This is a genomic window from Pseudomonas sp. HS-18 (assembly GCF_020401845.1).
GTDB classification, from domain to species: domain Bacteria; phylum Pseudomonadota; class Gammaproteobacteria; order Pseudomonadales; family Pseudomonadaceae; genus Pseudomonas; species Pseudomonas nitroreducens.
Genome location: NZ_CP084413.1, coordinates 2,092,516 through 2,148,211, shown reverse-complemented (window position 1 = coordinate 2,148,211; position 55,696 = coordinate 2,092,516). Strand labels below are relative to the sequence as shown.

General features: G+C 65.1%; 54 protein-coding genes and 3 pseudogenes (2 of these 57 running past the window's edge). 30 read left to right on the top strand and 27 right to left on the bottom strand.

Translation table 11 applies throughout. The features are described 5' to 3' along the window. The 6 genes in view from napE to LDJ84_RS09990 are tightly spaced (at most 10 nt apart) and all read left to right on the top strand, a layout consistent with a single transcriptional unit that may run on beyond the window. Window positions 1-54, top strand: the 3' end of a protein-coding gene (napE, locus tag LDJ84_RS10015) for a periplasmic nitrate reductase, NapE protein (RefSeq protein ID WP_054910878.1). The gene continues 114 nt to the left of window position 1, outside the view; 54 of the gene's 168 nt are visible here — the last part of the coding sequence; its start codon lies beyond the left edge, outside the window; its stop codon occupies window positions 52-54. Between the two features lie 10 nt (window positions 55-64). Further along, window positions 65-553, top strand: coding sequence for a ferredoxin-type protein NapF (gene napF / locus LDJ84_RS10010; protein WP_226046286.1), 489 nt, complete (start codon window positions 65-67; stop codon window positions 551-553). Between the two features lie 7 nt (window positions 554-560). Then, the gene (locus tag LDJ84_RS10005; RefSeq protein ID WP_054910886.1) at window positions 561-863 is read left to right on the top strand and encodes a chaperone NapD; all 303 of its coding nucleotides are present in this window, start codon (window positions 561-563) and stop codon (window positions 861-863) included. Then, window positions 860-3,364, top strand: a complete 2,505-nt coding sequence (gene napA / locus LDJ84_RS10000) for a nitrate reductase catalytic subunit NapA (RefSeq protein WP_226046284.1) — start codon at window positions 860-862, stop codon at window positions 3,362-3,364. The genes LDJ84_RS10005 and napA overlap by 4 nt, the downstream gene beginning before the upstream one ends. A 10-nt stretch (window positions 3,365-3,374) precedes the next feature. After that, window positions 3,375-3,893 (top strand): nitrate reductase cytochrome c-type subunit, encoded by a 519-nt coding sequence (locus LDJ84_RS09995; RefSeq protein ID WP_084358931.1) that lies wholly within the window; start codon window positions 3,375-3,377, stop codon window positions 3,891-3,893. A gap of 9 nt (window positions 3,894-3,902) precedes the next feature. Beyond that, a complete protein-coding gene (locus LDJ84_RS09990) occupies window positions 3,903-4,502 on the top strand; it encodes a cytochrome c3 family protein (RefSeq protein ID WP_226046283.1) in 600 nt (199 codons plus the stop codon). A 152-nt stretch (window positions 4,503-4,654) separates the two neighbouring features. Here LDJ84_RS09990 and LDJ84_RS09985 read toward each other — a convergent pair whose 3' ends face one another. Both LDJ84_RS09985 and LDJ84_RS09980 read right to left on the bottom strand, forming a co-directional pair. Then, a complete protein-coding gene (locus LDJ84_RS09985; RefSeq protein ID WP_226046282.1) occupies window positions 4,655-5,863 on the bottom strand; it encodes a lytic murein transglycosylase in 1,209 nt (402 codons plus the stop codon). Further along, a complete protein-coding gene (locus tag LDJ84_RS09980) occupies window positions 5,860-6,531 on the bottom strand; it encodes a polysaccharide lyase family 7 protein (RefSeq protein ID WP_084358930.1) in 672 nt (223 codons plus the stop codon). The genes LDJ84_RS09985 and LDJ84_RS09980 overlap by 4 nt, the downstream gene beginning before the upstream one ends. A gap of 182 nt (window positions 6,532-6,713) precedes the next feature. On the opposite strand from LDJ84_RS09980, the gene LDJ84_RS09975 reads away from it, so the two are divergent. Together LDJ84_RS09975 and LDJ84_RS09970 are read left to right on the top strand one after the other, a co-directional pair. Beyond that, window positions 6,714-7,514 carry a dienelactone hydrolase family protein gene (locus LDJ84_RS09975; RefSeq protein WP_226046281.1) on the top strand — a complete coding sequence of 267 codons (801 nt, stop codon included), beginning with the start codon at window positions 6,714-6,716 and terminating at the stop codon, window positions 7,512-7,514. A 238-nt stretch (window positions 7,515-7,752) separates the two neighbouring features. Further along, entirely contained in the window at window positions 7,753-8,502 is a 750-nt protein-coding gene (locus tag LDJ84_RS09970; RefSeq protein WP_024763125.1) for a 4'-phosphopantetheinyl transferase family protein, read from the top strand. A 143-nt stretch (window positions 8,503-8,645) separates the two neighbouring features. On the opposite strand, the gene modC is transcribed toward LDJ84_RS09970, so the two are convergent. The 6 genes from modC to LDJ84_RS09940 all read right to left on the bottom strand — a co-directional run bounded on the left by modC (window position 8,646) and on the right by LDJ84_RS09940 (window position 14,524). After that, on the bottom strand, window positions 8,646-9,749 hold the full coding sequence (gene modC / locus LDJ84_RS09965) for a molybdenum ABC transporter ATP-binding protein (RefSeq protein WP_037017925.1): 1,104 nt from the start codon (window positions 9,747-9,749) through the stop codon (window positions 8,646-8,648). A gap of 7 nt (window positions 9,750-9,756) precedes the next feature. Next, window positions 9,757-10,437 (bottom strand): molybdate ABC transporter permease subunit, encoded by a 681-nt coding sequence (gene modB, locus LDJ84_RS09960; protein WP_226046280.1) that lies wholly within the window; start codon window positions 10,435-10,437, stop codon window positions 9,757-9,759. Window positions 10,438-10,454: 17 nt separating this feature from the next. Next, on the bottom strand, window positions 10,455-11,210 hold the full coding sequence (modA, locus tag LDJ84_RS09955) for a molybdate ABC transporter substrate-binding protein (RefSeq protein ID WP_226046279.1): 756 nt from the start codon (window positions 11,208-11,210) through the stop codon (window positions 10,455-10,457). Window positions 11,211-11,415: 205 nt separating this feature from the next. Continuing rightward, on the bottom strand, window positions 11,416-13,041 hold the full coding sequence (locus LDJ84_RS09950) for an ATP-binding protein (protein ID WP_205896496.1): 1,626 nt from the start codon (window positions 13,039-13,041) through the stop codon (window positions 11,416-11,418). 220 nt (window positions 13,042-13,261) lie between these two features. Next, window positions 13,262-13,816: a GNAT family N-acetyltransferase gene (locus LDJ84_RS09945; RefSeq protein ID WP_226046278.1), complete on the bottom strand. Its 555-nt coding sequence runs from the start codon at window positions 13,814-13,816 to the stop codon at window positions 13,262-13,264. A 3-nt stretch (window positions 13,817-13,819) separates the two neighbouring features. Beyond that, window positions 13,820-14,524 carry a response regulator gene (locus LDJ84_RS09940; protein ID WP_065086427.1) on the bottom strand — a complete coding sequence of 235 codons (705 nt, stop codon included), beginning with the start codon at window positions 14,522-14,524 and terminating at the stop codon, window positions 13,820-13,822. Window positions 14,525-15,308: 784 nt separating this feature from the next. Between LDJ84_RS09940 and LDJ84_RS09935 the strand changes: the two genes are divergently transcribed. The 5 genes and pseudogenes from LDJ84_RS09935 to LDJ84_RS30895 all read left to right on the top strand — a co-directional run. Beyond that, a complete protein-coding gene (locus LDJ84_RS09935; RefSeq protein WP_038803422.1) occupies window positions 15,309-18,197 on the top strand; it encodes a ribonucleoside-diphosphate reductase subunit alpha in 2,889 nt (962 codons plus the stop codon). Window positions 18,198-18,428: 231 nt separating this feature from the next. Continuing rightward, window positions 18,429-19,676 (top strand): ribonucleotide-diphosphate reductase subunit beta, encoded by a 1,248-nt coding sequence (locus tag LDJ84_RS09930; protein ID WP_024763120.1) that lies wholly within the window; start codon window positions 18,429-18,431, stop codon window positions 19,674-19,676. A 622-nt stretch (window positions 19,677-20,298) separates the two neighbouring features. Further along, on the top strand, window positions 20,299-20,745 hold the full coding sequence (locus tag LDJ84_RS09925) for a type I restriction-modification system subunit M N-terminal domain-containing protein (RefSeq protein WP_226046277.1): 447 nt from the start codon (window positions 20,299-20,301) through the stop codon (window positions 20,743-20,745). After that, on the top strand, window positions 20,667-21,179 hold the full coding sequence (locus LDJ84_RS09920) for an N-6 DNA methylase (RefSeq protein WP_226046276.1): 513 nt from the start codon (window positions 20,667-20,669) through the stop codon (window positions 21,177-21,179). Before LDJ84_RS09925 ends, LDJ84_RS09920 begins: the two co-directional genes overlap by 79 nt. After that, a pseudogene (locus LDJ84_RS30895) lies at window positions 21,166-22,269 on the top strand (restriction endonuclease subunit S); the annotation flags it as partial. The gene LDJ84_RS09920 and the pseudogene LDJ84_RS30895, both read left to right, overlap by 14 nt. Before the next feature lie 132 nt (window positions 22,270-22,401). Here the strand turns inward: LDJ84_RS30895 and ycaC are convergent. Then, window positions 22,402-22,914 (bottom strand): annotated as a pseudogene (ycaC, locus tag LDJ84_RS09910) (isochorismate family cysteine hydrolase YcaC); the annotation flags it as partial. Between the two features lie 357 nt (window positions 22,915-23,271). Here ycaC and LDJ84_RS09905 point away from each other — a divergent pair. Next, entirely contained in the window at window positions 23,272-23,493 is a 222-nt protein-coding gene (locus LDJ84_RS09905) for a DUF1654 domain-containing protein (RefSeq protein ID WP_024763117.1), read from the top strand. Between the two features lie 52 nt (window positions 23,494-23,545). Further along, window positions 23,546-24,259 carry a hypothetical protein gene (locus LDJ84_RS09900; protein ID WP_226046275.1) on the top strand — a complete coding sequence of 238 codons (714 nt, stop codon included), beginning with the start codon at window positions 23,546-23,548 and terminating at the stop codon, window positions 24,257-24,259. 85 nt (window positions 24,260-24,344) lie between these two features. On the opposite strand, the gene LDJ84_RS09895 is transcribed toward LDJ84_RS09900, so the two are convergent. Beyond that, a complete protein-coding gene (locus LDJ84_RS09895) occupies window positions 24,345-24,668 on the bottom strand; it encodes a hypothetical protein (protein ID WP_037014990.1) in 324 nt (107 codons plus the stop codon). Window positions 24,669-24,960: 292 nt separating this feature from the next. Between LDJ84_RS09895 and LDJ84_RS09890 the strand changes: the two genes are divergently transcribed. The 3 genes from LDJ84_RS09890 to LDJ84_RS09880 all read left to right on the top strand — a co-directional run bounded on the left by LDJ84_RS09890 (window position 24,961) and on the right by LDJ84_RS09880 (window position 27,564). Then, window positions 24,961-25,845: a LysR family transcriptional regulator gene (locus tag LDJ84_RS09890; protein ID WP_226046274.1), complete on the top strand. Its 885-nt coding sequence runs from the start codon at window positions 24,961-24,963 to the stop codon at window positions 25,843-25,845. Between the two features lie 177 nt (window positions 25,846-26,022). After that, entirely contained in the window at window positions 26,023-26,859 is an 837-nt protein-coding gene (locus tag LDJ84_RS09885; protein WP_024763113.1) for a bifunctional allantoicase/(S)-ureidoglycine aminohydrolase, read from the top strand. Window positions 26,860-27,042: 183 nt separating this feature from the next. Continuing rightward, window positions 27,043-27,564: a hypothetical protein gene (locus tag LDJ84_RS09880; RefSeq protein WP_037014081.1), complete on the top strand. Its 522-nt coding sequence runs from the start codon at window positions 27,043-27,045 to the stop codon at window positions 27,562-27,564. A gap of 4 nt (window positions 27,565-27,568) precedes the next feature. On the opposite strand, the gene LDJ84_RS09875 is transcribed toward LDJ84_RS09880, so the two are convergent. Continuing rightward, entirely contained in the window at window positions 27,569-28,417 is an 849-nt protein-coding gene (locus tag LDJ84_RS09875; protein WP_226046273.1) for a CAP domain-containing protein, read from the bottom strand. Window positions 28,418-28,658: 241 nt separating this feature from the next. Here LDJ84_RS09875 and LDJ84_RS09870 point away from each other — a divergent pair, with 241 nt between their 5' ends. Then, window positions 28,659-30,101: a diguanylate cyclase gene (locus LDJ84_RS09870; RefSeq protein WP_226046272.1), complete on the top strand. Its 1,443-nt coding sequence runs from the start codon at window positions 28,659-28,661 to the stop codon at window positions 30,099-30,101. 7 nt (window positions 30,102-30,108) lie between these two features. Here LDJ84_RS09870 and LDJ84_RS09865 read toward each other — a convergent pair whose 3' ends face one another. Further along, window positions 30,109-30,402 carry a putative quinol monooxygenase gene (locus tag LDJ84_RS09865; protein ID WP_024763109.1) on the bottom strand — a complete coding sequence of 98 codons (294 nt, stop codon included), beginning with the start codon at window positions 30,400-30,402 and terminating at the stop codon, window positions 30,109-30,111. Window positions 30,403-30,571: 169 nt separating this feature from the next. Here LDJ84_RS09865 and LDJ84_RS09860 point away from each other — a divergent pair, with 169 nt between their 5' ends. Further along, complete coding sequence (locus LDJ84_RS09860) at window positions 30,572-31,156, top strand: NAD(P)H-dependent oxidoreductase (RefSeq protein ID WP_024763108.1); 585 nt, start codon at window positions 30,572-30,574, stop codon at window positions 31,154-31,156. Window positions 31,157-31,411: 255 nt separating this feature from the next. Continuing rightward, window positions 31,412-31,693, top strand: a complete 282-nt coding sequence (locus LDJ84_RS09855; RefSeq protein WP_024763107.1) for a peptidylprolyl isomerase — start codon at window positions 31,412-31,414, stop codon at window positions 31,691-31,693. Between the two features lie 58 nt (window positions 31,694-31,751). Here LDJ84_RS09855 and LDJ84_RS09850 read toward each other — a convergent pair whose 3' ends face one another. Then, complete coding sequence (locus LDJ84_RS09850; protein ID WP_024763106.1) at window positions 31,752-32,378, bottom strand: LysE family translocator; 627 nt, start codon at window positions 32,376-32,378, stop codon at window positions 31,752-31,754. Between the two features lie 203 nt (window positions 32,379-32,581). Then, a complete protein-coding gene (locus LDJ84_RS09845) occupies window positions 32,582-33,241 on the bottom strand; it encodes a response regulator (protein ID WP_024763105.1) in 660 nt (219 codons plus the stop codon). Between the two features lie 27 nt (window positions 33,242-33,268). Here LDJ84_RS09845 and LDJ84_RS09840 point away from each other — a divergent pair, with 27 nt between their 5' ends. The 4 genes and pseudogenes from LDJ84_RS09840 (at window position 33,269) to LDJ84_RS09825 (ending at window position 37,706) form a co-directional block, all read left to right on the top strand. Then, a complete protein-coding gene (locus tag LDJ84_RS09840) occupies window positions 33,269-35,023 on the top strand; it encodes an ATP-binding protein (RefSeq protein WP_226046271.1) in 1,755 nt (584 codons plus the stop codon). 79 nt (window positions 35,024-35,102) lie between these two features. After that, window positions 35,103-35,888: pseudogene (locus LDJ84_RS30890) on the top strand (PAS domain-containing protein); the annotation flags it as partial. 9 nt (window positions 35,889-35,897) lie between these two features. Next, complete coding sequence (locus LDJ84_RS30885; protein ID WP_235376382.1) at window positions 35,898-36,476, top strand: methyl-accepting chemotaxis protein; 579 nt, start codon at window positions 35,898-35,900, stop codon at window positions 36,474-36,476. A 114-nt stretch (window positions 36,477-36,590) separates the two neighbouring features. After that, complete coding sequence (locus tag LDJ84_RS09825) at window positions 36,591-37,706, top strand: PilT/PilU family type 4a pilus ATPase (protein ID WP_065086353.1); 1,116 nt, start codon at window positions 36,591-36,593, stop codon at window positions 37,704-37,706. A gap of 320 nt (window positions 37,707-38,026) precedes the next feature. On the opposite strand, the gene LDJ84_RS09820 is transcribed toward LDJ84_RS09825, so the two are convergent. Then, window positions 38,027-39,256: an SGNH/GDSL hydrolase family protein gene (locus LDJ84_RS09820; RefSeq protein ID WP_226046270.1), complete on the bottom strand. Its 1,230-nt coding sequence runs from the start codon at window positions 39,254-39,256 to the stop codon at window positions 38,027-38,029. A 106-nt stretch (window positions 39,257-39,362) separates the two neighbouring features. Between LDJ84_RS09820 and LDJ84_RS09815 the strand changes: the two genes are divergently transcribed. Both LDJ84_RS09815 and LDJ84_RS09810 read left to right on the top strand, forming a co-directional pair. After that, on the top strand, window positions 39,363-40,271 hold the full coding sequence (locus tag LDJ84_RS09815) for a LysR family transcriptional regulator (protein WP_226046269.1): 909 nt from the start codon (window positions 39,363-39,365) through the stop codon (window positions 40,269-40,271). Window positions 40,272-40,382: 111 nt separating this feature from the next. Further along, on the top strand, window positions 40,383-40,934 hold the full coding sequence (locus LDJ84_RS09810; RefSeq protein WP_037007549.1) for a hypothetical protein: 552 nt from the start codon (window positions 40,383-40,385) through the stop codon (window positions 40,932-40,934). Here the strand turns inward: LDJ84_RS09810 and LDJ84_RS09805 are convergent. Together LDJ84_RS09805 and LDJ84_RS09800 are read right to left on the bottom strand one after the other, a co-directional pair. Then, entirely contained in the window at window positions 40,931-41,836 is a 906-nt protein-coding gene (locus tag LDJ84_RS09805; RefSeq protein ID WP_024766407.1) for a YihY/virulence factor BrkB family protein, read from the bottom strand. The two genes, LDJ84_RS09810 and LDJ84_RS09805, sit on opposite strands and share 4 nt — an antisense overlap. Before the next feature lie 154 nt (window positions 41,837-41,990). Beyond that, complete coding sequence (locus tag LDJ84_RS09800; protein ID WP_226046268.1) at window positions 41,991-42,425, bottom strand: PGDYG domain-containing protein; 435 nt, start codon at window positions 42,423-42,425, stop codon at window positions 41,991-41,993. Between the two features lie 216 nt (window positions 42,426-42,641). Here LDJ84_RS09800 and LDJ84_RS09795 point away from each other — a divergent pair, with 216 nt between their 5' ends. The 3 genes from LDJ84_RS09795 to LDJ84_RS30675 all read left to right on the top strand — a co-directional run bounded on the left by LDJ84_RS09795 (window position 42,642) and on the right by LDJ84_RS30675 (window position 43,491). Next, the gene (locus LDJ84_RS09795; RefSeq protein ID WP_037014703.1) at window positions 42,642-43,079 is read left to right on the top strand and encodes a hypothetical protein; all 438 of its coding nucleotides are present in this window, start codon (window positions 42,642-42,644) and stop codon (window positions 43,077-43,079) included. Window positions 43,080-43,100: 21 nt separating this feature from the next. Then, on the top strand, window positions 43,101-43,289 hold the full coding sequence (locus LDJ84_RS09790) for a hypothetical protein (protein ID WP_024766409.1): 189 nt from the start codon (window positions 43,101-43,103) through the stop codon (window positions 43,287-43,289). A gap of 73 nt (window positions 43,290-43,362) precedes the next feature. Next, window positions 43,363-43,491, top strand: a complete 129-nt coding sequence (locus tag LDJ84_RS30675; RefSeq protein ID WP_017516671.1) for a hypothetical protein — start codon at window positions 43,363-43,365, stop codon at window positions 43,489-43,491. A gap of 57 nt (window positions 43,492-43,548) precedes the next feature. On the opposite strand, the gene LDJ84_RS09785 is transcribed toward LDJ84_RS30675, so the two are convergent. The 10 genes from LDJ84_RS09785 to edd form a co-directional block, all read right to left on the bottom strand. Next, window positions 43,549-44,385 (bottom strand): D-hexose-6-phosphate mutarotase, encoded by an 837-nt coding sequence (locus LDJ84_RS09785; protein WP_024766410.1) that lies wholly within the window; start codon window positions 44,383-44,385, stop codon window positions 43,549-43,551. A 342-nt stretch (window positions 44,386-44,727) separates the two neighbouring features. Continuing rightward, window positions 44,728-46,086, bottom strand: a complete 1,359-nt coding sequence (locus LDJ84_RS09780) for a carbohydrate porin (protein WP_037014706.1) — start codon at window positions 46,084-46,086, stop codon at window positions 44,728-44,730. 53 nt (window positions 46,087-46,139) lie between these two features. Further along, complete coding sequence (locus LDJ84_RS09775) at window positions 46,140-47,300, bottom strand: ABC transporter ATP-binding protein (protein WP_226046267.1); 1,161 nt, start codon at window positions 47,298-47,300, stop codon at window positions 46,140-46,142. Window positions 47,301-47,312: 12 nt separating this feature from the next. Further along, window positions 47,313-48,158: a carbohydrate ABC transporter permease gene (locus LDJ84_RS09770; RefSeq protein ID WP_024766412.1), complete on the bottom strand. Its 846-nt coding sequence runs from the start codon at window positions 48,156-48,158 to the stop codon at window positions 47,313-47,315. Next, entirely contained in the window at window positions 48,151-49,077 is a 927-nt protein-coding gene (locus LDJ84_RS09765) for a carbohydrate ABC transporter permease (protein ID WP_038803419.1), read from the bottom strand. Before LDJ84_RS09765 ends, LDJ84_RS09770 begins: the two co-directional genes overlap by 8 nt. Window positions 49,078-49,179: 102 nt before the next feature. After that, window positions 49,180-50,442 (bottom strand): ABC transporter substrate-binding protein, encoded by a 1,263-nt coding sequence (locus LDJ84_RS09760; protein ID WP_038803418.1) that lies wholly within the window; start codon window positions 50,440-50,442, stop codon window positions 49,180-49,182. A gap of 164 nt (window positions 50,443-50,606) precedes the next feature. Continuing rightward, window positions 50,607-52,055: an ATP-binding protein gene (locus LDJ84_RS09755; RefSeq protein ID WP_226046266.1), complete on the bottom strand. Its 1,449-nt coding sequence runs from the start codon at window positions 52,053-52,055 to the stop codon at window positions 50,607-50,609. Next, window positions 52,048-52,782 (bottom strand): response regulator, encoded by a 735-nt coding sequence (locus LDJ84_RS09750; RefSeq protein WP_054909369.1) that lies wholly within the window; start codon window positions 52,780-52,782, stop codon window positions 52,048-52,050. The genes LDJ84_RS09755 and LDJ84_RS09750 overlap by 8 nt, the downstream gene beginning before the upstream one ends. 43 nt (window positions 52,783-52,825) lie before the next feature. After that, the gene (locus tag LDJ84_RS09745; protein ID WP_024766415.1) at window positions 52,826-53,824 is read right to left on the bottom strand and encodes a glucokinase; all 999 of its coding nucleotides are present in this window, start codon (window positions 53,822-53,824) and stop codon (window positions 52,826-52,828) included. Window positions 53,825-53,946: 122 nt separating this feature from the next. Then, window positions 53,947-55,696 carry the 3' portion of a phosphogluconate dehydratase gene (gene edd, locus LDJ84_RS09740; protein WP_226046265.1) on the bottom strand. 77 nt of this gene lie beyond the right edge of the window, so only the last 1,750 of its 1,827 coding nucleotides appear in the window; the start codon falls outside the window, past its right edge; the stop codon is at window positions 53,947-53,949.

Genomic DNA, 55,696 nt, shown 5'->3' with positions numbered 1-55,696 from the left:
TTTATCGTGTGGATGTACCAACTAGTGGTGGGGCCCCCCGGCCCGCCGTCCTAGGGGCGCCATGATGCTCGCCCGACGCGCCTTGCTGCGGCGCCTGGGCGGTGCGCCAGAAGTACGTCGCCCGCCATGGACAGCCACAGCCACAGCCAGCGAATTTCTCGAAGGCTGCACACGCTGCAATGCCTGCATCGACGCTTGCCCCGAGCAAGTGTTGCGCATCGGCGACGGCGGCTATCCGCAGCTGGACTTCACCAACGCCGGCTGCAGCCTGTGCGGTGCCTGCGCGCGCGCCTGCGAAGCCGAGGTGTTCGACCTGAGCCGCGAGGCGTTTCCCTGGCGCGCGCAGATCGACGACCACTGCCTGGCCCGCGCCGGCATCCACTGCCGCAGCTGCGACGATGCCTGCGAACCACGCGCCATCCGCTTCCGCCCGCAACTCGGCGGCCCCTCCCTGCCCTCCCTCGACCCGACCCTGTGCACCGGCTGCGGCGCCTGCGTCTCGCCCTGCCCCGGCAACGCCATCCACCTGAACCGTGAGGCCCACCATGCCTGAGACCCAGATGCCCGAGAGCATCCAGATCGCCAGCCTGATCGTGCACACGCGCCCCGAGCTGCTCGAAGCGGTGAAGGCCAACCTGCTGCGCCTGCCGAACCTGGAAGTCCATCAGCAGAGCGCCCAGGGAAAGCTGGTCGTGCTGCTCGAAGCCGAGCATGAGGCAAGCATCCTCGACAACCTCAATGCCATCCAGAACCTGCCCGGCGTTCTCAACGCGGTGCTGATCTACCACGAGGTCGTCGAGTCGCCGGAAGCCCTGCAGAGAGAACCCCAACCCGAGCTGGCCCAGGCCGGAGGTGCACGATGAACCTGACCCGCCGCCAGTTCGCCAAGGCCAACGCCGCCGCCATTGCCGCGGCCGCCGCCGGCCTGCCGATCCTGAGCTCCGCCAGCAACCTGGTCACCGAGGCGGACATGACCCGCCTGGACTGGAACAAGGCGCCATGCCGCTTCTGCGGCACCGGCTGCAGCGTGATGGTCGCCACCCGCGACAACAAGGTGGTCGCCACCCACGGCGACATCAAGGCCGAGGTCAACCGCGGGATCAACTGCGTGAAGGGCTACTTCCTGTCCAAGATCATGTACGGCAGCGATCGCCTGACCCGGCCGCTGCTGCGCATGAAGGATGGCAAGTTCGACAAGCAGGGCGAGTTCCAGCCGATCAGCTGGGACGCCGCCTTCGACATCATGGCCGAGAAGTTCAAGGCCGCACTCAAGGCCAAGGGCCCCACCTCGGTGGGCATGTTCGGCTCCGGGCAATGGACGGTCTGGGAAGGCTACGCCGCCAACAAGCTGTTCAAGGCCGGCCTGCGCAGCAACAACATCGACCCCAACGCGCGGCACTGCATGGCCTCGGCGGTGATGGGCTTCATGCGCAGCTTCGGCATGGACGAGCCGATGGGCTGCTACGACGACATCGAGGCCACCGACACCTTCGTGCTCTGGGGCTCGAACATGGCCGAGATGCACCCGGTGCTCTGGTCGCGGGTCACCGACCGCCGCCTGAGCGCAGGGCAGGTCAAGGTGGCCGTGCTGTCGACCTTCGAGCATCGCAGCTTCGACCTGGCCGACATCCCCATGGTGTTCAAGCCGCAGACCGACCTGTACATCCTCAACTACATCGCCAACCACATCATCGAAAGCGGCGCGGTCAACCGCGATTTCGTCGACAAGCACACCCGCTTCGCCCACGGCGCCGAGGACATCGGCTACGGCCTGCGCCCGGATAACCCGCTGGAGAAGAAGGCGAAGAACGCGGACAAGGCCAACACCTGGACCGACATCGGCTTCGACGAATTCGCCGCCTTCGTCAAACCCTACACGCTGGAGCGCACCGCCAAGGAAACCGGCGTGCCGGCCGAGCGCCTGAAGGCCCTCGCCGAGCTGTATGCCGACCCGAAACGCAAGGTGGTGTCGTTCTGGACCATGGGCTTCAACCAGCACACCCGCGGGGTCTGGGCGAACAACCTGATCTACAACATCCACCTGCTCACCGGGAAGATCAGCGAGCCGGGCAACAGCCCCTTTTCGCTCACCGGCCAACCCTCGGCCTGCGGCACCGCGCGCGAGGTCGGCACCTTCGCCCACCGCCTGCCGGCGGACCTGGTGGTAACCAACCCGAAACACCGCGAAACCGCCGAGAAAATCTGGAAAGTGCCCGCCGGCACCATCCAGGAAAAGATCGGCTTCCACGCCGTACAGCAGAGCCGGATGCTCAAGGACGGCGTGCTCAACGTCTACTGGACCCAGGTCTGCAACAACATGCACGCCGGGCCGAACATCATGCAGGAGGTGCTACCGGGCTGGCGCAACCCGGAAAACTTCGTGATCGTCTCCGACGTCTACCCCACCGTTTCGGCACAGGCGGCGGACCTGATCCTGCCCAGCGCCATGTGGGTGGAGAAGGAAGGTGCTTACGGCAATGCCGAGCGCCGCACGCAGTTCTGGCACCAGTTGGTGAAGGCACCGGGCGAGGCGAAATCCGATCTCTGGCAGCTGGTGGAGTTCTCCAAGCGCTTCACCACTGACGAGGTCTGGCCCGCCGAGCTGCTGGCGAAGGCGCCGCAACTCAAGGGCAAGACGCTCTACGAGGTGCTGTACAAGAACGGCCAGGTGGACGCGTACGACAACGACGAGATCACCAAGGGCTTCGAGAACGACGAGGCCAAGGCCTTCGGCTTCTACATCCAGAAGGGGCTGTTCGAGGAGTACGCCAGCTTCGGCCGTGGCCACGGTCACGACCTCGCGCCCTTCGACGCCTATCACGAGGCGCGCGGCCTGCGCTGGCCGGTGGTCGACGGCAAGGAGACCCGCTGGCGCTACCGCGAGGGCTACGACCCCTACGTCACGGCCGGCAGCGGCGTACAGTTCTACGGCTACCCGGACAAGAAGGCGATCATCTTCGCCCTGCCCTACGAGCCGCCGGCCGAGGCCCCGGACAAGGAATATCCCTTCTGGCTCTCCACCGGCCGCGTGCTCGAACACTGGCACACCGGTTCGATGACCCAGCGCGTGCCGGAGCTCTACAAGGCCGTGCCCGACGCCGTGGTGTACATGCACCCCGACGATGCGCGCGACCTGAAGATGCGCCGGGGCAGCGAGGTGAAGGTGATCAGCCGGCGCGGCGAGATCCGCGCGCGCATCGAGACCCGCGGGCGCAACAAGCCGCCGCAGGGACTGGTGTTCGTGCCTTTCTTCGATGCCAACAAGCTGATCAACAAGGTCACGCTGGACGCCACCGACCCGATCTCCAAGCAGACCGACTACAAGAAATGCGCGGTGCGCATCGAACTGGTCAGCCTGGCCTGAGGAACGCGCGATGAAACCGATACTGCCCGTCCTGCTCCTGCTGCTCTTCGCCCTTCCGGCGCTGGCTGCCGACGTCAACTACCCGCTGGACGCCCCGGCCCCGGATGGCCGCCGCCCCGGCGGCACCATCGCCGAAGACCGCCCGGCGCCACCGCTCGCTGCCGACGAGAACAAGGACATCCGCCGCGAACGCGCCTATCCGGAACAGCCGCCGACCATCCCCCATACCATCGCCGGCTACCGCATCGACACCAACTCCAACAAGTGCCTGTCATGCCACAGCCGCGCCAACAGCGCGCGGGTGCAGGCACCGATGATCAGCATCACCCACTACATGGATCGCGACGGCCAGGCGCTGGCGGCCGTGGCACCCCGGAGATACTTCTGCGTGCAATGCCACGTGCCGCAGAAGGACGTGCAACCGCTGGTGGGCAACACCTTCGAGGATATCGACAAGATCCTCCAGCGCGACGCGGCCGCCGGGAAGTCCGCCAGCAACGACGATGGCACATCCACCGGCAACCCCTGAGGAGGCGTCATGAAAGCACTATTCGCCTGGCTCAAGGGTTACTGGGTCGTCCTGCGCCGGCCCAGCGTGCATTACAGCCTGGGCTTCCTGACACTGGCCGGGTTCGTCGCCGGGATCATCTTCTGGGGCGGCTTCAACACCGCGCTGGAGGCCACCAACTCCGAGCAGTTCTGCACCTCATGCCACGAGATGCGCGACAACGTCTTTGCCGAACTCAAGGACACCATCCACTACACCAACCGTTCCGGTGTGCGCGCCACCTGCCCGGACTGCCACGTGCCGCACAAGTGGACCGACAAGATCGCCCGCAAGATGCAGGCGTCCAAGGAGGTCTGGGGCAAGATCTTCGGCACCATCAACACGCGGGAGAAGTTCCTCGACCATCGCCGCGAACTGGCCGAACACGAATGGGCACGCCTGAAGGCCAATGACTCACTGGAATGCCGCAACTGCCACAACTTCCAGTTCATGGACTTCACCCGCCAGAGCCAGCGCGCCCGACAGATGCACTCCACCGCCCTGGCCTCGGGCGAGGCCACGTGCATCGATTGCCACAAGGGCATCGCCCACCACCTGCCGGACATGACGGGGGTGAAAGGCTGGGATTAAGCCCTGCCTGACGCCCGATCACGGACAACGTTCGCTCCTACCTGGGCCTGCTCTCCCGCGGGGAGCGGACTCCGGCGACACCGAGCCCATCTCCGCCACAAACGAAAAGCCCCGGCCAGTGCCGGGGCTTCACTTGAGTCAGAAGAGATCAATCAACCGCCCTTCAGCGCCTTCAGAATCTTTTGCCCTGCACGCCCATCTGCCGGCGTCAGGCCCAGCTTGTTCTGCTCCTGCTGGATCGCCTTGCGCGTCACGTCGCCGATCATTCCATCCGCCTGGCCGATGTCGTAACCCCGCTGGATCAACAACTCCTGCAACTCCTTGCGCTGTGCCCGGCTCAGCCCCGGATCGTCGGTCGGCCAGGCGGTGCGCAAACCGGGCTCGCCGCGCAGGCGATCCGACAGCAGGGCGATGGCCAGCGCGTAGCTTTCCGCCGCGTTGTAGGAATAGATCGCGTCGTAGTTGCGCAGGACCAGGAAGGCCGGCCCGTTGGCGCCGGCCGGCAGCAGGATAGCCGCCTTCGAGTCGATGCTCGGAATCGGCTGGCCGTCGATGCGCTTCACGCCACGGCTGGTCCAGTCGGACAGCGCCCGGCGCTTGGTGCGCCCGGCCAGCGAGGCATCGAAGCCCGCCGGCAGTTTCACCTCGTAGCCCCAGGGCTGTCCTTCGCGCCAGCCAGCCTTGCGCAGGTAATTGGCAGTGGACGCCAGGGCGTCGGCGGTGCTGCCCACCAGATCGCGGTGGCCGTCGCCGTCGAAGTCCTCGGCAATGCGCGCATAGGTCGACGGCATGAACTGCGTCTGGCCAAAGGCGCCAGCCCAGGAACCGGTGATCCCGCTGTCACGGATATCGCCCTGCAGCAGCAGCTTTAAAGTGGCAATGAACTCGCCCTGGAAGAACGACTGTCGCCGCCCGTAGCAGGACAGCGTGGACAACGACACCAGCAGCGGGCGCTTACCGGTGATGCGCCCGTAATCGCTTTCCACTCCCCACACCGCGACCACAGCCGCCGGGTCGACCTGATAGCGCGCGGCGACCTTGCGCAGCAGGTCGGCGTGCTCGGCCATGCGCGCCTTGCCGTCGGCGACGCGCTGGTCGTCCACCAGCCCGGCCAGGTAGTCCCAGATCGGCGTGGTGAACTCTGGTTGCGCATCGAGCAGTGGCAGCACGGTCATGTCCGGCTGCAAGCCCTGGGTGAACTGCGCAAAACTGGCAGCGCTGACGCCCTTGGCCTGGGCAGCGCCCTGCAGGCGGTTCAGGCAGGAACCGAAATCGTCGCCCGTCGCAGCCTGCGCCAGTGCCGCCGGCAGCAGCAGGGACAAGGCCAGGGAAGCGCGACGCGCGATGGAGGAAGTCTTCATTGGTGTCGAATGCTCAGATCGGTGAAGGTAGCGCGTCCGCCCTCGCTGGCGGGCCCGCGATTGTCCTGCAGGTAGAGGCCTGCCTTGAAGTACAGGCCCTGATAGGCCCATTTCGTATCCAGTTGCTGACTGACCTGGCCATCCTGGACCTGCACGCTCAGCACCCCGCTGCTGGACACGCCCAGCCGGTAGGTAAAGGTATCGCCCAGGGGAATGCCGTCATAGACGGTATAGGTGCGCGTGGTCATGTCGTCAGGCCGATCGCGAACCAGCGCCTGTACCCGCGCCTTGTCCAGGCGCTGCTGGTAGACCAGCTTGACCAGCGGCAGGGCCTCGGCGCTGCCGCTGCCATTGCTGTGGATCTGCCCGATCACCATGCGCCGGCTGGACGGCACGGCCTCCACGCGCAGGGTGGCGACCATCTGGTTCTCCGCCAACGGGTAGCGCCAGGTCACCAGGCGGCCATCCGGCCTGGTCTCGCGCAATTCGGTGCGGGGATATTCGCTGCCGCTGGTGTGGGCGCCGTTCACCGGCACCCAGAACTCCACGCCATCGGCGCTGCGGCGAAAATACGGGCTCTCGTAGTCACGGCCGAGTTTCGCCGTGGAAATGGTCGCGGCCGGGCCGCGTTGGGGAATGGTCAGATTCCAGGTGCTCAGGTCCAACATCGGCCTATCGCTTCGCGGGTCAGGACATGGGCGCAAGGGTAGACGAGGCTGCCGGACTTTTCACTGGTCCGGGCGTCTATCGTCCGGCCGGCAACCGCGCCCTTGAGCGGCTGCGCGCATGATACACGGGCGTTTTCCGCGTCAGCGGCTATCTTCAATGTTCCCCGCTCAGGAGTCTCGCCATGCGCCTGCTCACCGCCCTGCTGCTGTTCGCCTTCGCGGCCAGCGCTTCCGCCGCGATCAAGACCCAGGAAATTCCCTACGAATCCACTGACGGCACGAAGATGATCGGCTACTTCGCCTATGACGACGCCAAATCCGGCATTCGCCCCGGTGTCATCGTCGTCCATGAGTTCTGGGGACTGAACGACTACGCCAAGCGCCGCGCCCGCGATCTCGCCGCACTGGGCTACAGCGCACTGGCCATCGATATGTACGGCAACGGCAAGCACACCGACCACCCCAATGATGCCAAGGCCTTCATGGCCGAGGCGCTGAAGAACGCCGACGCGGCCAAGGCACGCTTCCAGGCCGGGCTGGAACTGCTGAAGCAGCAGCCGCAGACCGACCCGAGCAAGATCGCCGCAATCGGCTACTGCTTCGGCGGCAAGGTGGTGCTGGACATGGCCCGCGCCGGCCTGCCGCTGGCCGGCGTGGCGAGCTTCCACGGCGTGCTGGCGACCCAGACGCCGGCGCAAACGGGGGCGATCAAGGCAAAGATCCTGGTCGAACATGGCGGCGCCGACACCCTGGTGCCGGCCGAGAGCGTCGCAGCCTTCAAGGCCGAGATGGACAACGCCAAGGCCGACTACAAGCTGGTGGTCCAGCCCGGCGCCAAGCACAGCTTCACCAGCCCGGACGCCGACAAGCACAAGGGCCATGGCCTGGACGTGGGCTACGACAAGACTGCCGACCAGAAGTCCTGGGCGGACCTGCAGGCCTTCTTCAAGGAAATCTTCGACGTTAAGCCCGAGGGCGCGTAAAAACGCCGGACAATAAAAAACGGGAGCCCATTCGGGCTCCCGCACTCAATCAAGTGTAAAGGTCGGAGCCCACCGTGGCAGCACTCCAACAACAACCTCACCTGCGTCCCCTTGGGAACGCGGGGCGCAGTGTGTCAAAGCTTGTCGGATGAATCCGTACGCCTTTGGTGAAGGTTTGCAAACGAATGTAAGTGCCGCGTGACTGGTGGGCCACGTTCTGGCGCGGCAGAATGTTCCCATGACCGCCCTTCCCGACTTCTGCACCCCACTCGACGCCGACTGGCCGCTACCCACCCTTCTGGACGGCTGCCAGATCCGCAGCACCCGTTTCGACCGTCAGCGTCTGCAGGCCGGGGACTTCGCGCTGAGCCGCGTCGAGGCGCCGGCCAACATCCAGCGCTCCGTTGCCAAGCGTCAGGCCGAGTACCTGGCCGGGCGAATCTGCGCCCGTGAAGCGTTGCTGGCCGCAGGCAGCGAGGCCTGGGTGCCCGGTACGGATGAAGAGCGAGCGCCGGTCTGGCCGGCAGGCTTCTGTGGCTCGATCACCCATGGCGACGGTTGGGCTGCGGCAATAGTCGCCCGTGACAGCCACTGGCGCGGGCTCGGACTGGACGTGGAAAACCGCCTGGAAACCACGCGAGCGGAGCGACTGGCCGCGGAAATCCTGACGCCCGACGAACTGGCGCGCCTCGACCCGCAGCAGGCGGCACTGCAGGTCACCCTCACCTTTTCCCTCAAGGAGAGCCTGTTCAAGGCGCTCTTCCCGCTGGTGCGCAAGCGTTTCTACTTCGAGCACGCCGAGCTGCTGAGCTGGTCCGCCGGTGGCCACGCACGTCTACGCTTGCTCACCGACCTGTCCGAGGAGTGGCACCATGGCCAGGAGATCGATGGGCAGTTCAGCCTGTTCGATGGCCGTTTGTTGAGCCTGGTAGCGATTCCTTCGGTCAAGGGCAGCAGCCAATCGGTCCGGCACGGCGCCAACCTGTAGGAGCGCGCCATGCGCAGGATCGCTGGCATGGCTCGCTTGTCCCTATGAAATAGGCCCGGGCTTGGCCCTCCCCTGAAGGGAGAGGGAAATCCCAAGCACGAACTTTCGCAGACAGGTACTCCCGAGGGGAGCTTCTGAGCCAATCAGGCCAATAACGCCACCGACTTGATCTGCGCCCAAACCGCCTGCCCCGTCTGCAACCCGAGGTGGTCGTGGGAGTAGCGCGTGATGCGGGCGAGCAGAAGCGTTCCGGCCACGTCGAGTTTCACCAGCAGGTGCGCCGGGTTCTCCGTCGGCACGATCTCGACCACCGTCGCCGGCAAGACGTTGAGGATACTGCTGTGCGCCGCCGGCTCCAGGCTCAGGCTGACATCCCGCGCCTGCACCTTGATGCGCAGCGCCCGGCCCTTGTCCATCGGTGCGTGGGCCAGGCGGATGCGTTGCTCGCAGTGCGGTAGCGCCAGGGTCAGCAGACCGTAGCCGGCGTTGTGCTCGAGCACCTGGCCGTCGATTACCACGCCAGCGTCTTCCAGGTGAGAGAGAGGCAGGTCGGTGCGCGCCAGGGTTTCCACCACCGGACCGCTGGCGATGGAGCGCCCCTGGTCCAGCAGCACCAGGTGATCGGCCAGCCGAGCCACTTCGTCCGGCGAGTGGCTGACGTAGAGGATCGGGATATCCAGTTCGTCGTGCAGGCGTTCCAGGTACGGCAGGATTTCCGCCTTGCGCTTGAGGTCCAGCGCCGCCAGTGGCTCATCCATCAGCAGCAGACGCGGGCTGGTCAGCAGCGCGCGAGCGATGCCGACGCGCTGGCGTTCGCCACCGGAGAGATGCACCGGCATGCGCTCCAGCAGATGGCCAATCCCCAGCAGCTCGGTGGCCTGTTTCAGCGCCACGCGATGCTGGTCGCGCGGCACGCGCTTCATGCCGTAGGTAAGGTTGCGCTCCACCGACAGGTGCTCGAACAAGTTGGCGTCCTGGAATACATAGCCCAGCGCTCGCTTGTGCGGCGGCAGGAATACAGCGGTCTCGCTGTCCTGCCAGACCTCGCCATTCACCACCAGCCGGCCGAGCGGCGCGCGCTCAAGGCCCGCCACGCAGCGCAGGCAGGTGGTCTTGCCGGAACCGGAATGGCCGAACAGTGCAGTCACGCCCTTGCCCGGCAATTGCAGGTCGACGTCCAGGCTGAAGCCCGAATAGGCAATCTGGAAGCGGGCTTCGATGGCGCGCACGGGAATATCCTGCTGCATGCCCACCTCAGGCCCAGGCCGACCGGCCGCGGCGGCTCGCGTAGAGCGCCAGCAGGACGAAGAAGGAGAAGATCACCATGCCGCCGGCCAGCCAATGCGCCTGGGCGTACTCCATGGCCTCGACGTGATCGAATATCTGTACCGACACCACACGGGTCTTGCCCGGAATGTTGCCGCCGATCATCAGCACCACGCCGAACTCACCCACCGTATGGGCGAAGCCGAGGATGCTGGCGGTGATGAAGCCCGGCCGCGCCAGCGGCAGGACCACCGAGAAGAAGGTATCCAGGGGGCTCGCACGCAGTGTGGCGGCGGCCTCCAGCGGTTTGTTGCCGATCGCCTCGAAAGCGTTCTGCAACGGCTGCACCACGAAGGGCAGCGAATAGAATACCGAGCCCACCACGAGCCCGGCGAAGGTGAACGGCAGCCGCCCCAGGCCGAGGCTCTCGGTCGCCTGACCGATGAAGCCGTTAGGGCCCATGGTGATCAGCAGGTAGAAGCCGATCACCGTCGGCGGCAGCACCAGCGGCAGCGCCACCACCGCTCCCAGCGGACCTTTGAGCCAGGAACGGGTGCGCGACAGCCACCAGGCGATCGGCGTGCCGATCAGCAGGAGGATCAGGGTGCTCAGGGCGGCCAGCTCGATGGTGAGCCGAATGGCCAGGAAATCCTCCTGCGTGAGGGGCATCGCTGTTCCTTAGAAGCTTAGAGTTCGTAACCGTAGGACTTGATCACCGCGGCGGCCTTCGGCCCTTTCAGGTAATCGACCAGCGCCTTGGCGGCGGCGCTGTCCTTGCCCTTGTTGAGGATCACGGCGTCCTGGCGGATCGGGTCGTGCAGGTCAGCCGGGACGATCCAGGCGGAACCGCTGGTCACCTTGCCATCCTTGTAGATCTGCGACAACGCCACGAAGCCCAGCTCCGCGTTGCCGGTGGAAACGAACTGGAAGGCCTGGGTGATGTTCTGGCCTTCGACGATCTTGCCGGCGACCTTGTCCTTGAGGCCGAGCTTGTCGATCACCTGGGTAGCCGCCAGGCCGTAGGGCGCGGCTTTCGGGTTGGCGATGGACAGGTGCTTGTACTCGTTCTTCTTCAGCACCTCACCCTTGGCATCGACGTAGCCGTCTTTTGCCGACCACAGTGCCAGGGTGCCGATGGCATAGGTGAAGCGCGAACCGGGGACGATTTCCTTCTCGGCTTCGAGTTTCTTCGGCGTGCTGTCGTCGGCGGCGAGGAAGACTTCGAACGGCGCGCCGTTCTTGATCTGGGTGTAGAACTGGCCGGTGGCGCCGTAGACGGCGACCAGCTTGTGGCCGGTGTCCTTCTCGAAGTCCTTGGCGATCGCCTGGATCGGCGCGGTGAAGTTGGCGGCCACGGCGACCTGCACTTCATCGGCCAGCACCGAGTGCAGGGTGAAGCAGGAAGCGACCAGCAGGGACAGGCTTGCGAAGCGGTGTTTCATGGTGAGGCTCCAGTGGGTTGTTGTTATCGAGCATCGGAATGGCTGGCCGTGCCCCTCGCCCGCTATAACAAAAATTACATAACGATGGCGATGACTCTGCAATACCCCTGATGGGATAGCAACATCAATGGAAGTGTTCGTGCAGAGCAGGCGCGCCATCAGCCGTGAATGGGGCCGTAGCATTCTGCATTTTCTGACCCACAGATCAAATACTGTCTTCGACCTTCGGTGCCTGGCGGCGCGGCCACAGCAGCGTGAAGCATGCCCCGCCGAGCACTTCGCTTTTGGCGATCTGCGCGCGGCCGCCGTGCCAGTGGATGATCCGCCGCACGATGGAAAGCCCCAGCCCATGCCCGCCGGTGACCCGCGCGCGGCTGTCGTCGGCACGGAAGAACGGCTGGAACAAGCGGTGCCACTGCGCTTCGGGAACGCCAGGGCCGTCGTCTTCCACGTCGACCTGGCAGCGATCCACACTCACCCGGTAACTCACCCGCACCCGCCCTTCGGCGTAGCGCAGCGCATTGGTCATCAGGTTCTGCAGGGCGCGATGCAGGTAGCGCGGCTCGGCTTCGATCCAGCTGCCCTGGTCGAACGGCACCAGCGCACCCGCTTCGCAGGTGACGGTGATTTCCCGGCGCAGCGGGGCGATCTCCGCCACCACCTGTTCCACCAGCGCGCCCAGCTCGATGCGCTGGTAGCTCAGCGCCGGCGAGCCCTGCTCCAGGCGCGCGTAGGTGAGCATCTCGTCCACCAATTGGTCGAGGTCCTGGATGTCGCCATCCATGCCCTCCATGTACTTGCGTCGCGCCGTGTCGGTCTCGGCGGACTCGATCATCTCCAGCCCGAAGCGCAGTCGCGCCACCGGCGTGCGCAGCTCGTGGGACACCGCGCGCACCAGCTCGCGCTGCACCGTCAGCAACAGGTGCAACTGCTCGGCCATGTGGTTGAAGGCCCCGGCGAGGCGCCCCACCGAGTCCGCGCCGCGCACTTCCACGCGGGTATCCAGGCTGCCGCGGGCGATGCGCGTGGCGGCGGATTCGAGGCCGCGCAGGCGCTGCTCCAGCCCGCTGATCAACAGGTACAAGGTCAGGCCGATGAGCGTCAGCGCGACGACCACGATGATCGTCAGCAACTGCGGCGGGTAGGGGTTCATCTGGTAGATCGGTCCCAGCTCCAGCACCCAGGGCGTGTCGAGGATGCCCGAGAGCACGCGGATCGAATCGCCGCCCTTGCCCAGCGCCATTACCGTATCGCCCTCTTCCACCCGGCGACTCTGGTCGTCGTCGAGGTCGACCTCCTTCAGGCGCAGCAGGTGCACCTCGAAGCCGAAGCGCTTGTCGCGGACGATGCGCGCCAGGTGATACGGCTGCTCGCTGGCCGGGTAGCGCTTGAGCTCGTCCATCAGCAGGTAGATGGTCGCACGCGCCAGCTGCTCGCTGACCTGCTCCACCTCGCCGGTGAGGATCAGCCCTTCGGCCGCGCTCACCTGGGTCATCACCTTGACTTCATGAGGCGCGCCGGACTGCACCAGCACCTGGTCGTTCATCAGCCGCGCCCGGCTGCGCCCTTCCATGCCCAGCGCATCCAGGCTGGTGAGTTTCAGCGGAATACCCAGCAGGCGGCTCCACTGGCTCAGTGCGCGCTTGCGGTCCACCTCGCTCATGGGCAGCAGCTCGTCCGCCATCAGGCGGAAGGTGCCGCGCGCCAGGTCTTCGCGGTAGCGCTCGCCGCGCACGTCGTTGACCAGGTGCAGGGTCAGCACGGCCAGCGCGGCGACCGCCACCAGGGTCAGCAGCATGCCGCCGTAGATGCGCAGGAAGATGGATTTCATCGGGGGGAGTTCCCCCTGGGTTCGGCACTCCTGGGGAGCCCCCTCACCCTAGCCCTCTCCCAGGGGGAGAGGGGACTGTGCGGAGTGCGCATGAAGCCTGGCGCTACAGTAATGCCGCTCGGTTGGCGTCGAGTCAGGCAGGATGAAACCGAACCGACAGCCAGCACGGACAGCCCCCTCTCCCCTTGGGAGAGGGTTGGGGTGAGGGCCAGCGCCCGCCTCACTCAGCTGCCTCCGAGTCGAGCAACCCGTAATTATCCAGGCTGAGGAACGCGCCGTCCTTCACCTCGCACTCACGCCGCCGACCTTCCAGCGTGAAGCCCTGGCGCAGCAGCAAGCGGCCGCTGGCAAGGTTCTCCGGCTCCACCTCGGCCTCGATGCGATGCACGTTCATGTCTTGGAAGGCATGGCGGAAGATCAGCGGCAGGCATTCGCTCATCACGCCCTGTCCCCAATGCTCGGGCAGCAGCCAGTAGCCCAGTTCCAGGCGGCGGTGTTCCTGCTGCCAGTTGTTGAAGCCGCAGCCGCCGATGATGCCCTCGGGGGCGTCCGGCCGGCAGATCGCCCACCAGATGCCGCTGCGCTCGTTATAGATGCGCTCGAACCATTCCATCTGCTCGCGGGTGGCTTCCAGCGTCGCGTAGGAGACGCCGTAGTAGCGGATCACCTCGGGGTGCGACAGCGCGCGGAATACCGCCGGCTGGTCGGCATCGATGAAGGCGCGCAGGCGGAAGCGCTCGCCGTGCAGCTCGGGGAACGGTGGCACGGCGCTCACGGCTCAGAGCTCCCCGACGAACAGGTAGCCCTTGCTGCGCACCGTCTTGATCAGGCGCGGGTGCATCGGGTCGTCGCCAATCTTCGGGCGGATGCGCGAGATGCGCACGTCAATGGAGCGGTCCTGGCCGTCGTACTCGATGCCGCGCAGGGAATTGAAGATTTCCTCGCGGGAGAGGATGCGCCCGGCATTGGCCGCCAGCAGCCAGAGCAGGTCGAACTCGGCGCTGGTCAGCTCGATGGTCTGCCCGTCCAGCCAGGCCTCGCGCATGGCATTGTCGATCACCAGCTTGCCGAAGGTCAGGCGCTTGCCGGCAACGGCCGGCACGGCCTCGGCCGGCTCGCTGCGCCGCAGCAGGGCGCGGATGCGCGCCAGCAGCACGCGCGGGCGCACCGGCTTGCACACGTAGTCGTCGGCGCCCATCTCCAGGCCCTGCACCTGGTCCATGTCGTCGGTGCGCGCGGTGAGCATCAGGATCGGCCCGTCGTAGTCCGGGCGCAGGCGCTTGCAGATGGACAGCCCATCCTCACCCGGCAGCATCAGGTCGAGCACTACCAGGTCCGGCCGCTCGGCCAGCACCCGCTCCACCGCCCTGCCGCCGTGGGACTCGATGGACACCGCCAGGCCGTTGCTCTCCAGGTAATCCTGGGTCAACTCGGCCAGTCGCTGGTCGTCCTCGACGATGAGAATGCGCGCTTCTTGTTCCACCTTGCCTCCTGATGCGCCATGAGCGAGCGCGAGCACTCTTACTAACAGAGAGTAACTATAGAGAGCCCGCAAAAGCGGCCGGCATTGTAGCCAGATTGCCAGCGCTGCGGCACGCCACCGGCGTAAGCAGGCATTGCGCGAAAAGGTCAAGGGCTGCGCGGTGAGAAACACTACATATTGTGGTAGTGTTCCTTCCCGCACAGCCCCTCCGATGCGTGTGAAAAATCTCTCATCAACCACGACGAACGGTGAAAGGCAGACAGCATCAGGGATAGCGCGAGTTACCCCGCCTCACCCACATTCCATGCACATTTTATCCACAGCTTTTCCCCGTCGCCCCGCCTTGCAAACCCCCCCATAGCGCATTATCTTGTATCCCCGTTGCGGCATACCCCTACATCTTGGGGTTGCCACCACGAACCGGACACAAGAAGAAAGTCGAAATCCCGAGCCTGTTCCACGGCTCCTCCGGTTCCACCACAACGTATTCCAGACGTACTGAGGTGCCAGGCGGCCCAGCCCGCAAGGAGCGATTCATGTCGATGGAAATGCGGTACGGGTGTTGCAACGTAACGTTCAACACCACTAGGTATTGTGGTCCCGGCCCGTAAAGCCGGCACCCGAGTTGGGCCAGGGAGGCGCTTCGGGTCATTCCCCCTGTTCCAGACGAATTCCAGCTCGCGGCTGCAATCGCGGGCGACTGCTCTTTTTGCTCTTTATATTCGGGACGGCGCCTCTGGCGTCAGCAACACACCAAATTACGAGAACGTGGAGACAACCACCCATGCAAATCGACACCACTCGCGAGAACCCGCAGGCCAACGCGCCGCAGGCCGCCGAATCCGCACAGGATCTGGCCGCCACTGCGCCCGGCCAGCTGCGCGTGATCAAGCGCAACGGCACCGTAGTTCCCTACACCGATGACAAGATCACCGTAGCCATCACCAAGGCGTTCCTCGCCGTGGAAGGCGGCACCGCCGCCGCCTCGTCGCGCATCCATGAGACCGTGCGCCGCCTGACCGAACAGGTCACCGCGACCTTCAAGCGCCGCATGCCCTCCGGTGGCACCATCCACATCGAAGAGATCCAGGACCAGGTCGAACTGTCCCTGATGCGCGCCGGCGAGCAGAAAGTCGCCCGCGACTATGTGATCTACCGCGAAGCCCGCGCCAACGAGCGCAAGACTGCCGGCAACGCCAGCGACATCGCCCAGCCGCACCCGAGCATCCGCATCACCAAGGCCGACGGCAGCACCCAGCCGCTGGACATGGGCCGCCTGCAGACCATCATCCGCGAAGCCTGCGAAGGCCTGGCCGAAGTCGATGGCAGCCTGATCGAACGCGAAACTCTGAAGAACCTGTACGACGGCGTCGCCGAGAAGGACGTCAACACCGCCCTGGTGATGACCGCCCGTACCCTGGTCGAGCGCGAGCCGAACTACTCCTACGTCACCGCCCGCCTGCTGATGGACACCCTGCGCGCCGAAGCCCTGGGCTTCCTGGGCGTCGCCGAGAGCGCCACTCACCACGAGATGGCCGACCTCTACGCCAAGGCCCTGGCCGCCTACGTCGAGAAGGGCTCCGAGTTCGAGCTGATCGACAGCAAGCTCAAAGGCTACGACCTGGCCAAGCTGGGCGCCGCGATCAACCACGAGCGCGACCAGCAGTTCACCTACCTCGGCCTGCAGACCCTGTACGACCGCTACTTCATCCACAAGGACGGCATCCGTTTCGAACTGCCGCAGGTCTTCTTCATGCGCGTGGCCATGGGCCTGGCCATCGAAGAGAAGGACCGTGAAGCTCGCGCCATCGAGTTCTACAACCTGCTCTCCTCGTTCGACTACATGTCGTCGACCCCGACCCTGTTCAACGCCGGCACCCTGCGTCCGCAGCTGTCCTCCTGCTACCTGACCACCGTGCCGGACGACCTGTCGGGCATCTACAACGCGATCCACGACAACGCCATGCTGTCGAAATTCGCCGGTGGCCTGGGCAACGACTGGACGCCGGTGCGCGCGCTGGGCTCCTACATCAAGGGCACCAACGGCAAATCCCAGGGCGTCGTCCCCTTCCTGAAAGTGGTGAACGACACCGCCGTCGCCGTTAACCAGGGTGGCAAGCGCAAGGGCGCCGTCTGCGCCTACCTGGAAACCTGGCACCTGGACATCGAGGAATTCCTCGAGCTGCGCAAGAACACCGGTGACGACCGTCGCCGTACCCACGACATGAACACCGCGAACTGGATTCCGGACCTGTTCATGAAGCGCGTCTTCGACGACGGCAAGTGGACCCTGTTCTCCCCGTCCGAAGTACCGGACCTGCACGATCTGACCGGCAAGGCCTTCGAAGAGCGCTACGAGTATTACGAAGCCCTGACCGAGTACAACAAGATCAAGGTGTTCAAGGTCGTCCAGGCCAAGGACCTGTGGCGCAAGATGCTCTCCATGCTCTTCGAGACCGGCCACCCGTGGCTGACCTTCAAGGACCCGTGCAACCTGCGCAGCCCGCAACAGCACGTGGGCGTGGTCCACAGCTCGAACCTGTGCACCGAGATCACCCTGAACACCAACAAGGACGAGATCGCGGTCTGCAACCTGGGCTCGATCAACCTGGTCAACCACATCGTCGACGGCAAGCTGGACACCGCCAAGCTCGAGAAGACCGTGAAGACCGCCGTGCGCATGCTCGATAACGTTATCGACATCAACTACTACTCGGTCCCGCAGGCTCGCAACTCGAACCTCAAGCACCGCCCGGTTGGCCTGGGCATCATGGGCTTCCAGGACGCGCTGTACCTGCAGCACATCGCCTACGGCTCGGACGCGGCCATCGAGTTCGCCGACAAGTCCATGGAAGCGGTGAGCTACTTCGCCATCCAGGCTTCCTGTGACCTGGCCGACGAGCGTGGCGCCTACGAGACCTTCGACGGCTCCCTGTGGTCCAAGGGCATCCTGCCGCTGGACTCCCAGCAGATCCTCATCGAAGCCCGTGGCCAGAAGTACATCGACGTCGACCTCAGCGAATCCCTCGACTGGGCTCCGGTCCGTGCTCGCGTACAGAAAGGCATCCGTAACTCGAACATCATGGCCATCGCGCCGACCGCGACCATCGCCAACATCACCGGCGTATCGCAGTCCATCGAGCCGACCTACCAGAACCTGTACGTGAAATCGAACCTCTCCGGCGAGTTCACCGTGATCAACCCCTACCTGGTTCGCGACCTCAAGGCGCGCGGCCTGTGGGACCCGGTCATGGTCAACGACCTGAAGTACTACGACGGCTCCGTGCAGCAGATCGAGCGCATCCCGCAAGACCTGAAAGACCTGTACGCCACCGCCTTCGAAGTCGAGACCAAGTGGATCGTCGACGCCGCCAGCCGCCGCCAGAAGTGGATCGATCAGGCCCAGTCCCTGAACCTCTACATCGCCGGCGCCTCGGGCAAGAAACTGGACGTGACCTACCGCATGGCGTGGTTCCGTGGCCTGAAAACCACCTACTACCTCCGTGCCCTGGCCGCCACCAGCACCGAGAAGTCCACCATCAACACCGGCAAGCTCAACGCCGTGTCGGCCGGTGGCAACGATGGCCTGCAAGCCGCAGCCGCCGAGCCGCAACCGGCTCCGGTTCCGCAAGCCTGCAGCATCGACAACCCCGACTGCGAAGCTTGCCAGTAAAGATGTAGGCGCCGCCCAAGGGCGGCGCTTGCTCCGCTACGGCAAACCGCACGGACTGTCCCCTCTCCCTTCAGGGAGAGGGCTAGGGAGAGGGGCTCTTCAAGGCCCCCACCCTCGCAGAACAACAGCCTCCTCCGTCGTGAACGGAAGACGCAAAGCTCTTAGCGTGCACCCACGCCGTCAGACATCAGGCCGCCACAGAGCAGCCCACAGAACCAGGAGAGGAAGCCCATGCTGAGCTGGGACGAATTCGACAAAGAAGACGCCACCGAAGCCAAGGCCGCCCCGGCCGTCGCCCAGGCCGCTGCGCAGAACGCTGACAAACTCGACGCCGACGCCGCTGGCTCCGTCGAAGAAGCACGCGCCGTATCCGCCAACGACTCCGACGCCGTCGCCCGCGCCAAGCAGGCCCTCGACGCCCTGGACATCCAGGAAGGCCTGGACGATCTCGAAGGCTCCGCCGCCCGCGTACAAGTCGGCGACAAGCAGATGATCAACGCCCGCGCCGACCTCAACCAGCTCGTCCCCTTCAAGTACGACTGGGCCTGGCAGAAGTATCTGGATGGTTGCGCCAACCACTGGATGCCCCAGGAAGTGAACATGAACGCCGACATTGCCCTGTGGAAGAGCAAGGACGGCCTCAGCGAAGACGAGCGCCGCATCGTCATGCGCAACCTCGGCTTCTTCTCCACCGCCGACTCCCTGGTTGCCAACAACCTGGTGCTGGCCGTGTACCGCCTGATCACCAACCCCGAGTGCCGCCAGTACATCCTGCGCCAGGCCTTCGAGGAAGCGATCCACACCCACGCCTACCAGTACTGCATCGAATCCCTGGGCATGGATGAAGGCGAAATCTTCAACATGTACCACGAGATTCCTTCGGTCGCGAAGAAAGCCTCCTGGGGCCTGAAGTACACCCGCTCGATCTCCGATCCGCAGTTCCAGACCGGCACCCCGGAAACCGACCGCCAGTTCCTGCGCAACCTGATCGCCTACTACTGCGTCCTGGAAGGCATCTTCTTCTACTGCGGCTTCACCCAGATCCTCTCCATGGGCCGCCGCAACAAGATGACCGGCACCGCCGAGCAGTTCCAGTACATCCTGCGCGACGAATCCATGCACCTGAACTTCGGCATCGACGTGATCAACCAGATCAAGATCGAAAACCCGCACCTGTGGGATGCCCAGATGAAGGACGAGGCCACCCAGATGATCCTCCAGGGCACCCAGCTGGAGATCGAATACGCACGCGACACCATGCCGCGCGGCGTACTGGGCATGAACGCGGCGATGATGGAGGACTACCTGAAGTTCATCGCCAACCGCCGCCTGACCCAGATCGGCCTCAAAGAGGAATACCCGGGCACCAGCAACCCGTTCCCGTGGATGAGCGAAATCATGGACCTGAAGAAAGAGAAGAACTTCTTCGAGACCCGCGTGATCGAGTACCAGACCGGCGGCGCGCTGAGCTGGGACTGACGGAAGTAGTCGCTCAACATCACTAGATCGTGAAACCCTCTCACTTAACGTGAAATGGCAGTCGGTCTCGTGAGGTGTCAGATAGGGGAGTAAAACAAAGAAAGCTCTAAGCCCACCAAGGATAGGAGGGCTTAGAGGGCACGGCTCCACTGGGGATCGTTGCTTTGAAGGAAGAAGGGCTGCCTTTAGGCAGCCTTTTTTTATGCTCGTTGCCAGACTCCCAAAGACAGGTAAATCAGCCCGCCACTGCCGACAAGTTTGAAAGGCACGAGCCCCATGACGCTCAATGAGGCCTCAATTGATGAAGTAGCTACTTCGATCTCCGGCTACATAGGCAACGGCGGTGACACCGAGAGCCAAGTTTTTTGAGGCAAGCTGATAAGATGTTTCGCCTTTTGAGAGCAAAAAGGCGTGGATCGCCAGTCCGTTGATGGTTCAGCGAGTCATCATTGATAGGTGGGGCCTTTTGGGCAAAGACGCTAGTCCAACCAAGATTACTGCGTAGTCAAACTTAAACGCGACGATCTCAGCATGGCGCCGATGGCACTGGCGACCGAGCTTTTGATCCTGTAGAGCAAGCCCTAGGCTGCAAAAGCCTGAACCGAATGCAGAAGAGTCCGGAATGAAACTGACCCAACAACAACTTGAAACGCACCTCTGGGGTGCCGCTAACATCCTCCGTGGTAAGACGGCTGGGCAGGATTACAAGAACTACATCCTTTCGTTGATGTTTTACAAACGATTGTGCGACCAGTGGGAGAATGAGGCCGACGAGGCTATCGCCGAGCAGGAGCGCCAGCAGGGCCGTTCCTTCACTGAGGCAGAAAAAGCCGTTTTCCGCGCGCGCGGTGAGCACCGTTACGCTATCCCCATAGGCAACCGCTGGGGCGATGTGTTGGCCGCCTCCACAAACCTTGGAGAAAAGCTCACCCAGGCCATGCGCGGCGTCGCTAACGCGAACGATGAACTTAAAGGCGTATTTACCGTGGATTGGGCGCAGCCGGCCCCCGATGGAAGTGGCAATACGCCGAGCCCACCACGCGGCTTGCTAGGCTGGAAGCTGAACTAGCCGAGAAACAGGCTGAGCTGGTCCAAATCACCGCCAAGACTGCCAAGACCAAAGCCGAAGCCGCCATCGAGAAACTGCAAACCCAGCTCGACAAGGTTGCCGCCAAGGTCGCCGAGCGCGATGAGAAGATCAGCGAGGCCCGGCGCCGCGCTGAAGAAGACCGCCGCGATGTCGAGACCGTTGGTAAGGACCTGGGCGCACTCTATGGTGATTCCGACGAACTGCTCAAGCACGCCCGCGTGGTCGGGCTGGACGAGATCGAAGAGAACGAGTTCAACCTGAACATTCCGCGCTACGTGGACACCTTCGAACCGGAGCCACGAATGAAGGTATCGGATGCGATGAAGTCATTGCGCGATGCCGAGAAGGCGTTGGTGTCGGCGGAAAATAATCTGATCGGTTTGCTGAAGGCGGCAGGTTATGAAGCCCACTGACGCACTTCCTCATCCCGGCAACTGGCGCACCGATGTAGTCGGCAGCGCCATTGAAATCAAGCGCGGTGCCTCTTGGTCGAAAGATCAAGAACTCAGTACGCCCCACGATGGTGCAGTTCCCGTCATCGGCATTAGCAACGTTCAGGAACGCCTCGAACTCGATAAACTGCTCTGGCTCTCTGGGCTGAAGCCAAAGACCATCGAGCGAAAGCGGGTCGAACAAGGCTGGTCGATCATTGTCGGCTCGAACGGTAATCGGCGACGTATCGGAAACGCTGTGTTCGTTGAGCAGGATGCGGAATTTCTTTTTGCATCGTTTCTCCTTGCTGCGAAGCCGAAGGTAAACAGCGGCATTACACCTGAGTTTTTTTATCGCTGGCTGCGTAGCGAGCAAGTACAGTCGTATCTAAGCGCGTCATCCGAAGGCTCCACAGGCCTTAGCAATCTTAGTCACAGCTTCTTTCGGAAGATGACGATTGCGTTCCCAAAAGAGGACGAACAAGTCGCCATCGCACGAGTCCTGGATTCCGTGGATGCGGCATTAGATTGGACACAGGACGCGGTACACAAAGCTGAGTTGCTCGACCATTCACTACTTCACGAACTGCTTGATCGCGGGAAGAAGAAGCCCGCGAACTGGGTTATGAAACGAGTGGATGAGGTCGCCGAGGTCGGCTCTGGGGTAACGCTTGGCAAGGACGTTACTGGCTTTAAGAGTGTTGAGTTGCCCTACCTGCGAGTCGCCAATGTGCAGGACGGTCACCTCGACTTGAGCACGATCAAGACCATCAAGGTGCGCTGCGACGAAGTTGAGCGCTATCGACTCGAACCGGGTGATGTATTGATGACCGAAGGCGGCGATCTCGACAAACTGGGACGAGGCGCCCTGTGGGAAGGGCAGATCGCGGATTGTCTGCACCAAAACCACATCTTTCGTGTACGCGCAGATCGCTTACAACTCGAACCACGTTTCTTCTCACTGGTCGTGGAATCGGACATTGCCAAGCGGTATTTCAACCGCGTCGCGAAGCGAACGACCAACTTGGCATCTACCAATAAGACACAGGTTCGCGCTTTCTCCTTTCCGCTCCCGCCGCTAAAAGAGCAGGAGCAGATCGCCGATGTCATGGACGCGTCGAAGGCAAAGCTGCATGCGCTCAAGAGCAAGTACGCCGCCCTAGATCAACTAAAAAAATCTCTGATGCACGACTTGCTCACCGGCACAGGCCACGCCGAACCAGGTCATCAGCTGCGCACCGGCCGCTTCCATCCGGCGCCAGGCGGCGTCGCGGGTCATCTCGTTGAAGGTGCCGGACGCATCCGCCACCACGAACACGTCGAAGCCTTCCGCCAGGGCCGACAGCGCCGGGAACGCCACGCACACCTCGGTCACCACGCCGGCGATGATCAGTTGCTTCTTGCCGGTGGCCTTCACTGCTTTCACGAAGTCCTCGTTGTCCCAGGCGTTGATCTGGCCAGGGCGGGCGATGTACGGCGCATCGGGGAATTGCGCTTTCAGCTCGGGAACCAGCGGGCCGTTGGGGCCGGTTTCGAAGCTGGTGGTGAGGATGGTCGGCAGGTTGAAGAACTTCGCCAGGTCGCCCAGCGCCAGCACGTTGTTCTTGAACTTGTCCGGATCGATGTCGCGGACCAGCGAGAGCAGACCGGCCTGGTGGTCGACCAGCAGTACGGCGGCGTTGTCTTTGTCCAGGCGGTTGTAGGTAGCGTTGGTCATGGTGAAATCCTCGATTTGCTTTCAGTGGGTGCCGGCGCTGCCGGAAAGGGTTTGGACTCGTTTTGCAGTGCGTCACTGCATGGAACAAAGATTAATTTCGACACCCTTGATGCACCAGACGGCAAAAATTGTCTCTAGCGTTCCACTTTCAGAACGATAGCGACAGACCAACCCCCAACTCTACGGCTCCAGGCCTGAACTCCCAGGCAAATGCCGCCCACCACTGAAGACACCGTCCCAGAGCCTTCCGGTTTCAAACCCTCCGCAAGCCCACCTACCGATGGTCACGCAGGCCTTTACAAGAAATGCTGTATTTACATACAGTATTTTCCATCCATCCCGACCTGGAGGCTTCCCATGCACGCCGCAACCTACAATCAGCTGTCCGCCCGCGTGAACGCCCTGCTGGCAGACCCGACCACCCTGAAGAACCTCGGCATCACCCTGCGCCGCGAACCCAGCGACGACTCCGCCGCCTGGAGCCAACTGGTCACCGATCTGCGCCAGGCACCGAACCTCACCTTGCTGCCCCTGCAGGACGGCGCGATTCGCCTGGCGTGGCATAGCTGGCTGGATTGAGGCGAGAGCTGGCAAGCTAGCGCCGGAAAACTCCGCCCATGACAAGGACAGCATGCGTACCCTTAACGTCTCTTCTTTCATCTTCGGCTTGGCAATCCACTGTGCTCCGGTGTTCGCCAGCACTCTTTCTCCTGCTGCAGAGCAGCACTATGAGCAGGCTCGTTCAAGCCTGGAACAAGCGCAGCAGATGCTCGCCGATAGCAAAGGTTTCTCTGCGGGAAAACTGGAGGTGGTGATAGACAACGCCAATGCCGAATTGCAGAAAGCCACCGAACTCGGGCACCCGGCCGCCGCGTTCTTCCAAGCGCGACTCATTCTGAATATGCCAGGCAGTGACACCGAGAAACGAAGCCAAGCGTGCTCGCTGCTGGAGTCCTGGGCAGAGAAAGGTTTTGTGGCTGCCGCGGTCATGAACTTCAGAAAATGCGATCGCTCCTATCTTCGGTTTGACGATGCCAGTCCTGAACATCAGGCGGTGTTGAGGGCGCTGTCATCCTCCCTCGCCGGAAGCGATCCTGCGCAGGCTTACTACCCCTTTCCGCAAGACGCCAGCCAGTGCTTCGGGGCAGGCTCTACCGAGATCGTTGCGCTATCTCAGGCGCAATTCAGAGCCGAGGCCGAATACATCCTCGGCAGCACCCAGCAACCCGAAGACGCCGATACAGCAAAGCGACTGGTGGCCTGGCTGGACGCCTCGGCAGACCATGGTTGCCAGATGGCCATGGACCCTCGCCCCTTCCTGCGGAAGTTGGCGGGAAATCAATAAGGCTGCCGTACGCCGATCCGCAAGCGCCTTAGTCGCGCAAGGAAGAACTCCAGGATGGACCACGAACCTCCCATCCCGGCGAGACTTATGGCGCCCCCATCCGCGCCGTATCGGCGATGGCGTTGCAGGTTTCCGGATTCAGGCAGTAGGTGATGTAGGTCACCTGCTTGTTACAGCCGCGCACGCCAATGGTGTACTCGGTGCGCTCCATGGCCCGGCGCACACTGGTGACCTTGCTCGACAGCACGCTGCTGGTCACCGCCTCACAGTTCATCTCGAACTTCGCCCGCGACTCGGTGGCCTTGATCGCGGCCTGCTGGTTGGAGGCGAGGAACTCTTCGTTGCTCATGCAACCGGACAACGCGGCAACCGCAGCCAGCACCGGCAGGGATATCGGTAGACGGTTCATGGTGACGCTCTCCGTGTGGCTCCCCCGGATATGGTCAGCTTCTGGAGTCTAGATCGCGGCAGGAGAATTGGTGGAGGGCCGGGAACCCTGCTCCCGCGAACCGGCCCTCAGCTCTGCCTGCTTTTTGTAGGAGCGAGGGGGACGCCTAGTTCTTGCTCGCGAACCACGCCACGCCGGAGCCGCCGGAAGCTCCGTTCGCGAGCAAGCTCGCTCCTACAGGTGATGGATACATTGCCCGTCCGGCGCCCGGACGGTTAAATGCACCGTCAGCATTCAAAAAACCGATACCGCCATGAGCGACAGTGACAAACCAAATACCCGCCTCTTCGACCTCGATCTGCTGCGTGCCATCGTCACGGTGGCCGATTGCGGCAGCTTCACCACGGCGGCGACGCGGCTGCATTCGACCCAGTCGACGGTGAGCCAGAAGATCCGCCGGCTGGAAGAGATGGCCGGGCATCGGCTGCTGGAGCGTGGCAACCGCGATGTGCTGCCCACCGATGCCGGGGATACCCTGCTGGGCTATGCGCGGCGGCTGCTGGCGTTGAATGACGAGATGCTCGAGGCGCTGTCCGGGGCGACGGTGGCGCTGACGGTGCGCATCGGCGTGCCGGATGATTTCGCCACCGGGCGAACGACCGAGCAGTTGGCGGCCTTCAACCGAGCCTATCCGCAGGTGAAGCTGGAAGTCACCAGCGGGCTGAGCCGCGACCTGTCCGCCAGCTACGACCGCGGCGAGCTGGACCTGGTGCTGCTCAAGCAGCGGCAGAACGCCCGTGAGGCGGTGGCCTGCTGGCCAGAGAAGACGCGCTGGGTGGATAGCGCGAAGAACGCCTGCATCGAACTGGACCCGCTGCCCATCGTGACCTTCCCGCCGCGCGGGGTGTACCGCGACGAAATGATCGCCGCGCTGGAATCCATCGGCCGCCGCTGGCACATCAGCTTCACCAGTTCGAGCCTTTCCGGCATCCAGTCGGCCATCGCCGACGGCATGGGCATCGGCCTGCTGCCGCAGCGCGCGGTGACGGCGGAGCACGCGGTGCTGCCGAAGAATATCGGGCTACCCTCGGTGGACGTGTTCGAGGTGGCGATGCTGCATCGGCCGGCGGTGGACCCGATGGTGAAGGAACTGGCGCGGGTGCTGTCGCGGGTGTTGGCGCAGGATACGAAGGGCTGAACAGCATTCGAAAATCGAATACAGCGAATTCCAACATTTAATTTGTGCATGAACACGCCACTGGATATCGTGGTCTCCAGCGACGGCCAGCGCACCGACAAGCGCGCCGCTCTGCACCCATTGCTCACCACGGCGCCGCACGCGCCGGGCAGCAAGACAACAATGAGGAATCACCCCATGGCCAAATCCACTTATTACGCGCCGCACGGCGGGCACCCGGCACAGACCGAGCTGCTCACCGACCGCGCCATGTTCACCGAAGCCTACGCCGTGATCCCCAAGGGCGTGATGCGTGACATCGTCACCAGCCACCTGCCCTTCTGGGACAACATGCGCATGTGGGTCATCGCCCGCCCGCTGTCGGGCTTCGCCGAAACCTTCTCGCAGTACATCGTCGAGCTGGCGCCCCAGGGCGGCAGCGACAAGCCCGAGCAGGACGTCAACGCCGAGGCGGTGCTGTTCATCGTCGAAGGCGAGCTGAGCCTGACCCTGCAGGGCGAAGTGCACACCATGAAGCCGGGCGGCTATGCGTTCATTCCGCCGGGCGCCGACTACAAGGTGCGCAACACCAGCGGCCAGCACACCCGCTTCCACTGGATCCGCAAGCACTACCAGAAAGTCGACGGCGTACCGCTGCCCGAAGCCTTCGTCACCAACGAGCAGGACATCGAGCCGAAGGTGATGCCGGATACCGAAGGCCGCTGGAGCACCACCCGCTTCGTCGACATGGCCGACATGCGCCATGACATGCACGTGAACATCGTCAACTTCGAGCCGGGCGGCGTGATTCCATTCGCCGAGACCCACGTGATGGAACACGGCCTGTACGTGCTGGAAGGCAAGGCGGTCTACCGCCTGAACCAGGACTGGGTCGAGGTGGAAGCCGGCGACTTCATGTGGCTGCGCGCCTTCTGCCCGCAGGCCTGCTACTCCGGTGGCCCCGGCCGCTTCCGCTACCTGCTGTACAAGGATGTGAACCGCCAGATGCGCCTGACCCTGAACCAGGCTCACTGACAGGCAGGTTCAGCGGGGAAGTCGTTGCGACTCCCGTGCATCACACGAGAAACCGGCGCCCAGGCGCCGGTTTTTCTTTGGGCGATTCGGTCGGTGTCGTGACCGGGCTCGCATGGCAGGCGCCGCCCAGTCTGCTAAAACGTCTGGCTGAAGGACGTTTCGCAGTCGCCCAGGAGAAAACACATGGATGTCCGGTTCTTGCCGCAGCCCGAATTCGACAACGTCCATTTCTATCGCGCCATGACCCTGCTGATTCTGCTGGCGATGGCCGCCTTCACGCTGATCAAGATGTTCGGCGGCGCCATCGGCGTATTCTCCGGCCTGCCCCTGTTCCTGCTGCTGCTCGGCTGGCGCTTTGCCGTGGAGTGGAGACGGGTTTCGCAAGCCGAACCGGCCTTCATCGACAAGGGCGAGCTGGTGCTGTGCGGCAAGCAAAGCCACCGGCAGATCGCGCTGGAAAGAATCAGCTCGGTACGCAGCCGCCACAGCCTGTTCATGGTGCGGCGCTATCGCTCCTGGTCGGAGCACCTGGGGTTCGTGGAATTCACCCTGAACGACGGCGAGCGCGTGTCCACGCTCGCCGAAAGCCAGGTGTTCGAACGCCCGGCGGCATCAGGCACGCTGGCGGCCATCGAGGCGGCCATCCTGGAGGCCAAGGTGAAGCGCCAGGCCAGCGAGCCCGGCGCTGTCAGCGGCGGTCGATAAGGACTCAGGGCGAACCGAACATGGCCGTCCAGTAGATGCCCGCGTCGCTCTTCGGGTCCGCCGCGTAGGCCGCACCCAGTTCGCTGTACTGCGGGTTCATCAGGTTGGCGCAATGGCCGGGGCTGGCCAGCCAGCTGTCCACTACCTTCTGCGCGTTGCCCTGCCCGGCGGCGATGTTCTCGCCGATGCGCTGGCCGGCGTAGCCATCGAGTTCCGCGCGGTCGCCCGGCGTGCTGCCGTCGCGGCCCTTGTGGTCGAAGTAGTTGTTGTTGGCCATGTCGCGGCTGTGGGCTTCGGCGGTGCCGCCCAGAGTGGCGTTCCAGCTCAGGGCGCCCGCCGGGCCGAAGGCCTGCCCGCCGCACTGGCGGCCTTTGCCGCGCGCGGCGTTGATCGCCTGCAGCAGCTGTTGCCCTTCCGCCTCCCAGGTGCCCAGCTTGGCCTGTACCAGCTGCCGGCCGAGCAGCACGCGCCAGTCATCGCCCTCGCGGACGATGCCGACATCGACGAACTGCGGGTCCAGCAGCACCTGGCAGAAGCTCTCCTGCAACGCCTTCATGGCGGCCGTCACATCGCGCGGGCCGGTGAGGCTGAGCATGCGCACGCTGCTCATCGGATAGCCGGCCTGGTTCAGTGCGGCCTTCCACTCACCCGCCGAGGCCGGTAGCGCCAGGCGCGAATCCGGCGACAGCGGCGGCAGCACCTGGGACGCCTGGCCGGCGCAGGACTGCACATCCCCGCGGTAGGCGTTGATGGCTTCGAGCAGCTGATCCTGACCGCTTGCGCTGGCGAAAGCGGCGGCGCACAGGCCGAGCGACAACAGCAGGCTGCGCAGAAGGAACGACTGGCTGGGCATGGACGGCTCCGATGATCGAAAAGGGCTCAATGATGCGTGATTTCTCGGCATTTGGCTGCGGCTGCCGCGTTCGAGTTCCGTTGGCGGAAAAACCCGGAAAAGGTTGCGGTTCGCCGCGCACGGAAAATTGCCAGGCGGCCTGACATGGGGCAAGGGGGCTTCGAACTGCCGCTGTATGCCGCCCGACATATCGGACAATTGAGGTACCTGAACATCGACCGAGCCATGCAGGAGGTACGCCGTGCTCAAACCGATTCGCGTCTTCTGCCTTACCTTCCTGCTGGCGGTGCTCGCCTCGCTGCTGGCCGGCTGGCACATGCTGCAGATGAAGCAGGATGCGCTGGCTTACGCCCACGCCAGCGGCAAGAACACCCTGCTGCTGGTGGAGCGCGAGTTCCACCGCGACCTGGACGTGCACGCGCAGACGCTGCTGACGCTCTCCAACGTCATCACCGGCCCGGCGACGCCGGACCTTTCCCAGCAAGTTCTGCAAGAACTGGTCGAAGGCCACGCCGCCGGCTCGATGCACGCGGGCACCCTGGTGGTGACCGACGCCCACGGCCAATTGCTGGTGGACTTGAACCACGCCGGCGAGTCGAACCGCGACCTGTCCATGCGCGACTACTTCACGATGGCGCGTGACAACCCCGGCCGGTTGTTCCTCAGCCATCCCTTCATGCCGTCCTATCCACGCTCCTCCAGCAGTACCGCGCTGAGCCGCGCGGTGGTCGACAAGGACGGGCAGTTCGTCGGCGTGGTCGCCGCGATCAAGGAGCTGCAACACCTGGAATCCTTCGTGCGCGGCCTCGACCTGGGCAAGCACGGGGTGGTCTCGATCCGCCTGCTCGACGGCACGGTGCTCGCCCAATGGCCGCCGGAACTGCCGCGTTCGAGCGAGGGAGAAGTCGGCACCTTCCGCGAGTTCGTCGACAGCGGCCGCAACGACTACTTCCGCCAGCAGGGCGGCAGCTCGGACGCCTACTGGCGCGGCTACCGGCGCATCGGCGACTACCCGGCGGTGGTCTCGGTGGAGCTGTGCCGTGAAGTGATCCTGAACACCTGGACCGCGCGCACCTGGATCACCAGCGGACTGCTGGTGGCGATCAACGCCGCGACGCTGTTCTTCGCCTATCGCCTGACCCGACACCTGCGGCGACGCGACGCCAAGGAGAGCCGCCTGCGCACCGAGGCCAGCACCGACCCGCTGACCGGCCTGCACAACCGTCGCTGGTTCGACGAGAAGGCCGAGCGCGAATGGCAGCGCCGGCGCGCCGGCGACGGCCACCTTGCGGTACTGATGATGGATATCGACCAGTTCAAGGCCTACAACGACCACTACGGCCACCCGCGCGGCGACCTGGCGCTGATCAACGTGGCGCACCTGGTCGGCCAGGGCTGCCAGCGCGAGGACGATGGGGCGGCCCGCTACGGCGGCGAGGAGTTCGTGATGATCCTCCCCGGTTGCGACAGTGCGGCTGCCGCACGCGTGGCCGAGTCGATCCGCCGCTCGGTGGAGGAAACCGCGCTGCCGCACGAGAAGAGCACGCGCGGCATCGTGACCATCAGCGTCGGCGTGGCCAGCACCTCGGATACCGCGGCAGACAGCATCCAGGCGCTGATCGACACGGCGGACGCCAACCTCTACAAGGCCAAGGAAGCTGGGCGCAACCGGGTGGTGGCCTGAGTGGCGGTCAGCGTGGCGCCATCACCTCGACTTCCTGGATGTGGAAATCGCGGCGCAGGTATTCCATGCGCCGCTCGTGGAACTCGCGCATGTGCGGCAGCGCGGTGTGAATGGCCAGGTGTTCGCGGCTCTGCCAGACCTCGAAGAAGGTGAACAGGGTCGGGTCGTTCACGTCGCGCAGCATGTGGTACTGCACGCAGCCGTCTTCGGCGCGGCTGGGCGTGAGGTAGGCACGGAACAGGTCTTCGAAATCCTGGGATCTTTCGGGGCGGGTGTGGGCCTGGAGGATGAAGGCGTACATCGGATCGGCGTTCCTGGTGGGTGGATGGATTGCCTAATCCTGACGCAAATCAATCAACTCCATTTTTGAATCTCACGCACGGATCATTTGTCCGGAAGCGGGTTTTTCCGTCCTGCCGCGCTCGATATTCTGCCGCCATCGACTTTCCATCCCCTTGCGGAGCCCACTCATGAAAAAGATCCTGCTGATCAATGGCGGCAAACAGTTCGCCCACTCCGACGGCCGCTACAACGCCACCCTGCACGAAGCCGCCATCGCCCACCTGGACCACGCCGGTTTCGACGTGAAGGAAACCTTCATCGACGGCGGCTACGACATCCAGGAAGAAGTGCAGAAAATGCTCTGGGCCGATGTCATCGTCTACCAGATGCCCGGCTGGTGGATGGGCGCGCCCTGGACGGTGAAACAGTACATTGACGAAGTCTTCACCGCCGGCCACGGCAGCCTCTACGCCAACGACGGCCGCACCCGTTCCGATGCCTCGCAGAAGTACGGCAGCGGTGGCCTGCTGCACGGCAAGCAGTACATGATTTCGGCCACCTGGAACGCGCCGCAGCAAGCCTTCGACGACCCGACCGACTTCTTCGAGGGCAAGGGCGTGGACGCCGTGTACTTCCCCTTCCACAAGGCCAACCAGTTCCTCGGCATGACCGCACTGCCGACCTTCCTCTGCGTGGACGTGATGAAGCGCCCGAACATCGAAGGTGATGTCGAGCGCTACCAGCAGCACCTGAGCGAAGTGTTCGGTGCCTGAGGCCTGATCGCCATCACCCTGGGGCGTATCACGCCCTGCAGGAATGTTCGCTGCGCTGATGCCGGGCGTATCGCAGAACAGAGGATGGGTGGAGCTTGGCTACCCATCAGCAATTACCCCACGGAAATCGCTGGGTATCGCTGCGCTCCACGCCATCCTGCAAAAGCGGGCAGGCCACCCGCCGCCTGGCATTGGGTTCAGGCCCGGAATCGGCTAGGCTTCGCTTTTTCCTACTGCCTGTTCAGGAGTTATCCCATGGCCCGTGCATCCGCCCGTCACATCCTGGTTTCCAGCGAAGACAAGTGCAACGAACTCAAGACCCAGATCGAGAACGGCGCGGATTTCGCCGCCGTCGCCCGCGACAACTCGACCTGCCCGTCCGGCCGCAGCGGCGGTGACCTGGGCAGCTTCCGCCCGGGCCAGATGGTTCGCGAATTCGACCAGGTCGTGTTCAGCGCCCCGCTGAACGTCGTCCAGGGCCCGGTGAAGACCCAGTTCGGCTACCACCTGGTGGAAGTGACCAGCCGCGAGGACTGATCCGCTTCGCCCGCGCCGCACCCGACTCAGGGAGCGGCGCGCCCCTGCCCTCCCCGCTTCATACCGGCCCGCCACGGGCCACCAGCATCACCCCCAGCCCCACCAGAATCGAACCGCACACCCGCGGCATCACCCGCTGCCCGCGCCCCTGCCCCAGCGCGCCCAGCAGCAGCGAGGCGAACAGCACGGCGAGTACATCGGCGGTGGAAAACACCAGGTTGACGATCATCCCCAGGATGAAGAACTGCAGGCCCACCGGCAGGCTGGCTGCCGGGTCGACGAACTGCGGCAGGAAGGTGAGGAAGAACAGCGCCGTCTTGGGATTGAGTACCTCCACCACCATGCTGTCGCGCAGCACCTTCGGCCGGGTTTCGATGCCCTCGCCATGCTCGGAGCGGCGACGGCCGAAGATCATCGAGCCGCCGAGCCAGATCAGGTAGGCGGCCCCCGCCAGTTTCAGCGCAAGGTAGAGATTGGGCGCGTGGTGCAGCAGCGCGGCGAGCCCGGCGCTGGCGGCGAAGATGTGTACATAGCAGCCCAGGTGGATGCCCAGCGCGGCGTGCAGTCCGGCGCGGCGGCCGTGGGCGAGGGTCTGCGAGGTCATGTAGAGGATGGCCGGGCCGGGCATGCAGGCGAAGGCCAGCGTCGCCACGGCGAACGAGGCCCAATAGGCAGGCAGTGTCATGGAGTGATCCTTCCCTTGATCGGGTATCGGCCGACGCGCATCGACGTGGCGCCTGGTCCGTTTCGCAAGGTTAGGGAGTGAGGCGGGACCGGCACATACGGCAGTTGCCGTATTTTTCCCCGGCCTGCGGGACGCTAGTCTCTGCCGAACCCTCCACCGACAGGACGCGCAGCATGCGCATGCAGGCAAGGCACTGCTTCGACTCAGGCGCTGGGAATGCCCAGGCGCACCGCGTAGGCCGCGAGCTCGGCAGTGCTGTGCAGGTCGAGCTTGCGCATCAGGTTCTCGCGGTGCTTGCGCACGGTCAGCGGGCTGATGCTGAAGTGTTCGGCGATCTCCCGCGCGCTGCGGCCCTGGGCGGCCAGGGAGAGAATCTGCCGCTCGCGCCGGGTCAGCTCCACGGCCGAGAGCAGATCGGCATCGCCCTGCGGGCGCGCGGTCGGGCTTTCCAGCTGGAAGCGCAGGGCGCGCGCCAGGTAGTGCTGCCCGCTGCGCAGGGCAACTATGGCTTCGAGCAGTTCGGCGGTGTCCTCGCCCTTGCTCAGGTAGCCGTGTACGCCGGCATCGAGCACCGAGCGCACGGTCGCCAGTTCGGTGTTGGCGGTGAGCACCAGGATTCTCAGCCGGGGATGGCGCTGGCGCAGTTCATGGATGAACTGCAGCCGGTTGAGGCCGGGCATGTTCAGGTCGAGCAGGAGGAGGTCCGCACGCTGCTCCTCCAACAAAGCCTGCAGGCGCAGGCCGTCCGCCGCCTCGCCGACGATGCGGATGTCGTCCAGGGTCGACAGCAGCAGGCGCAGGCCGTCCCGTACGATGCCGTGGTCATCGGCGATGAGCACCCGCAGTTCGCGCTTCCCTTCCATCACTCGTCTCCCTGAGGCACTACGGACATGCATAACAGCCTGCAACAGCGCGACCTGGTCGATCTCTTGTTCCGCCAGTCGTATGCCGTGCTCTTCGCCAACCTGGTGATTCCTCTGCCGGTGCTGTACATCTTCCGTAATGCCATGGCGCCGACGGCGATGGTCTTCTGGCTGACCGTGCTCTACTCGCTCACGCTGGCGCGGATTGTCCTGGCACGGGCGTACTTCCGGCAAGCCCCTGCGCGCACGCTGGGCAAAAGTTGGCTATGGAGCAATACGCTGCTGTCCTGGGCGAGCAGCCTGCTGTGGGGCTGGCTGGGCTGGGTCGGCTTCGTCCACGGCGATCCACAACTGTTCGCCTTCACCTGCATCGTGCTCACCGGTCTGGTGTGTGGCGCGGTGCCGTCGCTGTCGGCCCATCCACCGGCCTATGTCGGCTCGCTGGTCGCCATGCTGCTGCCCGTGCTGGTGCTGTGCCTGAGCGTAGCCGACGAGCAGCACACCACCTACAGCTTCTTCATCCTGTGCCTGGCCGGCGTCAACCTGTACTACAGCCGGGTGACCTACCGCAGCCTGTGCGAAACCATCCGCCTGCGCCAGGAAAACTCCGACCTCGTGCAGGACCTGCGCGAACAGCGCGACCGCGCCCGCGCCGCCGACCAGGCCAAGTCGCGCTTCCTCGCCGCCGCCAGCCACGACCTGCGCCAACCGATCCACGCCCTCGGGCTGTTCGTCGGCGCCCTCGCCGCCCTCGCCGAACGCGGCCCGGTCGACGCCCGCCAGGCGCGCGACATCGCCACAAGGCTGCGCGCCATGCTCGGCAACCTCGGCGACCTGCTCAACGGACTGCTGGACATCTCGCGGCTCGACGCGGGGGTGGTGCCGGTAGCACGCGAACCTATCTCGCTGCGCAAGCTGTTCGGCGACCTGCAGGGCGAGTTCGCTGGCACCGCCAGCGAGCGCAATCTTCGCTGGCGCGTGTGTGAGAGCCGATTGTGGGTGGACAGCGATCCCCTGCTGCTCAAGCGCGTGCTCGACAACCTGCTGAGCAACGCCTTCCGCTACACCCGCAGCGGCGGTGTGCTGCTGGGCTGCCGTCGGCGCGGCCGGGAGCTGGAGATCCAGGTGATCGATACCGGCGTGGGTATCCATTCCAGCCAGCAGGAGGTCATTTTCGACGAGTTCGTCCAACTGCATAACGCCGAGCGCGATCGCAAGCAGGGCCTCGGTCTGGGTCTGGCCATCGTGCGTCACACCGCGCGCCTGCTCGGCCATCGCCTGATACTGCATTCCCTGCCCGGCCGCGGCTCGGTATTCAGCCTGCGCGTACCACTGGCCGAGGCGCCGCTGCAGGTCGCTGCGCCGCCGGAGCCGGGCGAACGCGGCCCCGGCCTGGGCATCATGGTGGTAGAGGATCAGTACGACGTGTTGCACGCGCTGTGCAACCTGCTGGAGGTCTGGGGCCATCGCGTCTACCCCGGCACCAGTGCCCTGCTCGCCTGCCAGCGGCACATCGAGGCCAGCCATCTTGGCCACGCACCGGTGGACCTGATCCTCACCGACTACCGCCTGGGCGAAGGCCAGACCGGTGCCGATGCCATCCGGCGCATCCGCAGCTACCTGTCGCGCCGGGTACCGGCGTTGATCGTCACCGGCGACACCTCGCCCGAGCGCCTGCGTGAAGCCGCCGCCAGCGGCAGCCAGTTGCTGCACAAGCCACTGGATACCGACCAGTTGCGCGCCGCGATCGACGTCAGCCAGGAGCTCTCGAGCGCGGTCTGAAGAATGGCGCGGCCCCTTGCTCCACGCGGGATGCGCCAAGTCATCAGGGGCTAAAGTCGCGGCGCGATCAGCCGATGAAATGGGTGAAACGAATCGGCAGCAGCCTTCGTGCCTCACCACTAGAGAAAGCCCACGAATGTTCAACTCGCGTCTGAAGCAGGAACTGGCCGCCCTGCGTGAAGAACTCGCCTCCGTCGAAGAGATCCGCGCCAGCCTCGATGCGGAAATGCTCGTGCTGTTCCTCGACCCGCGAGGCCGCATCGAGTCGGTGAACGCCAACTTCGAGAAGGAAATGCTCCACCGCGGCGACCAGCTCAAGGGCCGTCCGTTGCTGGACCTGATCCCCGACCACGTGCGCGGGCTGGACTTCCATCTGAAGGTGAAGCACGCCATCGAGCGCGGCGAACACCTGGCCGGGGTGATCCGCCTGCTGCGCGGCAACGGCGAGGAGGCCTGGCTGCGTTCGATCCTGCAGCCGGTGCACGACGCCGCCGGGGTGATCCAGCGCTTCTCGATCTACGCCAGCGATCTCACCCGCACCATCGAGAATTCCCGCGAGCATGAGAACCTGATCGAGGCGCTGCAGCGCTCCACCGCCGTGATCGAATTCAACCTGCAGGGCGAAGTGCTCACCGCCAACGACCGCTTCCTCGACGCCATGGGCTACAGCCTGGCGCAGATTCAGGGCAAGCATCACCGGATGTTCTGCGAACCCGCCGAATACAACTCCCCGCAGTACGAAGCCTTCTGGGCCAAGCTGCGCCGCGGCGAGTTCGTCGCCGACCGTTTCAAGCGCGTCGACAGCCGTGGCCACGAAGTGTGGCTGGAGGCCTCCTACAACCCGATCATCGACGCCCACGACCGCCTCTACAAAGTGGTGAAGTTCGCCACCGTGATCACCGAACAGGTGCGCCGCGAACGCGCTGTGGCCGAGGCCGCGACCATCGCCTTCGACACCTCGCAGACCACCGACGACAGCGCCACCAAGGGCGCTTCGGTGGTCCAGCAGACCGTCGACGTGATGCGCGAACTGGCCGACCGCATGCAGGAAGCCGCCGAGGGAATCGAGGCGCTGGATCGCCAGTCCCAGGCCATCGGCGCGCTGGTGCAGAGCATCCGCAGCATCGCCGACCAGACCAACCTGCTGGCGCTAAACGCCGCCATCGAGGCAGCCCGCGCGGGCGACCAGGGCCGCGGCTTCGCGGTGGTCGCCGACGAAGTACGCCAGCTTGCCTCGCGCACCAGTGCCGCCACCGAGGAAATCACCCGCGTGGTGGAGCAGAACCAGCACCTGGCAGGCCAGGCCGTGGCCATGATCGACCGCGGCAAGCAACAGGCCGAACTGGGCCTGGAGCTGTCCGGCCAGGCTGGCACGGTGATCATCGAGATCCAGGACAGCGCCCAGCGCGTGGTCAACGCCGTGGGCCAGTTCGCCAACCAGCTGTCGACCTGATGCGCTTGCCTGCGGCACGTCAACACGGCTTGCCGCAGCCTCCCCTAGTCTCCCGTCCGGCATTGCAGCTAGGCTCAATGCAGATGCGACCTCTCGCCATCCAAGGACGAACCCATGAGCGACACGCCCCTCCCCGACGTCATCCAGTATCTGCGCCTGCTGCCCGAGCGCGGTGGCTCGGACATGTTCTTCAGCGTCGGCGCGCCACCGCACCTGAAGGCCGAAGGCCATAGCCAGCCGGCAGACGATCGCGTGCTGCAGCCCGGTGAAGTGAAGACCCTGGCGTGGCAGCTGATGTCGCCGGCCCAGGTGCAGGACTTCGAACGCGACCTGGAGATGAACCTGGCGCTGAGCGTGCCGGACGTCGGGCGCTTCCGCGCGAATATCTACTACCAGCGCGGCGAAGTGGCGATGGTGGTGCGCTTGATCAAGCAGGTGATTCCCGACGTCACCTCGCTGGGCCTGCCGTCGATCCTCGACAAGCTGGCGATGCAGGACCGCGGGCTGATCCTGGTGATCGGCGCGGCGGGCGCGGGCAAGTCGACGACCCTGGCGAGCATGCTGGACTTCCGCAACCGCCACCGCTCCGGGCACATCGTCTGCATCGAGGACCCCATCGAGTTCCTCCACATGCACAAGAAGTCGATCATCGACCAGCGCGAGGTCGGCCTGGATACCCACAGTTACGAGGACGCCCTGCGCAACGTGCTGCGCGAGGCGCCGGACGTGATCATGCTCGGCGAGATCCGCGACGCCGCCACCATGCAGCATGCACTGCACTACGCCGAAACCGGCCACCTGTGCGTCGCCACCCTGCACGGCACCAGTTGCCGCCACGCCATCGAGCGCATCACCCGCTTCTTCCCCGACGAGGCGCGCCCGCAGGTGCTGGCCGACCTGTCGCAGAACATCCTGGCCCTGGTCGGCCAGCGCCTGGTGCCCGGCACCCATCAGCGCCGCGCCGTGGCGGTGGAACTGGTGCTGGGCACGCCGCACATTCGCGGCATCATCCAGCGCGACGAACTGCCCGAGCTCAAGGGCGCGGTGGAGCGCGCGCTGGAAAGCGGCATGCAGAGTTTCGACCAGAGCCTCTACAAGCTGCTGGAGGAAGGCCGCGTGAGCGTGGCCGATGCACTGAAGTTCGCCGATTCGCGTACTGACCTTGCACTGAAGATCAAGCTGGAGCGCGGGATGGATGCCGACGGCGTGGGGACGGTATTCGGCAGCTGAACGCGCCGGCTCCGAATGTGCGAAAACATGGCCAATCGCGGACAGAGTTCGCTCCTACGCCGCCTCTTGCCAATAAAGCAGAAACAATTGTCTTCTTCGAGGAAGTCCGTAGCGATGCATTCCCCTCACCCCAGCCCTCTCCCTCAGGGAGAGGGGGCAGTCCGAACCGGCTGACGCGAAGATTTTATCCTGCACCGTACGGTCCCCTCTCCCCCCCGGGAGAGGGTTAGGGTGAGGGCCGACGCACGCACAGAGGCATCTTGTAGGAACGGACTCCGTCCGCGATCGCTTCCCGGCCACTCCCAGCCTCGCTGAAGGCATCACATCCCCTTCAGCAATGCCTCGATATCCACACTCTCCGCCATCGCCCGGTTCCCCGCATCGCCGGGGTGCAGGTGGTCGCCGCTGTCGTAGGCCGGTAGCAGGCGCAGCGGGTGAGCGGGGTCGCGCAGGTGCGCGTCCAGGTCCACCACCGCATCGAATTCCCCGCTCTGGCGAATCCACTGGTTTACCCGCTGGCGCAGCGCTTCCTTATTGGCCGCGTGGTAGTTCTCTATCGGTGAGCCGCTGAGGGCGCGCTCGAATGGCAGGATGGTCGCGCCGACGATACGCACGCCGCGCACATGGGCCTGGGCAATGAGCTGCCGGTAACCGGCGACCAGGTCCTGGTACTGCACCAGCGGGTTGTTCGGCGCGAAGGTACTGCCGGGCCAGGAGATATCGTTGATGCCCAGCAACACGATGGCCGCCTGCACGCCCGGCTTGCCCAGTGCGTCGCGCTGGAAGCGCGCCAGGGCGCTCTGCCCCATGCCGTCGGAGAGCAGCCGCCCGCCGGAAATGCCGGCATTGATCACTCCCACGCCGCGCGCTGCCAGCCGCTGCGCCAGCAGGTCCGGCCAGCGCTGGTTGCCGTCCAGGCTGGCGCCACGGCCATCGGTGATCGAGTCCCCCAGCACCGCCACCACCGGCCGCGGCTCGGGGTTTTCCACCAGCACATCGGCGAGGAAGAGCCGCGCTTCCATCTTGCCGTCCACCGGCAGGAACGTTGCGTCGAGTTGTTCGCCCGGCCCGCCATGGACGCGCTGCTTGCCGTCCCAATGGAAGGTTTCGATGGCGGTCGGCTGCGGCAGATAGATCGACACCGCCAGTTCGCCCAGCGCCGGGACGGCGAGGTCCAGCGGATCGCTCAGCAGCTCGGCGCCCGGCGCGATATACGCCGTGGGCTGGCCGGCGAAAGTCAGCCGATGGCTGGGGCCGCCAAGCCGCCCGACCGGTGCAGCCAATGCCACGGCCGCCCCGCCGATCGCCACCGGCTGGCTGCCATAGGCGTTGGACAGCGCAATGCGCACACGCTGGCCGCCGAGGCTGACCTTCACGGTCTGCCGCAGCGTCTGGTTGCCGATCTGCATCGGTACGCCCAACGGCAGCGGCACCTCCTTGCCCCAGGTGCGTTGCGGGCTGGCGCTCCAGGTGGCCTGCCAATGTCCTTGATCCGCCTGCGCCAGCGGCAGGACAAGGGCAATCAGGGCGGCGAGCAACAATCTGTTCATGGCATTCCTCGAAATCGGTGAAGGGGTTGGCCACAGGCTCTGCCATTCCCATTCACAGCGGTAGACGGCATATTTGCAGACCCGTCATTCGATAAACGAATAGGACATGGATACTCTCAAGGCGTTGCACTGTTTCGTTCGCGCCGTGGAGCTGGGCAGCCTTTCCGCCGTCGCCCGCGAGTCCGGCAGCAGCCAGCCGACGGTGAGCAAGACCATGGCGGCACTGGAGCGCCAGGTCGGCGCGCAGTTGCTGATCCGCAGCACCACCCGCGTACAGCCCACCGAGCAGGGCCGGCGCTTCTACGAGCAGGCGCGGCAGACACTGGAAAGCTACGCCGAGGGCGTCAGCCAGGCCCGTGGCGAGACCGAGCAGGTGCGCGGCCGCCTGCGGGTCAGCGCGCCGGTGAGCCTGGGCGTGCTGCGGCTGAACGCGCTGTTGCTGGAGTTCATGCAGCGGCACCCGGACGTGGAAGTGGAATTGCTGCTCAACGACCGCTTCGTCGACCTCACCGAAGAAGGCATCGACCTCGCCCTGCGCCTGGGCGGCGAACTGCCGGAGCAGCTGATCGCCCGTCCGCTGGCCCGCTCGCCACGCTATCTGGTCGCGGCGCCGGCCTGGATTTCACGCGTGCCAGCACTGAACAGTCCCGAAGACCTGCCGCCAGCCGATTACCTGCGCTTCGCCTGGCTGGATGCCGGGCAGAACCTGCTGCTGCGCCATGCCGATGGCCGAGAACTGAGCCTCGCCACGCGCAGCCGCTACACGGCGAACAGCTCCCTGGCGATCCGCGAGAGCTACTGCCTGGGCGCCGGCTTCGGCCTGACGCCGGCCTGGCTGGTGGCCGACCTGCTGGCCGACGGCAGCCTGCAGCGCCTCCTTGCGGATTGGCGCGGGCCTGCCCAGGAGGCCAGTCTGCTGTATCCTTCGCGCCGTTTTCTGCCGGCCCGGACCCGCGCGCTGATCGACTTCCTCATCGAGCGCCTGCCGCACCTGCCCGGCTTCGAAGCCCTGTGAGCGCCCTGCGCGGTTCCCCGTGCAGTGCAGCGACTATGCTTTTCCCCATTGAACCGAACCGGCGCGCCCGCCGGCCGGTCGAACCCTGACACTCGCCCCCGAGGGACTTGCATGGGCAAGCCACACACACCTTACCTGCTGGCCGCCCTGGCCCTGCCAGTGCTGCTGGCCGGCTGCTCCACGCCCGCCGGCAACCCTTGCGACGAGCCGCTGAGCGGCGAGGCCTGCCGCCAGGAACGCCTGCTCTACCAGAACGACATGCTGCAGGCGAAGCTGCTGATCGCCACCGGCGACCTGGCCAACTACGAGCTGGCCGAGGCCCTGCTGACGCGCTCCCTGGAGAAGGACGAGCGCGGCGAGGCGAGCTTCTACATGGCACTGCTGAAGATCAAGGAGGGCCCGCAGGTGGACGAAGTGCTGGCGCTGCTGGGCAAGGCCGCCGACGCCGGCCAACCGTACGCGGTGGCGCTGCTGTACAAGATCTGGTCCGAGCCCTTCCTCGTCGAGCAGGCCGACCCGCAGAAGGCCCAGCAGTACCTGGAGGACTACGCCAACCTCGACGTCGCCAAGAGCGGCTACCCGTCCTTCGAGAAGGCCAGCGCGCTGGTCGATGCCCTGCTCAGCGAACCGCCCGCCGTCGCCGGCCAGCCTGCCCAGCCCTAGCCCTCGTCCGGTGCCGGCTCGGCCTGGTCGAAGGTGCGCTCGCCCTCCCCCTTGCCGTGAGGCAGGTGGTGCTCGATCACCGCATTCAGCTCTGCTCCCAGCAGCAGTACCGCCGACGAGATGTAGAAGTACAGCAGCAGCACGATGATCGCGCCGACACTGCCGTACATGGCGTTGTAGTCGGCGAAGTTCTTCACGTAGTAGCCGAACCCCAGGGACGCCGATATCCACAGCACCACGGCGAGCACCGACCCGGGCGTGATGAAGCGGAACTTCTGCTGCACGTTGGGCGTGACGTAGTAGATGATCGCCACCGCCATCATCATCAGCAGCACGATCACCGGCCAGCGCAGGATGCTCCAGAGGATCACCACGAAGTCCTCCAGACCCACCTGGGCGGCAATCCAACCCATCACCTGGGGCCCGAGGATCATCAGCGCGGCGATCAGCATCAGCATGGCCACCAGGCCGAAGGTGTAGAACAGCGACAGCGGGATGCGCTTCCACGCCGGGCGCGCCTCACGCACGTCGTAGGCGGCATTGAGCGCGATCATCAGCGAGCGCACCGCCGCCGAGGACGACCACAGCGCCACCACGATACCGATGGACAGCAGGCCGCCCTGGCGCTGCTGCAATTGGTCGATGACCGGGTTGACCTGGTCCAGCGCCTGGGCGGGCAGCACGTAGTTGGCCTGTTGGCGGAGGAAGTCGAAGAACTCGGGCAGGTGCAGGAAGCCCAGCAGCGCAATGAGGAACAGCAGGAAGGGAAACAGCGAGAACAGCCCCTGGTAAGCCAGCGCAGCGGCGTAGGTGGGCATCTCGTCTTCGAGGAATTCCTTCAGCGTCAGGCTGATCAGCTTCCAGGGCCCCAGACTGAGCCCGCGCATGTCCATGAATCGCATCCCGCACCGTCCTCCCGATGAGCGCTCCACCTGCCGGCAACTGCAGGGTGGACCTGCGCAACGCCGGCAAAGTTGCAAGAAATGCGCGACGCAGAGCGCCCGCCAGCACAGACCATAGCCGCTGGCGGGGCCGGGATGCCAGAGCGAAAAGGTTTCAGTCGGCCAGCCGATAGACCTTGGCGAAACGCTCTGCCTTCACCACGCCGTAGTCGCCGGGCGCGTATTGCATGACCCAGTCGCCCGCGGCGCCGGTGAGGCGGTCGCCACCTGCCGAGCGCAGCAGCGTGAAGGGCTGGTCCATGCACCGGGCCAGCACCACGCTGGGACGGTTGCGGTAGGCACCGGGGTGCCCGTGCGTGAGTGCCGCGTCGGCGGGCAGGTATTTCGGGTCGAAACGCTCGCGGGAAACGACCCAACTCTCCCCCGTGGCGCTGCTGATGATCGCGTCACCGATAGCGTAGCGGTTCGGCCCTTCGAGGCTCATCAACTCGCCCGGCGCGACGGCGAATTCGACGGTGACGGTTTCATCCTTCACCACGCGTTGCGCGGCGGGATCGGTGCGGAGGTCGAGCTGGGTGAGTTTGATCATGGCGGGACTGCAGACCTGCGGAAATGGTGGGGAACGACCGGTCGCAAGCCTACCTGCAAAAGAATCGTCCCGCGAGCGGCCAGCGGCTGGCGGTGCTCTACACTCACAGACCATGAGCGTGCAGCCACTGCACACTCGATCGAACCCGGCCATACCCTGGCTGTCGCACCTATTGAGCCTGCATCTCCGCCCCCATCAGCCGTACAGGAATCTCCCATGCCGTTTGCCCGTCTCGCCCTGCCCTTGCTGTTGCTCACCAGCCTTGCCGTCCACGCCGATGACTCCGCCGACGAGGCGAAATTCCTCAAGGAATCGGCGGACTATTTCGACCAGGTGACCAAGGCCAACCTGCCGCGCCAGGTGGACAAGGTGACCACCCTCAACAGCGTGCAGCTCGACCCGGCGAAGAAGATGCTGTATTACCGCTACGCCATCTCCAACCTGCGCCTGGACGCCATGGACCTGGGCGCCCGCGCCAAGTTCGAGAACGGCCTGAAGAAGCAGCTCGAAGGCACTACCTGCGAACAGCCGGACCTGCTGCAGCGCTTCCGCGAGCATCACCTGAGCGTCACCCACGAATACGCCGGCAGCGACGCCAAGCCGCTGGCGAGCATCACCATCGACCCGCAGACCCTGAGCTGCGCGAAGACCTGACGCTGCACCCAAGAGCCACCGATGAGCCGTGCCGACTACCACCAGCAACACGCCCAGCGCGCCGAGGCCGAAGCCCGGCGCCTGCTGGCCGAGCGCGACAACCTCGGCGCCCGCTGGCTGCCCTGGGTGGCCGGCGAGCTGTACCGCCTGAGCCCGGCGCCTTACGCCAACATGGTACGCCGCGAACTGGAGCGCCTGACCGCCGGCTGAGCGACCGTGCGCAGCGGGACTATGCTGAAGCTGTCAGCTCTCGGCCCGAGGGCGTCCCCTGGAGGACAGGCTCGTGAAAGGTCTCGACGCGAAGAAACAAGCGAAGAAGAAGCCGCTGAAAACCGCGCATGAAAAACGCATGGCCAAGCGGCAGAAGAAAACCGGCAAGTCGCTGCTGGGTACTCCGCAACAACCGTCCTGAGGGTAATCCCCTCGTCTTGCGGATGGCCTCGGAGAGGGGCCGTCCGCTCACCGCCAATCAGACAAGCCCGGCCCGCAGGTTCAGCAGCATGCGCTCGCCCTGGGCGAGGATCAGCCCGCCCGCGCGATAGCCGGCAGCGCCGATGCACAGGAAGCGTTCCGCTTCGCCCGGCTCCACCTGTTCCACCGCGCGGCTGCCCGGATGCCAGATGACACTGCCGGCGCTGGTGTTCTTGTCGATGCGCAGGCGGCGCTGCCAGCCGGCATCTTCCAGCACCAGGGAACCGGTGTTGTAGAGCACCTGCTTGACCGCACCACGCGGCGCCCAGGTGTTGGGCAGGCCGCTGGCCTTGCCGTCCAGCTCCATGCCGTGGACCACCGAGCGACGCAGCGAACCCACGCGCCAGTATGGCTGCAGGGCGAAGCTGAAGAGGCAGTCGCTGTCATCCTCGTGGTAGCTGGAAAGTTCGATGTCCAGGTCCTGGCCCAGGCGCGCTTCCAGGCGTACGTGCCAGTCCTCGATATCCAGCTGCCAGCTGACGACCGCCTTCTGATCATCGGCCCAGGCGTCGAGCATGCGCCACTCGCGCTGGCGCGCCCAGCCATGCTGGGGCCAGTCGGCCTCGGTGGGATGGCTGCCGAACCACGGCCAGCAGACCGGGATACCGCCACGGATCGGTGCCGTGCTCAGGCTCGGCCACTGGCTGGAGCACCACAACAGCGGGCGTGCGCCGCGCGGCTGGAAGTGCAGCAGTTGCGCGCCCTGGCGGCTGAACACCGCCTGGCATTGCGGGTGATCGATGAGCAGCAGGTCGCGACGCTGGAAGCGCACCCAGTCGAAGGGCCGCTTGGCCCGCATGGAATGAAAAAAACGCTGCAGCGGATGCTCGAGCATTGTCCGGATGTCCTGATCCAATCCCTGCCCGGACATTCCGGGGCGTGAAGTTCTCTGTAGTTTCACTACATCTTACAGAAAAGGCCGCGATTCTAACCGCAAAGCCTAGTCACGCGCAGCGCTTGCGCCAATGAAAAACGGTTCCTCACCCGCTCCGGGTCTGCCCACTTCTGGCCTCTGTAGGAGCAAGCTTGCTCGCGAACCGCCTGACACCGGAGCCCCAGGGTATTCGCGAGCAAGCTCGCTCCTACAAAAAGCAGCCGAGGAACCACCCAACACACCGCCCGGAGCAGACAAAAAAGGCCCGTCACAAGGACGGGCCAGGTTCGCACCGGGGAGCAATCAGAAGCTGGACTGGATCTTCAGGCCGGCCACCACGGCGTTGTTCACCTCGTCCACGCCGCCCGGATGACGGATGTACTGCAGGTTCGGGCGCACGGTGAGCCAATTGGTCACATGCACGCCGTAGTACAGCTCGGCGTTGTACTCGGTGTCCTGGATGGGCTGGTACAGCGGGTTGTCGTAGTCGTCGATGCCGTTGACCTGGTTCACCAGGCGCTGGCGGTCCTGCACGTCGTCGTTGACGTGGATGCGCGCCACGCCGAAGCCGATGTCGTCCTTGGGCCGCGCGTCGAACGGGCCTTTGTAGACGACACCGAGCTGCTGGTAGTTGTCGACGGTATTGGTGGCCTTGTCGTGCACCGTGAAGTTGGCGAACAGGCTCAGGCCGCGGGAGGCGTCGCCGTTGTGCGCGGTGACCTGCTGCTGCGCCACCACCCACCAGCCGTGCTTGCCGCTGTGGGTCTTGGCCGGCTCGCCGGTGAGCGCCTGCGGGTTGCCGTTGACGTCGTCGTACACGTCGTCGGCCTCGGCGGTGCTGTAGTAGTAGCCCAGGCGGTACTCACCCGGCAGCTGAGCAGCACCGACTTTCGGCATCCACACCAGCTCCACCGGCAGGATGGTGCCCTTGGTGCCGCTGCCGTTGAGCTTGAAGCCGTTGCCGGTCTCCAGGTTCGACGGGTTCTGGTTGTAGGCGCCGACCTGCGCGTACCACTCATCGTTGAAGTTCCACTTCACGCGGGCGGCCCACTGGCTGACCGGCCAGTTGTACCAGATGCCGCCCACCCAGTTGCCCACCTGCGAGCCGCAGAAGGCCAGGTTCTGGAAGTCGCAGGGGAAGCTGTTGAAGTCCTCGCCCTCGCCGAAACGGCCGACCTTCACGTCCAGCGCGCCGTCGAAGTACTGCTGCTTGATCCACATCTGCGTCAGGCGCCAGGTCTGGCCCCGGCCCCAGACTTCCTGTACGGAGCTGAACTGCCCGGCGCGCGGGTCGCTGATGCGGTCGTTGGAGAGGTTGCGACCGCTGCGCTCGGTGACCGTCAGCTGGAACTCGGTGGCGTCCCAGCCGAGGATTTTCTGCAGGTCCAGGTGGGTACCCAGGGCGAACTGGTCGGAGTAGCGTGCGGTGGTGTGCTGGTCGTAGCCGCCGCCCAGGTTGCTGGCGGCCTCGCCGACGTAGTCGAGCTTGAAGTCGTAGCCCTTCTCCAGCAGCTCGGTGCGCTTGCCGCCCCAGTCGCCCAGGCCCCACCTGGACTCGGATGAGAAGGCATCGGCGGCCTGGGCGACGTTGCCCACACAACCCAGTGCGAGCAGGCAGCCCAGGGTTCGTGCGGCGGGCCGGTTCTTGTTGTTCTTGTGCATCTCCAGCGTCCTCGTTGTCTTGGTTTCTAGCGTAGTTACAGGCAGGGGGTGTTTCAGGAATGCTTCTGTCGGGCCAGCGGCGTCACCTTGTTCGCGCCGTCGCCGCGCGGCTCGGCGCGCAGGCGCTCGCCGCTCTGCGCGTCGAACAGCAGCGCACGGGACGGATCGAAGCGCAGTTGCAGCGACGAGCCCGGTTGCGGCGACTGGTCCGGCGCGAGGCGGCAGCAGACCTTGGCGCCGTTGAGCGTGACGAAGACCAGGGTGTCCGGCCCGGTGGGCTCGACCACTTCGACCTCGGCGCGCAGGTCGCTCGGCCCGTTGCCGCCATCGGTGGCCAGTTGCACCTGTTCCGGGCGCACACCGAGGATCAGCTCGCGCCCCTCGGCCAGCCCGGCGTCCAGTTGCAGCGGCAGCTCGCAGCGGTCCTGGCCGCTGTCCAGCAGGCCGACCAGGCGGCCGCCCTGCTGCTGCACCTTGAGCGGAATGAAGTTCATCGGCGGCGAGCCGATGAAGCTGGCAACGAACAGGTTCGCCGGATCGTTGTAGATCTGCTGTGGCGTGCCGAACTGCTGGACGATGCCGTCCTTCATCACCGCCACCTTGTCGCCCAGGGTCATGGCCTCGATCTGGTCGTGGGTCACGTAGACCGTGGTGGTCTTCAGGCGCTGGTGCATCAGCTTGATCTCGGTACGCATCTCCACGCGCAGCTTGGCGTCGAGGTTCGACAGCGGTTCGTCGAACAGGTAGATCTTCGGCCGCCGCGCCAGCGCCCGGCCCATGGCCACGCGCTGCTGCTGGCCCCCGGAGAGCTGCGATGGCTTGCGTTCGAGCAGGTGCTCGATCTGCAGCAGCTTGGAGACCCGTGCCACTTCGGCGTCGATTTCCGCCCTGGGCAGCTTGCGGATCTTCAGGCCGAAGGCGATGTTCTCGCGCACGCTCATGGTCGGGTACAGCGCATAGGACTGGAACACCATGGCGATGTCGCGATCCTTCGGGCTCATCCCGCTGATGTCCTGGCCATCGACCAGGATCGCGCCGCCGGTGACGTTCTCCAGGCCGGCGATGCAGTTCATCAAAGTGGACTTGCCGCAGCCGGAGGGGCCGACCAGGATCAGGAATTCGCCCGAGTCGATCGACAGGTTGATCGACTTCAGCGTGTCGGCCAGACCGTTGCCGTAGGACTTGTGCAGGTTGTGCAGTTCGAGTGTGGACATCTTGGGCTTACCTCAACCTTTGACCGCGCCGGCAGTCAGCCCGCGCACGAAGTACTTGCCGGCCAGTACGTAGACCACCAGCGTGGGCAGCGCCGCGATCATCGCGGCGGCCATGTCGACGTTGTATTCCTTGACCCCGGTGCTGATGTTCACCAGGTTGTTCAGCGCCACGGTGATGGGCTGCGCGTCGCCGCTGGCGAACACCACACCGAACAGGAAGTCGTTCCAGATCTGGGTGAACTGCCAGATCAGGCAGACCATCACGATGGGCGTGGACATGGGCATCAGGATGCGCAGGAAGATGGTGAAGAACCCCGCACCATCCAGGCGTGCGGCCTTCACCAGGGCATCGGGAATCGCCACGAAGTAATTGCGGAAGAACAGCGTGGTGAAGGCCAGCCCGTAGATGCAGTGGACCATCACCAGCCCGGTGGTGGTGTTGGCCAGGCCGAGCTTGCCGAGGGTGAAGGACATCGGCAGGAGGATCACCTGGAACGGCAGGAAGCAGCCGAACAGCAGCGCGCCGAAGAACAGCTGCGAGCCGCGGAAGCGCCACATCGACAGCACGTAGCCGTTCATGGCGCCGATGAAGGTGGAGATCAGCACGCCCGGCACGGTGATCTTCACCGAGTTCCAGAAGTAGTCGCCCACCGCGCTCCAGGCCTTCACCCAGCCGATTGCGGTGAATACGTCCGGCAGCGCCAGCAGGTTGCTGGTGCGGATGTCCTCGGGCGACTTGAAGCTGGTCAGCAGCATCACCAGCAGCGGGATCACATACAGCGCCACGGCGCCCCAGAGGGTTGCGTGCACCGCCAGCCGGCTGAAGCTGAAGGCGGGTTTGAGGGTCGCGTTAATCATGGCGCTTGCCCCGCAGTTCCGAGTACAGGTAGGGCACGACGATGGCCAGCACGGCGCCCAGCATCAGCATCGCGCTGGCCGCGCCCAGGCCCATCTGGCCGCGGGTGAAGGTGTGGGCATACATGAACATCGCCGGCAGGTCGGAGGAGTAGCCGGGGCCGCCGGCGGTCATCGCGGCGACCAGGTCGAAGCTCTTGATGGCGATGTGCGCGAGGATCATCAGCGCACTGAAGAACACCGGGCGCAGGCTCGGCAGCACGATGCGCAGGTAGATGGTCGGCAGGCTCGCACCGTCCACTTGGGCGGCGCGCACAATGGCCGGGTCGACCCCGCGCAGGCCGGCGAGGAACAGCGCCATGACGAAACCCGAGGCCTGCCAAACGGCGGCGATCACCAGGCAGTAGACGACCCGCTCCGGGTCCACCAGCCAGTCGAAGCGAAAGCCGGTCCAGCCCCAGTCGCGCAGCAGCTTGTCCAGGCCCAGGCCGGGATTGAGCAGCCACTTCCAGGCGGTGCCGGTGACGATCATCGACAGTGCCATGGGGTACAGGTAGACGGTGCGGATGAAGCCTTCGCGGCGGATACGCTGGTCCAGCAGCACGGCGAGGAAGACGCCGAGCACCAGGCAGATACCGATGAACAGGCCGCCGAACAGCAGCAGGTTCTTGCTCGCCACCCACCAGCGGTCGTTGTCCCACAGGCGCAGGTACTGGCTCAGGCCCGCCCAGCTGTACGCCGGCATGAAGCGCGAATTGGTGAAGGACAGCAGCAGCGTCCAGCCGATGTAGCCGTACACGCAGACCAGCACCACGAGCATGCTCGGGGCCAGCACCAGCTTCGGCAGCCAGGCCTGCAGGCCGTCGAGCAGCGAAGCCCGAGGCGCGGCGGCGGGAGTGAAAGTCGGGGATCGGGTCGCCATCTGCTTTCTCGAGGATGAGTGAACCCACCCGGGCTGCCGTGACGGCCCGGAGTCGTTCTGGGGAATCAGAAAACCGGCTCCGTCACGGAGCCGGCGAGCGCGTTACTGCGCGGCGGCCTGGATAGCGGCGCCCAGTTGCTGCGCGGCCTTCTGCGGATCGGCGGCGGGGTCGTTGAAGAAGTTGGTGACCACGTCGAAGATCGCGCCCTGCACGTAGCTGGAGGCGGCCATGCTGTGGGCCATGCTCGGCACCAGGTTGCCGTCGGCGGAGGCGGCCTTGAAGTCCTTCATGGACTGCTGGGCGCAGGCGTCGAAGGGCATCATGTCGACGTCCAGGCGCACCGGGATCGAACCCTTGTTCAGGCTGAAGTCCTTCTGGAACGCCGGGTCGAGCACCGCGCGAGCGAGGTCTTCCTGGGCCTTGCGGTTCTCGGCGTTGCTCAGCTTGAACATCACCAGGGAATCGATGTTGTAGTCGAAAGCCTTCTGCGTGCCGGGGAACGGCAGGCACTGGTAGTCCTTGCCCGCCACCTTGCCGGCGGCAGTGAACTCGCTCTTGGCCCAGTCGCCCATGATCTGCATGCCGGCCTTGCCGTTGATCACCATGCCGGTGGCGACGTTCCATTCGCGGCCGGCAGCGTCGGCATCAACGTAGCTGTGCAGCTTCTTCAGCGCGGCGAAGACGTCGGCCATCTGCGCGCCGGTCAGCGTCGCCTTGTCCTGCTCGACGAAGGCCTTGCGGTAGCCTTCGGGGCCCATCTTGCTGAGCACCAGATTCTCGAACAGCGTGCCGTCCTGCCAGGGCTGGCTACCGTGGGCGAGCGCCGTGAAGCCGGCAGCCTTGAGCTTGTCGGCGGCGGCGAAGAGCTCGTCCAGGGTGGTCGGCGGCGTGGCGCCGGCCTTCTTGAAGACTTCCGGGTTGATGTACAGCCAGTTGACCCGGTGCACGTTGACCGGCACGGCCACGTAGTCGCCCTTGTACTTCATGATCTGCGCCACCTGCGGCGGCAGCAGTTGGTCCCACTTGCCTTCGGCAGCGACGTCGTTGAGGTCGGCGAGCAGACCGAGTTCGCCCCATTCCTGGATGTCCGGCCCCTTGATCTGCGCGGCGGCCGGCGGATTGCCGGAGACGGCGCGGGTCTTCAGCACGGTCATGGCGGCTTCACCACCGCCCCCGGCGACGGCAAAGTCCTTCCAGGTGTGGCCCTTGGCCTCGACGAGTTTCTTCAGGGTTTCGGCGGCGCGCTTCTCGCCAGGGGAAGTCCACCAGTGCAGCACTTCGACTTCACCGGCGTGGGCCAGCATCGGGGAGAGACAGAAAGAGGAAAGACAGATGGCGGCCGACAGGCGACGGATCGCATTCATGGGGAGCACCTTGTTCTTGTTATTGGAGGCAAGTCTGCGCTTGCGATGGTCCGAGTCTATCCAAGGCATTCCGCTCTCCGGGTAACGAAGCGATCTTCGATTGTCACGGGGTGGTGACATTGGGCAGGTGTTCATTGGGAAAGTTGCCGGGAGCACGAGGCGCCTTACTCCACCTCCAACCTCGGTAACCGCAACGTCACCCGCAACCCGCCCTCGCGGCGGTTCTGCAGGGTGACTTCGCCACCGTGGGTGTGGGCGATGTTGCGTGCGATGCCCAAGCCAAGGCCGTAGCCCTGGCCCCGTTCGGACAGCCGGAAGCGCGGCTCGAAGACCTTCTCCAGGCGTTGCTCCGGCACGCCGGGGCCCTGGTCGTCGACGTGCAGCACCACGGCATCGGCATCGTCCTCGATACTCAACTGCGCGCGCTCGCCGTACTTCAACGCGTTGTCCAGCAGGTTGCCGATGCAGCGCTTGAGCGCCAGCGGCTTGCCGGGATAGGGCTCGCGCGCCGCGCCGATGACCTGAACCCGGCCATCGGCGAGGTAGGGACCGGCGATGTACTGCAGCAGCTGGTTGAGGTCTACCGGCTCGATATTCTCGTGGATGTCGGTGTCCTTCACGCATTGCAGCGCGCCCTTCACCAGCAGTTCCAGTTCGTCGAGGTCGTGGCTGAACTTGTCCCGCGCCGGCTCGTCTTCCAGCAATTCGACCCGCAGGCGCAAGCGGGTGATCGGCGTGCGCAGGTCGTGGGAGATACCGCTGAACAGCTGGCCACGCTCGTTGACGTAGCGGTCGATGCGCTCGCGCATGGTGTTGAAAGCCCGTGAGACTTCCACCAGTTCGCTCGCCCCGTTCTCCTCCAGCGGCTGGTCCTGGCCGCCCAGGGCAATGTCGCGGGCGGCGCGGGCGAGGCGCTTGAGCGGGCGGCTCTGCCAGTGCACCAGCAAGCCGGTGAACAGCAGCAACAGCAGACTGGTGAAGGCGATGGAGATGATCTGCTGCGGCGGCAGGCCTTCGGGCTCCAGGGTGACGTAGGGCGCCGGCATCAGGCTGGCGATGTACAGCCATTCGCTCTCGCCGATGCGGATCTGCGTGACCAGCACCGGCGGGTTCACCGGCTCCAGGGTCAGTGCGTAGTGCGCCCAGGAGCGCGGCAGCTCCTCCAGCTTCAGCTCGCCATTGAACAACCGCAGATCGTCGGGGCTGACGAACTCCACCTGCAGCTCCACGTCCTTGCCCAGCTTCTGGTGCAGCACGTCCTGCACGATGTCGAGCACCGCCTGCTTGTTCGTCGTATCGGGCAGCGCGCGCAGGTTCAGTGGCCGCTCGTTGAGCGAGACGAAGAAGCGCGTGCCGCCCATGCTGCGCAACTGGTCCAGCACCAGCGGGCGGTAGCCGATGGGCAGCGAGCGGAAGTAACTGACGCTGGCGGCCATGGAATAGGCCAGGCTGCGCGAGCTGGTGAGCAGGCCGTCGCGCTGGCTGCTGCGCAGGTGGGATATCCAGAACAGGCTCGACAGCCCCTGGGCGAGCAGCACCGCCAGCAGGGTGAGCAGCAGCATGCGGCCGAGCAGCGAGCGCGGTACCAGGGCCCAGCGGCGGCGCTCACTCATGGCCGGCGAGGTGCGGGCGAACCTGGGCAGCCAGCAGGTAACCGCTGCCGCGCACGGTCTGGATCAGCCGCGCCGGCTTCTCGGTGTCACGCAAACGCTGGCGCAGGCGTGACACGGCCATGTCGACGATACGCTCCAGCGGCATCACCTCGCGGCCACGGGTGGCACTGGCGATGGTGTCGCGGTCGAGAATCTGCCGGGGGTTGTCGAGAAACAGCTTGAGCAGCGCAAAGTCGGCGCCACTAAGGAAGTGCTCCTCGCCGTCCTCGTGGAACAGCCGGTGGCTGATGGTATCCAGCCGCCAGTCGTCGAAGGCGATGACTTCGCCGCCGCGCACCTGGGTGAACTGCGCGCGACGCAGCAGCGCCTTGATCCGCGCCAGCAGCTCGCGGGGGCTGAAGGGTTTGCCGAGGTAATCGTCGGCACCCAGTTCCAGGCCCACCACGCGGTCGGCCTCGTCGGAACTGGCGGTGAGCATGATTACCGGCATGCAGGCGTGGCGCTGGTGCGAGCGGATCCAGCGGCACAGGCTGAAGCCGTCTTCGTCGGGCAGCATCACGTCGAGGATCGCCAGGGCGGACTCCTCATCGCACAGCGCGCGGCGGAAGTCCTCGCCGTTGGCGACGGCGCGCACCTGGAAACCGGCGCGGCTCAGGTAGGTGTCCAGCAACTCGCGGATTTCCTGGTCGTCGTCCACCAGCAGGATGGATTTGGCAGGCTGGTTCACTTCGGGCGTCCTTTCTTGTTGTTTTCAACGGTGGCGCGGTGAATCAGCCTTCGTTGCGCAGTGCCTGTTCCAGGGCCACGCCGGCGCCGAACAGCCCCGGATGATCCGCGGTCATGACCCACACCGGCACCGGATCGAGATAAGGCCCGCTGGTCTTGCCGCGGGTGCGGAACGCCTCGGCGAAGCCGCTGCGCTGGAAGCGTTCGAGGAAGCGCGGGACGATGCCGCCGGTGATGTACACGCCGCCCAGCGCGCCGACCGTCAGCACGGCGTTGCCAGCGACCCGCGCCAGCCACAGGAAGAAGTGCTCCAGCACGGCGTCGGCGTAGGCGTCGCCGGCCATGGCGCGCTCGCCGATCTCGGCGGCAGTGGCGCATTTGGGTTCCACGCCATCGAGCTGGCAGCTCATGCGGTAGAGGTTTTCCAGGCCGCTGCCGGAGAGCACGCGCTCGGCCGAAACGTGGCCGTATTTCTCGCGCAGCAGTTGCCACAGGGCGAAGTCGCGCTCGGAGGTCACCGGCAGGTCGACGTGCCCACCTTCGCAGGGCAGCACTTCCCAGCCACCGTTCGGCAGCGGCATCAGGCTGCCGACGCCCAGGCCGGTGCCGGGGCCGATGATCAGCCTGGCGCGGCCTTCCAGCGCCCTGCCGGGCCGCACCTGCACCAGGTGTTCTTCCGACAGCCGCGAGGCTGCCCAGGCCATGGTGCTGAAGTCGTTCACCAGCAGCAGGTGGCTCAGTCCCAGTTCGGTGCGGAAGGCATCGCGCTGGATGACCCAGTGGTTGTTGGTGAACTTGAAGTCGCCGGCGCCGACCGGGCCGGCACAGGCCAGGCAGACATTCTCGACAGAAGAGAGCGGCTGGCCGACACGCTGCAGGTAATCGCGCACGGCGTCTTCCGGGCGCGGATAGTCGGCACAGGCCAGGACCTCGATGGATTCGAGGACTTCACCGCGCCACAGGGCGAAGCGGGCGTTGGTGCCACCGATGTCGCCGACCAGGGCGAAACCGTTCGAGGCGGAGTGAGCTTTGTTGGAGTTCATTGCGGGCTCGGGCCTGGAAGTTGGGTGAAAGGGTGCGGCGCGGAATCATGCCAGCATAGGCCAGCGCCGAAAACGCCCCGCGCGATGGACAGGCAGTCCCTTCGCGCGGGGCGCTGCGACAGTCAGCTCGGACCGTTCAGTTCAGCCGTGAAGCTGCAGGCGCCCTGCTCCGCCGGGCTGAAGGCATTGCGCATGAAGGCGAACAGCTCGCGGCCCATGCCCAGGTTATCAATGGCCGGAGTCTCGACGAGCGGACGCGCCTCCCATTCCGCCGCATCCACCAGCACGCGCAGTTCGCCGGTGGTGCCGTCGACGCGTACCAGGTCACCGTCGCGCAGCTTGGCCAGCGGGCCGCCATTGAGCGCTTCCGGGGACACATGGATGGCCGCCGGCACCTTGCCGGACGCGCCGGACATGCGCCCGTCGGTAACCAGCGCAACCTTGAAGCCGCGGTCCTGCAGCACGCCGAGGAACGGCGTGAGCTTGTGCAGCTCCGGCATGCCATTGGCCCGCGGCCCCTGGAAACGCACCACGGCCACCAGGTCGCGCTCCAGCTCGCCGGCCTTGAAGGCGGCGGCCAGGCTCGACTGGTCATGGAAGATGCGCACCGGCGCCTCGACGACCTGGTGTTCCACCGCAACGGCAGAGACCTTCATCACGCCGCGGCCCAGGTTGCCCTCCATCAGGCGCAGGCCGCCTTCCGGGGAGAAGGGGTTGTCGATGGGGCGCAGGATGTTCTCGTCCAGGCTCGCCGCCGGGCCTTCGCGCCAGACCAGCTTGCCTCCATCGAGGAAGGGTTCCTGGATATAACGACGCAGGCCCTTGCCGACCACGGTCTGCACGTCTTCGTGCAGCAGGCCGCCGTCGAGCAGCTGGCGGATCAGGAAGGACATGCCGCCCGCCGCCTGGAAGTGGTTGATGTCGGCCTGGCCGTTGGGATAGATGCGCGCCAGGGTCGGCACGATCTCGGAGAGGTCGGCCATGTCCTGCCAGGTCAGCTGGATGCCGGCCGCCTGGGCGATGGCGAGCAGGTGCAGGGTGTGGTTGGTGGAGCCGCCGGTGGCCAGCAGCGCCACCACCGAGTTGACCATGGCCTTCTCGTCGACGATCTCCGCCATGGGCACGAACTGGCCGTTCTCCGGCGTCAGGCGCGCGGCCTGGCGGGCGGCTTCGCGGGTCAACTCGTCGCGCAGCGGGGTGTTCGGGTTGACGAAGGAAGCGCCCGGCAGGTGCAGGCCCATCACTTCCACCAGCAACTGGTTGGTGTTGGCGGTGCCATAGAAGGTACAAGTGCCCGGCGCGTGGTAGGAGGCCATTTCCGAAGCCAGCAGCTCCTCGCGGGTGGCCTTGCCTTCGGCGAACAGCTGGCGCACCGCGGCCTTCTCCTTATTGGAGATACCGGTAGGCATGGGGCCGGCGGGCACGAACACCACCGGCAGGTGGCCGAAGCGCAGCGAGCCGATCAGCAGGCCGGGGACGATCTTGTCGCACACGCCCAGGCACAGCGCGGCATCGAACATGTTGTGCGACAGCGCGATGGCGGTGCCCATGGCGATCACGTCGCGGCTGGCCAGGGACAGTTCCATGCCCGGTTCGCCCTGGGTGACGCCATCGCACATGGCCGGCACGCCGCCGGCGAACTGGCCGACCGAACCGATCTGCCGCAGGGCGTCCTTGATCAGCTCGGGGAAGCGCTCCAGCGGCTGGTGCGCGGAGAGCATGTCGTTGTACGCGGAGACGATGGCGACGTTGGCCTGGTTCATCAGCCGCAGCGCCTGTTTGTCGGAATCACCACAGGCCGCAACGCCGTGGGCGAGGTTGCCGCAGGGCAGCGTGCCGCGGTGCGGGCCCTTGGTGGCGGCAGCCTTGACC

Coding starts and splice junctions, on each gene's coding strand:
- napF (WP_226046286.1), top strand. CDS start 65: ATGCTCGCCCGACGCGCCTTGCTGCGGCGCCTGGGCGGTGCGCCAGAA.
- LDJ84_RS10005 (WP_054910886.1), top strand. CDS start 561: ATGCCCGAGAGCATCCAGATCGCCAGCCTGATCGTGCACACGCGCCCC.
- napA (WP_226046284.1), top strand. CDS start 860: ATGAACCTGACCCGCCGCCAGTTCGCCAAGGCCAACGCCGCCGCCATT.
- LDJ84_RS09995 (WP_084358931.1), top strand. CDS start 3,375: ATGAAACCGATACTGCCCGTCCTGCTCCTGCTGCTCTTCGCCCTTCCG.
- LDJ84_RS09990 (WP_226046283.1), top strand. CDS start 3,903: ATGAAAGCACTATTCGCCTGGCTCAAGGGTTACTGGGTCGTCCTGCGC.
- LDJ84_RS09985 (WP_226046282.1), bottom strand. CDS start 5,863: ATGAAGACTTCCTCCATCGCGCGTCGCGCTTCCCTGGCCTTGTCCCTG.
- LDJ84_RS09980 (WP_084358930.1), bottom strand. CDS start 6,531: ATGTTGGACCTGAGCACCTGGAATCTGACCATTCCCCAACGCGGCCCG.
- LDJ84_RS09975 (WP_226046281.1), top strand. CDS start 6,714: ATGCGCCTGCTCACCGCCCTGCTGCTGTTCGCCTTCGCGGCCAGCGCT.
- LDJ84_RS09970 (WP_024763125.1), top strand. CDS start 7,753: ATGACCGCCCTTCCCGACTTCTGCACCCCACTCGACGCCGACTGGCCG.
- modC (WP_037017925.1), bottom strand. CDS start 9,749: ATGCAGCAGGATATTCCCGTGCGCGCCATCGAAGCCCGCTTCCAGATT.
- modB (WP_226046280.1), bottom strand. CDS start 10,437: ATGCCCCTCACGCAGGAGGATTTCCTGGCCATTCGGCTCACCATCGAG.
- modA (WP_226046279.1), bottom strand. CDS start 11,210: ATGAAACACCGCTTCGCAAGCCTGTCCCTGCTGGTCGCTTCCTGCTTC.
- LDJ84_RS09950 (WP_205896496.1), bottom strand. CDS start 13,041: ATGAAATCCATCTTCCTGCGCATCTACGGCGGCATGCTGCTGACCCTG.
- LDJ84_RS09935 (WP_038803422.1), top strand. CDS start 15,309: ATGCAAATCGACACCACTCGCGAGAACCCGCAGGCCAACGCGCCGCAG.
- LDJ84_RS09930 (WP_024763120.1), top strand. CDS start 18,429: ATGCTGAGCTGGGACGAATTCGACAAAGAAGACGCCACCGAAGCCAAG.
- LDJ84_RS09925 (WP_226046277.1), top strand. CDS start 20,299: ATGAAACTGACCCAACAACAACTTGAAACGCACCTCTGGGGTGCCGCT.
- LDJ84_RS09905 (WP_024763117.1), top strand. CDS start 23,272: ATGCACGCCGCAACCTACAATCAGCTGTCCGCCCGCGTGAACGCCCTG.
- LDJ84_RS09900 (WP_226046275.1), top strand. CDS start 23,546: ATGCGTACCCTTAACGTCTCTTCTTTCATCTTCGGCTTGGCAATCCAC.
- LDJ84_RS09895 (WP_037014990.1), bottom strand. CDS start 24,668: ATGAACCGTCTACCGATATCCCTGCCGGTGCTGGCTGCGGTTGCCGCG.
- LDJ84_RS09890 (WP_226046274.1), top strand. CDS start 24,961: ATGAGCGACAGTGACAAACCAAATACCCGCCTCTTCGACCTCGATCTG.
- LDJ84_RS09885 (WP_024763113.1), top strand. CDS start 26,023: ATGGCCAAATCCACTTATTACGCGCCGCACGGCGGGCACCCGGCACAG.
- LDJ84_RS09880 (WP_037014081.1), top strand. CDS start 27,043: ATGGATGTCCGGTTCTTGCCGCAGCCCGAATTCGACAACGTCCATTTC.
- LDJ84_RS09875 (WP_226046273.1), bottom strand. CDS start 28,417: ATGCCCAGCCAGTCGTTCCTTCTGCGCAGCCTGCTGTTGTCGCTCGGC.
- LDJ84_RS09865 (WP_024763109.1), bottom strand. CDS start 30,402: ATGTACGCCTTCATCCTCCAGGCCCACACCCGCCCCGAAAGATCCCAG.
- LDJ84_RS09860 (WP_024763108.1), top strand. CDS start 30,572: ATGAAAAAGATCCTGCTGATCAATGGCGGCAAACAGTTCGCCCACTCC.
- LDJ84_RS09855 (WP_024763107.1), top strand. CDS start 31,412: ATGGCCCGTGCATCCGCCCGTCACATCCTGGTTTCCAGCGAAGACAAG.
- LDJ84_RS09850 (WP_024763106.1), bottom strand. CDS start 32,378: ATGACACTGCCTGCCTATTGGGCCTCGTTCGCCGTGGCGACGCTGGCC.
- LDJ84_RS09845 (WP_024763105.1), bottom strand. CDS start 33,241: ATGGAAGGGAAGCGCGAACTGCGGGTGCTCATCGCCGATGACCACGGC.
- LDJ84_RS09840 (WP_226046271.1), top strand. CDS start 33,269: ATGCATAACAGCCTGCAACAGCGCGACCTGGTCGATCTCTTGTTCCGC.
- LDJ84_RS09825 (WP_065086353.1), top strand. CDS start 36,591: ATGAGCGACACGCCCCTCCCCGACGTCATCCAGTATCTGCGCCTGCTG.
- LDJ84_RS09820 (WP_226046270.1), bottom strand. CDS start 39,256: ATGAACAGATTGTTGCTCGCCGCCCTGATTGCCCTTGTCCTGCCGCTG.
- LDJ84_RS09815 (WP_226046269.1), top strand. CDS start 39,363: ATGGATACTCTCAAGGCGTTGCACTGTTTCGTTCGCGCCGTGGAGCTG.
- LDJ84_RS09810 (WP_037007549.1), top strand. CDS start 40,383: ATGGGCAAGCCACACACACCTTACCTGCTGGCCGCCCTGGCCCTGCCA.
- LDJ84_RS09805 (WP_024766407.1), bottom strand. CDS start 41,836: ATGCGATTCATGGACATGCGCGGGCTCAGTCTGGGGCCCTGGAAGCTG.
- LDJ84_RS09800 (WP_226046268.1), bottom strand. CDS start 42,425: ATGATCAAACTCACCCAGCTCGACCTCCGCACCGATCCCGCCGCGCAA.
- LDJ84_RS09795 (WP_037014703.1), top strand. CDS start 42,642: ATGCCGTTTGCCCGTCTCGCCCTGCCCTTGCTGTTGCTCACCAGCCTT.
- LDJ84_RS09790 (WP_024766409.1), top strand. CDS start 43,101: ATGAGCCGTGCCGACTACCACCAGCAACACGCCCAGCGCGCCGAGGCC.
- LDJ84_RS09785 (WP_024766410.1), bottom strand. CDS start 44,385: ATGCTCGAGCATCCGCTGCAGCGTTTTTTTCATTCCATGCGGGCCAAG.
- LDJ84_RS09780 (WP_037014706.1), bottom strand. CDS start 46,086: ATGCACAAGAACAACAAGAACCGGCCCGCCGCACGAACCCTGGGCTGC.
- LDJ84_RS09775 (WP_226046267.1), bottom strand. CDS start 47,300: ATGTCCACACTCGAACTGCACAACCTGCACAAGTCCTACGGCAACGGT.
- LDJ84_RS09770 (WP_024766412.1), bottom strand. CDS start 48,158: ATGATTAACGCGACCCTCAAACCCGCCTTCAGCTTCAGCCGGCTGGCG.
- LDJ84_RS09765 (WP_038803419.1), bottom strand. CDS start 49,077: ATGGCGACCCGATCCCCGACTTTCACTCCCGCCGCCGCGCCTCGGGCT.
- LDJ84_RS09760 (WP_038803418.1), bottom strand. CDS start 50,442: ATGAATGCGATCCGTCGCCTGTCGGCCGCCATCTGTCTTTCCTCTTTC.
- LDJ84_RS09755 (WP_226046266.1), bottom strand. CDS start 52,055: ATGAGTGAGCGCCGCCGCTGGGCCCTGGTACCGCGCTCGCTGCTCGGC.
- LDJ84_RS09745 (WP_024766415.1), bottom strand. CDS start 53,824: ATGAACTCCAACAAAGCTCACTCCGCCTCGAACGGTTTCGCCCTGGTC.